Consider the following 57,671-nt stretch of genomic DNA (forward strand, 5'->3'; position numbering starts at 1 on the left):
ACAGCTTCGACCAGGGTCCGGTGACGTAGATCGTGCCGTCGATCACCACCGGCGTCGATTCCTGGCCGCGCGCATCGGGCAGATCGGCATACCAGGACAGGCCGAGCGATCCGACGTTGTCGGCGTTGATCTGGGTCAGCGGGCTATAGCGTTGCTCGTTATAATTGAACCCGGTCATCGCCCAGTCGGCGCCCGAGCCACCACTGGTGAGATAGGCGGAGTCGATCTTCGCGGCACCCACCGCGCCCGACGGCGCCGGCGAATTGTCGCTCGACGATCCGCACCCGGCCAACAGGGCCGCGCTCAGCAACGCGATATAGGTCCGCATGTCGTTACCTCTCCGCCATACTCTTTCTTCGAAGAGTCGCTGGCAGTCGATAGCGCGGCGGGGGGCTGCGTGGTAGAGGGTGCTTAACCGTATCGGGATAGGGGACACCGATGGCCAATCCACTCGACCATTTGCGCGACGAGCTCGAAGCGCCCGTCGCGATCCGCAATTTCGGCAGCGGCTGGTATTCGGGCTTCTTCGCGCTCGTCCTGGCGATCGCCGGCTTCGGGCTGGTGGTGGCGCTGCGCTGGCCGGGCTGGTTCGCGACGCCCGAGCTGCAGGCGGTCGAAAAGACCTTGTGGTTCCGTCCCGTCGTCCATGCCGTGCTGATCTCCAGCTATGCGCTGGCGCTGCTCAGCCTGATGCTGCGGACCAAGAAGGCGATCGGTTTTTCCGCGCTGGCGATCGGCATCGCGGCGGCGTTGCTCGGCGGCGCCAATGTCTCGCCGCGTGAGACGCATGATTGGGGCATCTTCTTCGGGGTCGATTTCTTCGTCGTCAACCTGATCGTCGCCGGGTTGATGTTCGCACCGATCGAGCGGTTCTGGCCGCACAACCGCGACCAGCGCCTGTTCCGCACCGAATGGCGCGAGGACCTATTCTATTATCTGCTCAGCTCGATGCTCGTGCAGATCTTCACCTATCTGGCGCTGGCGCCGTCGAGCATCATCAACGCCAACACCGTGTCGCTCGCCGGCATCCGCGCGGCGATCGGCGGGCAGCCCTGGGTCCTGCAGTTCGTCGAGGCGATGCTGCTGACCGATTTCGTGCAATATTGGTTCCACCGCGCCTTTCATCGTGTGCCGTTCCTGTGGGGATTCCACGCGGTCCATCATTCGGCCAAGGCGATGGACTGGCTGGCCGGCGCGCGGATGCATTTCGTCGAGATCATCCTGCTGCGCAGCGTGACCTCGTTGCCGCTGCTGACCTTCGGCTTCCTGCCCTCGGTGATGCAGGCCTATGTCGCCCTAGTGTACATCTATTCGGGGCTGGTTCACGCCAATCTGAAGGGCGATTTCGACCGTTTCGGCCATGTCATGGTGACGCCGCGCTTCCACCATTGGCATCACGGCCTCGAGGCGGAAGCGGTGGACGTCAATTTCGCGATCCACTTTCCGTTATGGGACAAATTGTTCGGGACGTTCCACTTGCCGACGGGCCGGTGGCCCCAGGGCTATGGCATCCCGGAGAAGATGCCGAACGGCTATCTGAAGCAACTCGCTTATCCGTTCGTGCGCAGCCAGAAGGCGATCGACGCGGCGAAAGCGGAATAGGCGATGGCGCACCGCATTTATGCGACAAGCGTCGCGAGCGTGTACGTCCATTACGTCGCCAAGGCCGAGCGGAAGGGCCGAACGCGAGCCGAAGTCGACGAGATCATATGCTGGTTGACCGGCTATACCCGCGAAGGGTTGGCCGAAGAGCTGGCAAGCAAGGCGAGTTTCGAGGATTTCTTCGCCCGCGCGCCCGGCCTCAACCCTGCACGATCCGCGATCACCGGAACGATCTGCGGCGTGCGCATCGAGGAGATTGATGAGCCGCTGATGCGCGAAATCCGCTACCTGGACAAACTGGTCGATGAGCTGGCGAAGGGCCGGCCAATGGAAAAAATCCTGCGCCGGCAAACGCCTCGATCGTACGTCAGTAAGGCGGTTGGTCGTACCCCTTGGGGCTCGACGTGAAGATCTCGCACCCGTCCTCGGTAATGCCGATCGAATGTTCGAACTGCGCCGACAGCGAGCGGTCGCGCGTCACCGCGGTCCAGCCGTCGTCGAGCAGCTTTACGTCGGGCTTGCCGATATTGATCATCGGCTCGATCGTGAAGATCATGCCGGGCTTGAGCTCGGGTCCAGTGCCCGGGCGGCCGACATGGACGACTTCCGGCGCGTCGTGGAACAGCTTGCCGACGCCGTGCCCGCAGAAATCGCGCACCACGCCGAAGCGGTGGCGCTCGGCATGCGTCTGGATGGCATGCGCGACGTCGCCCATCGTGTTGCCGGGCCTGGCCTGTTCGATCCCGAGCATCAGGCATTCATAGGTCACGTCGACCAGCCGCTTCGCCTTGATCGGCACATTGTCGCCGACCAGATACATCCGGCTGGTGTCGCCATGCCAGCCGTCGAGCAGCGGGGTCACGTCGATATTGACGATGTCGCCGTCCTTGAGCTGGCGGTCGGAGGGGATGCCATGGCAGACGACATGGTTGATCGAGATGCAGCTCGAATGCGTATAGCCGCGATAGCCGAGCGTTGCAGGCGCGGCGCCGCCGGCGATCATGAAATTGCGGATCAGGTCATCGAGTTCCGCAGTGGTCACCCCCGGCACGACATGCGGCACGAGCATGTCGAGCGTTTCGGCGGCGAGGCGTCCGGCGCGGTGCATGCCCTCGAACGCGTCGCGGCCATAGAGCTTGATCGCGCCGTTGCGCGCGAGGTTCATGTCGCTGGTGACAGTCACATATTCGGTCATGGCGAACGATATAACGATGACGCGCCGATTTTGCGAGGCTATCGCTGACCCCATGACCGGCCAAGCGAATGAGAGGATCTGGACCGCGGCGCTCGTCGTGATCGGCGACGAGATCCTGTCGGGGCGCACCCAGGACAAGAATGTCGCGCAGATCGCCGCGTGGCTCAACGTCCAGGGCATTCGGCTGGCCGAGGTTCGCGTCGTCGGCGACGTCACCGAAGCGATCGTCGAGGCGGTCAACCAGCTGCGCGCGCGCAACGATTATCTCTTCACCACCGGCGGGATCGGCCCGACGCATGACGACATCACCGTCGATGCGATCGCCGAGGCATTGGGGGTGGACGTCACCTATCATCCCAAGGCGGTCGCCACGCTGGAGCGCTATTACGAAAGCCGCGGCGGGCTGACCGAGGCGCGCAAGCGGATGGCGCGCGTGCCCGAGGGCGCCGATTTGATCGAGAACCGGATGTCGGGCGCACCAGGCATCCGCATCGGCAATCTGTTCGTCATGGCGGGCGTGCCGCACATCACCGCGGGCATGCTCGATGGACTGACCGGCAAGCTCGAGGGCGGACGCCCGGTGGTCAGCCGCTCGATCGGCTGCTGGGTGCCCGAGAGCGAGGTCGCCGACATCCTGCGCGAGGCGGAAAAGGCGCATGAAGGGGTCGCGATCGGCAGCTATCCGTTCTTTCGCGATGGCCGGGTGGGTGCGAATTTCGTGGTGCGCAGCCCAGATCAGGCATTGGTCGACACCGCCATCGCCGACCTGACGGCACGACTGGAGGCGGCGGGCCGAGAGGTCGTCGCGGACGGCATTTGACTGCGCCCAAGTACAGCATCATCGAACGTGAGCGGCGCTTCCTAGTCGATCGGGAACTGACGCCTGCACTCGATTCCGCGACGGCGCGGTTGGTCGAGGATCGCTATTTGCCCGGCACCGGCTTGCGGTTACGCCGCGTGACCGCGCCTGACGGATCGGTAGTGCACAAGCTCGGCAAGAAATATCCCGGCGCGGGCCTGTCGTCGCGGCCGATGACCAACATCTATCTCGACGCGGCTGAATATGACGCCCTGGCGGTGCTGCCGGCGGCCGTGCTGATCAAATGGCGGCATGAAGTCGGCGGCGGGTTCGCGATAGACGTGTTCGAGGGCGCGCTGGCCGGACTGATGCTTGCGGAGATATCCGCGGACGATGATGCCGCGCTGACCGCAATCGTCGTGCCGCCCTGGTGCACTGTCGAGGTCACCGAGGATGTCGCTTATGCCGGCGGTACGCTTGCGATAGACGGGTGGCACGCGACGACCGCCCCACGCGTTGTCACGATAGCAGAAGGAGACGAGCGATGAAGGTCGGTGCGATGATGCTGATGCCCGCGGTCCTGCTTGCCGGTTGTGGCGGCGGGGGTGCCGGCGGCAACGCCGCGGCGCCGGCCGCTCCGGCAACGCCCGACCCGGTCGAGGTCAAGTTCCGCGCGCTCAATGCGGTGCAGCAGCGCGTCGCCCTGTTCCGCGCGATCTACGACGCCAATTATACCTGCAAGAAGATCGTTTCGATCGCCGAAAAGCCACGTAATGAGGGTCAGCCGGTATGGCTGGTGACCTGCGACGACCAGGGCGAATACGTGATCACGCTGGTTCCCGGCGGCACCTTCACCGTCAGCGGCGTTCCGCAACCCAAGGGTGGCTTCCGACGCGCGAGCCCGAGCCCGTCGCCCCAATAGGTGGCGATGCCACAGCCGCGGCCCGTTGAGTTCGAAGACCGAGCGCGCTCTCTCGCGAGCCCGCTCTAGCACAGGTCTGCCGGATCGCGTTCTACATGCTCAACGCGGCGAACAAGTGTCCGGTCGGCAATTGGCCCGTGCGGAGCGTCCGTTCAGGAGCGATCCGGGCGAGGAAATAGCGCCAGCTTTCCGGACTCCAGAAGTTGATATGGCCTGCATAGGATTCGAATTCCGAATGATATTCCTTGGCGGGAAGGTGGTCCTCCCGCCCATCGGGAACCGTCAAGATGAGCGTGCCGGTAGCTGACACGATCTCGAGCAAGCGCCTGACGACCGTTTCGGGATCCACAGTGTGTTCCAGCACTTCCATCAGAAACACGAGGTCGTAGCTGGATGACTCCGGAAGGTCCGAAAGCGCGCTGAAGAACAGTTCGGCATCAGGGCAGGCCCGTTTGGCCATCGCCAGCTTCACATCGCTGACGTCGCATCCGGAGAGGGAGCAGTCCGGATACCTTGCGCGTATGAGATGCAACAGGCACCCCGCGTGGCACCCGATGTCCAGAACGCGTTTGCCGGCAATGTCGACGTCTTCCGCATCGCATCGATCGAGCAGAAGGCGCACCATCGCCAGACGGCTTGCGTCGAAATAGTGCTCTAGGAATGCCGGTGTCGGCCATTCTCCGGTCAGCGCGTTGTGCTGCACCACCGGAAGGATTTCCTGGAGGAAGCTCGCAGCGTTGCGCGCATCGGCGGAGGTCGGCCGACACCGCGCGCCAGGATCGGCCCTTACGATCCTGTAGCCGCACCGCGCAAATGCGGACTGAACCAGGTTTTTGCCCAGGGACATCGGGGCGTGGATCATCTGTCCTCCGTCGCGCGCAAGCGCGCCAGTTGTGGGAGTCCGAAGTCGAGCTTGTTTCATCATATGGCGCCGCAGGCGGCTTCTCTTGGGACTCCGATTGTCGCGCATCTCCGTCTCAACACGATCGAGTCCAACCTCGGTCGGCTGCGCCCCAAACGACCGATGCGCATGCATAGCAACCTGCCGCACCTCCCTAATCACCCTCTATGAACTGCAGGGGGTGGGAAGTGGACGAAATCGGCGGTTGCCTGCGGCACGACAGCCATTGGATGGCCTTTGAGGGCAACCGGAAAGCGGTCATCCGTTCATCGGTCCCGACCGATGTCGAAAAACGAGGCGGTTATTGCCAAATGGCATTAAATTACGTATATGGTGCCATATGGAGAACCGCCATGCTGGCTTTGCAACCCGTTGATACTGCTGCTCCGGCATTTCGTCCGAATCCGATAACCCAGAGCGAGGCTGCCGCGATGTTCAGGGCGGTACTGAACCTGTTCGGGAAATGGGAGCTCACCGACGAACAGGCGGCGACGCTGCTCGATATGCCGGTGCGTTCCTATCGGCGTTGGAAAGCTGAAGGGCCGGGCCGGGTTTCGCGCGATGGCGCGGCTCGCCTCTCCAACTTGATGGGCATTCACAAGGCGCTACGGATCGTCTTCTCCGAAGCCCAGCGGGGTTATGCCTGGATCAAGGCAAGCAATACAGCCTTTGCAGGATCGAGCGCACTCGATGTCATGCTCGGCGGCGAACTTACCGACATCATGCGTGTGCGCCGCTATCTCGATGCCGAGCGCGGCGGCTGGTGAGCGAACGGGAGACTCTCCCGGTCAGCAGGATTGAGTGGACGGGCGCGGTCAGGATCATCCGCAGCACCTTTCCGCCGATCGACCTGTTCGAAGACATCGCCGACCCTGCCGACTGGCCCTTGCTGATTTCTGCAGAGCAAAAAACGAACCCGCGCATCATGGCCACGATCGGCAACCTCGATCTGGTTCCGACCGAGCGCCGAGTCGGCGGAAACGGCGCCTCCTATTTGATGGCACCGTTCACCCACGCCAGCATCGACCGGCCAAGCCGCTTCACGGATGGCAGCTATGGCGTGCTATATGTCGGAAACGCTTTCGAGACGGCGTTGTTCGAAACGATCCATCACCATGCGCGGTTCATGGCCCGGACTGCGGAAGCGCCCGGCTGGACCTCCCAGTTTCGGGAGATCGTCCTTTCGGTCAGCGCAGACTTGCATGACCTGAGAAGCGCCAATCCGGCCGATCCGGCACTCGATCCGGACAGCTATAGGGCATCTCAAAGGCTGGCGATGGCGCTTAAAGCGGATGGAGCTGATGGCGTCGTCTACCCCAGCGTCCGGCACGCAGGGGGAGAATGTGTCGCTTTATTCTACCCTGACTGCGCTTCAGATCCTGTGCAAGGCCGACACCTCGATTACCATTGGGATGGTATGGGTGTCGATCTCGTGCGCGATGCAGGGACGGGGGCTGTGTTCCGCGTCGTGGATGTGTCCCCCAGTCAGCTTTGACGGCCGAGGCATTCTGGTTCGAAACGCCCCCAATCGGCCCGGCTACGCATGGTGCGTGCAACCTTCGCTGGCTCGATGGAGTGGGGAGTGCTCAAGATTTCAGCGGGTTGCAAAGCCTCGCATGGACGTCGGTGGAGGGTGGGCTGGAGCGCTCGACCGTCAGTTCGGCTTTACTGTGCCTGTCCGACCTCGAGGGACCGACTCCAGCAGGACCACGCCATGCGCGGGGACGGTGAAGCGCGTCACCCTGGCGTCGACCGGCGCGCCGCTCCACACATCGCGCAACGCCCCGATCGTCGACAACCCGACAAGATCGGGCGTCACCGTCATCGTCGCGGGCGCCCCGCCACGGTTGAACAGCGCAATTGCATAGCCACCGCTCGTCAAAGGCTTGAGCCATATCTCCGTGGCGCCGTCCTTGCGCACCGCCTTGCCCTGAACCCCTTTCGGGTCCTGATCGATCGCGATCACGCCGCGATTTTCCAGCAGGCGCTTGGCGGACTCGCTGGTCGTGCGGACGTCATGTCCCATCATCAGCGGCGCGGCGGACATCGCCCATAATGTCATATGGGTGCGGTATTCGTCCTCCGACATGCCGCCATTGCCGACCTCGAGCATGTCGGGGTCGTTCCACCCGCCTGGGCCGGCATCGGTCGGATCGCCATTCTTCTCGAACCCGATCCGGGCCATTGTCGCATAATCGTCAGTGATGTCGCCGGTCGTCCGCCACAAATGCCCGCCGACCGAGCGGCCCCAGGTACCGACGCGGAAGCGACCATATTCGCATAGCGAGTAGACGATCTGGCGCCCGGTCGCGCGCAACGCGGCGCCCATTTCGGCATAGCTGCGTCGGACTGTGTCGGCGTCGGCATAAAACCATTCGCCCGAGCACAGATCATATTTGAGATAGTCGACGCCCCAGCCGGCAAAGGTCCTGGCATCCTGCTGCACATGGCCATAACTGCCTTCGTAACCGGCACAGGTCCGCGGCCCCGGTGAGGAATAGAGGCCGAGCTTCAGGCCACGCGAGTGCACGTAATCGGCCAGCGCCTTCATGTCGGGGAACTTGGCGTTGGGGCGAAGCTGACCGTCGGGCCCGCGCGTGCCCTGCCAGCCGTCATCGATATTGACATAAAGATAGCCCGCATCACGCAAGCCCGTCGTCACCATCGCGTCGGCGATCGCCCGGATCGTCGCATCGTCGATCTTTTCGGCGAACCTGTTCCAGCTGCTCCACCCCATTGGCGGCGTCTTCGCCAGACCATCGGATGCTAACGTCGTCAGGGACGGAAGCGCCGTCTCGTGGAACGTCAGGGCGGCGGCCTCCGCGTCGCTGGCACGCCGCCCGACCAGCGCGACCTTCGAATCCCAGACGCCGCCCTCGAGCGCGATGCCCTGGGGCGTGACGCGCGCGGTCCAGTGGCGGATCGGTACGCCCGGCGTGTTGATGTTGCGCATGTCGAACGTCAGCAGCGTCGGGGTCACGACGATGTTGTCCATCGTCATGTTGCCATACCAGTCGGAGACAAGCTTGCCCGATACTCGCTTGTCGGCCGTCCGGTTCAGTTCGAGCATCCGAATACCGGGATTGGCGGGCGCATCGGGGAAGACGACGGCGAGGCGATAGGGTCCGTCCGCAGGGACGAAGCTCAGCGGCTGGGCGGCGGCCGAAGACGCAGCGAGCACCAGCCCGAGGCACGCGATGACAAACGCGGCCAGGATCTTGAGGACGGACATGATCTAGAGCGCTGCGGCCGGTGCCGTGCCCAGCGTGACCCCGCTGCGCCGTCGACTATAGGCGAAGTAGATTATCAGGCCAATGACGTTCCAGCCGACGAACCGCAACAGCGTCATCGGCGGCAGGCTGACCATCAGATACAGGCATCCGAGGATCGTCAGTGTGCCGACGACATAGGGCGCCGGGCTCCGAAACAGTCGCTCCGCGTCGGGCGCGGTTCGTCGCAACGCCATCAGGCACGCACCGACGGAAATGAAGGCAAGCAGGGTTCCGGCATTGGCGAGCTCCGCGATCTCGTCGAGCCGGAAGATGCCCGCGACGGCGGCGATCGTCGCGCCGGTCAGCAGGGTGATCAGGGTCGGCGCGCCGGTGCGCTTCGACACCTTGGCCAGCCCGCGCGGCAGCAAGCCATCGCGCGCCATCACGAAGAACACCCGGCTCTGCCCGTACATCATCACCAGGATGACCGAGGGCAGGGCGATGATCGCCGCCAGCGCGATCAGATGCGCCGCGAGCGGCTGGCCGAGATTGCGTAAGACCAGCGCCAGCGGCTCGGGCGAGTTAGCCAGCGCGGTGAAGGGCAAGGCGCCGACTGCGGCGATGGCGACGGCCATGTAAATGATCGTGCACAACAGCATCGACCCGATGATACCGATTTTGAGGTCGCGTGCCGGATTCCTGGTCTCTTCCGCGGAGGTCGCCACCGCGTCGAAGCCATAGAAAGCGAAAAACACGATCGCCGCCGCCGCCATCACACCATGCTTGCCATCGCTGCCGAAACCATAGGGCATGAACGGATGCAGGTTGGCGGCGTGGAAATTGGGGCTGGCGAAGCCGACGAAGATCCCCAACGCGACCAGCTTGATCACCACCAGAATGATGTTGAGCGTCGCGCTCTCGCGCGTGCCGGCGACGAGCATACCCATCACCGCCAGCGCGACGGCGACCGCGGGCAGGTTGACGATTCCCCCGCCGTGCGGCCCCACCAGCAAGACGTGCGGGAGATGCACCCCGGCGGATTCGATCCAGCCGACGAGATAGCCCGACCAACCGACCGCAACGGTCGAGCAGGCGAGCGAATATTCCAGGATCAGGCTCCAGCCGACCACCCAGGCGATGCCTTCGCCAAGCGCCGCATAGCTGAAGGTATAGGCGCTGCCGGCGGCGGGAATCATCGTCGCCAGTTCGGCATAAGCAAGTGCGGCGCACCCGCAGACAAGGCCACAAATGACGAAGGCGAGGATCACCGCCGGCCCGGCGCGCTCGGCACCGACCCCGACCAGGGTATAGATACCGGTGCCGACGATCGCGCCCACGCCCAGTGCGATAAGGTGCGGCCAACTCAAGGTCTTGGCGAGGCGTGCGTTCTCGGGGTGACTCGTAACGCTGTCGAGCGACTTACGTGGTCCGAACATGACCTCTCCTGGAAGGGTGAATCAGGTCGCGGCGGATGCCGCGAATTGCAATCTCAGATCATCGAGCGTCGCGGCGATATGCTGGCTCAGCAATGACACGATGGCCGCCTCGTCGCGCGCCAGCCAGGAATCGAGCAGGCCGCGATGCTCGAGATGAGCGCGCTGATCGCGACCGGCCGGCGCGAGATGCGCGATGACATAGCGCTCGGCGAGGATCGTGAGCCGCTCGACGACCTGGGTGGTCAAGATACGGTCCCCGGGCCGGACGAGCGCGGTGTGAAAGTCGCGATTGCGCATCGCCACTTCGGGAAGATTGTCCGATGCCGCGCGATCGAGCCGTTCGAACGTCTCGATCGCCGCGCGTCGATCGGTTTCAGTGGCATAGCGCGCCGCACGCGCGGCCGCGACCGGCTCGATCGCCAGGCGAAGCTCGAAGATTTCCTCGGCCTGCGCGCTCGACATCGGTTGCACGAAATAGCCGCGATTTGCGTGACTGGTGAGCAACCCTTCCTGCTCGAGCCGCGCCAGCGCCTCGCGCAACGGTATCTTGCTGACGCCAAGTTCGGCGGCCAGCGCGTCCTGTCGAATGGGCAGATCATGCGGCAATTGACCGGTCACGATCTGCTCGCGGACGATCTCGAAAACGCGTTCCGATAAAGTTCGGACGACGATGCTCATGCTGGGATCCTCCGGAAAACGGCGGGCTTACTCATTGTACCTGAAAGCCTTCCCAGAAGTGATCTGCGCGATCAATCCAGATCGTGTTGAACCCGGTGGCAATTGCCGATCCTTCGACCGACGGAATGATCGCCGGCACGTCGCCCACCATGGTTTCGGCTTCGACGCGGCCGATGAAACGGCTGCCAATATAGCTTTCGTGTACGAAGCGATCGCCCACCGACAGCCGTCCCGTCGCCGCGAGATGCGCCAGACGCGCCGATGTGCCGGTCCCGCAGGGCGAGCGGTCGATCGCCTTGTCGCCATAAAATACGGCGTTGCGCCCGTCGGCGCCGTCCGCCAGCGGCGCATCCGCCCACAAAATATGGCTCACCCCGCGGATCGTTGGGTCGAGCGGGTGGACCGGCTCATATTGCGCGCGAATGGCTTCGCGAATCCGCCCGCTCAATTCCACCAGCCGCGCCGCGCCGAGCGCATCGAGGCCCGCATAGCCGCCTTGCGGCTCGATGATCGCGTAGAAATTGCCGCCATAGGCGACATCGATCGTCAGCGGCCCGATTCCGTCGATATCGACCGCGAGGCCGCGGCGGGCGACATAGGCCGGCACGTTGGTGATCTTCACCGCCGTTACCTTATCGCCTTCGGCCGTATAGCGCACGTCAATCGCGCCGGCGGGCACTTCGATGCGCAATTGCCCCGGGATCGCAGGCTGGATCAGCCCATGCTCGAGCCCGAAGGTCACCATGCCGATCGTGCCGTGCCCACACATCGGCAGGCACCCCGAGGTCTCGATGAACAGGATGCCGATATCTGCATCGGCCGTGGTCGGCGGATATAGGAAGCCTCCCGACATCATGTCGTGCCCGCGCGGTTCGAAGCACAAACCCGTGCGGATCCAGTCGAACCGCTCAAGAAAGTCCTGCCGCCGAGCGGACATGCTGTCGCCCTTGAGCAGTGGCGCCCCGCCCGCGACCAGGCGGACCGGGTTGCCGGCGGTGTGGCCGTCTATGCAGAAGAAGGTATGGCGCACGCCCGCTTTGCCTCAGGCAGCCTTGGCCAGTTCGATCGTCGGCCGCGTCGCCGCGGCCTTTTCGACCATCGCGATCACTTCGGCCCGACGCTCCCCGATCAGCGGCAAACGCGGCGGAAGCACGCGCTCCGAACCCCGGCCCATCACTTCCTCGGCAAGCTTGATCGACTGCACGAGATCATGCTCGGCATCGAGATGCAGCAAAGGCATGAACCAGCGATAGATCTCCAGCGCCTTGACGTGATCGCCGCGCTCGAACGCCTGCACCAATCCGACCGATTCCTTGGGGAAGGCGTTGGTCAGGCCCGACACCCAGCCCTGCGCACCAAGGTAGAGTCCTTCGAGCGCCACATCGTCGAGCCCGGCGAACAGCACGAAACGATCGCCGAAATCGTTGCGGAAATCGGTGAACCGGCGCGTGTCGGGCGCCGATTCCTTGATGCAGACGATGTTGGGTACGTCGATCAACTCGGCCAACACCCCTTTGTCGATCACCGTACGATAGGCCGGCGGATTGTTATAGAGCATGATCGGCAGCGCGGTATTGCTGGCGACACCCTTGAAATAGGCGACGAGCTCGTGGCTGTCCGGCACGTAGACCATTGGCGGCAGCAGCATCAGGCCGTCGGCGCCCACCTTTTCGGCTGCCTGCGAATAGCGCACCGCGCGGCGCGTATCATATTCCGAAACGCCAGTGAGTACCGGCACACGCCCCGCCACGACTTCGACAATCGCGGTAAGGACGGACACCTTTTCGTCATACATGAGCGAGTTGTTTTCGCCGACCGTGCCGAGCGCGATGATACCGGTCACCCCGTCGCGAATCAGGTTGTCGACAACACGCTGCGTGTCGTCCAGGTCGATCGACAGATCGGCGCGCAACTGCGTCGTGACTGCCGGAAAAACACCCTTCCAACCGATTGCCATCTTGAGAAATCCGTCCTTCTGTTTCATCTGGAATACGGTATACGAAATGAATTGCTGCGGAGCAATAGGGGATAATCGGTTTGAAGATTACGGTCATTGGCGGCGGCGTTGTCGGACTCTGTTGTGCCCTGCATTTGGCCAGGTCCGGGCACGCGGTCACGCTGCTGGAGCAATCCGTCCGCCGCGATGCAGCATCATGGGGCAATGCCGGACACATCGCGACAGAGCAGGTCGCTCCGCTCGCGTCGGTCGCGACGTTGCGTTCGGCGGCGGGTCGGTTGTTCGTGCGGGGCGGCGCGCTCGATCTGCCGCTTGCCGGTATCGCGACCTGGCTGCCGTTCGCGCTGCGTATGATCGCTGCCTCGCGGCCGGCGCGTTTCGAGAAGGGTAGGCGCGCGCTCGGCACGCTGCTCGCCGAGGCGCTGCCCGCCTGGCAGCGACTGGTCGCGGCAATCGGCGCCCCGGGCCTGCTCAGCGACGCCGGACATTGCGTGATGTGGGAAAGCGCCGCCACAGCGGCGGCCGGGCGCGCGGCCTGGGCCGCCGCCGACACCGGGACGGCGCGCTTCGTCGAGGCGACTGCGGAACAGCGAGCAGAATTGGCGAAGGTCACGACGGCACCGATCGCCGGCGCCATCTGTTTCTCCGGCACTGCCCAGATCACCGATCTGGACGCGCTCGCCACCGCGCTGAGCGATGCCTTCCGCGCGGCAGGCGGCACGATCCTCCCGCAGCATGCGGGCTTGGTGCTGGAAGACGGCCGGGCCGTGGTTCCCGGCCTCGAAAGCGGCCGGGTGCTCGTCACCGCCGGTGTCCGTTCCGGCCCATTGGTCGAGGCGATCGGCCACCGCGCGCCGATCGTCGCCGAGCGCGGCTATCATATCCGCGGGACGGCCACGCGCTGGCCGCCAGATCTGCCGCCGATCGTGTTCGAAGACCGCTCGATGATCGTCACGCGCTTCGCCGACCAGGTCCAGGCGGCGAGCTTCGTCGAGATCCACGCCACCGACGCCCCGCCCGATCCGCGCAAATGGGAGCGCCTCGAACGGCATGTCAGGGAACTTGGGCTGGCGATCGACGAGCCGTTCACTCGCTGGATGGGTTCGCGGCCGACCTTGCCGGACTATCTCCCGGCAATCGGTCGCTCGCGCCGTGCCGACAATCTCTTCTATGCCTTTGGCCATCAGCATCTCGGATTGACCCTCGCGCCCATTACGGCGGAGATCATCGCGGCGATGGTCGACGAGACGCCGGAGGGCATCGACATGGCCCCATTCGATCTCGAGCGGTTCGGCGGTAAGGGAGGCAAACGATGATTGGTGGATCAAACGCGACGGACGAACTGGCGACCCTTCCTCCATGGCCGGCGCCGCCACCGCCGATCGGACGCGACGAGCGCGGCGCCCGCCTGAACCGCGCCCGCGCGCTGACCGACGCTATCGGCGCCACCGCCTTGCTTGTGAATGCCGGCCCCAGCCTGCGCTATTTCGCCGGCGTCCCGTGGAGCCCGACCGAGCGGCTGGTCGCCTTGTTGCTGCCAGTGGTTGGCGAGCCTCGCCTGATCTGTCCGGCGTTCGAACGTGGCTCGCTAGAGGCGGTCCTGGAAATTCCGGCGGAGGTGGCCTTATGGGAAGAGGACATCGACCCGTCGGGCCTCCTCGCCGATATGATGCCGGCCGGAGCGACGCTTGCGGTCGATCCGCTCCTGCCATTCCACTACGGCGAAAATTTGCGTGCGCGCGGATGCAGACTGATCGACGGGAGCGCCGCGATCGACGGGTGCCGCATGGTCAAATCCGGCGCCGAACTGGCGCTGATGCAGCACGCCAAGACGATCACGCTCGAGGTGCAACGCCGCGCGGCGCGCATTCTCGCGCCCGGTATCGCAGCGAGCGCAGTGATTCGCTTCATTGACGCCGCGCACCGCGCGCTCGGCGCGGCCGGATCGACCTTCTGCGCGGTTCAGTTCGGCCAGGCCACTGCCTTCCCGCACGGGCTGCCTGGCGACCAAAAGCTCGAGGAGAACAGCCTCGTCCTGATTGATACCGGTTGTACCGTCGACGGCTATCACAGCGACATCACCCGCACCTACGCCTTCGGCCGAGTCGACGACGATGTCCGGACATTATGGACGCTGGAAAAGGAAGCGCAGGCCGCCGCCTTCGCCGCGGTGCGGCCCGGCGTGCCCTGCGAAGATGTCGACGCGGCGGCACGAGCCGTGCTCGAGCGCGCCGGGCTTGGCCCCGACTACCAGCTGCCCGGACTGCCGCATCGCACGGGCCACGGCATCGGTCTCGCGATCCACGAGCCGGCATATCTGGTGCGCGGCGACCGCACGCCGCTCGCGCCGGGCATGTGCTTTTCGAACGAGCCGATGATCGTCGTGCCCGACCGCTTCGGCATTCGGCTCGAGGACCATTTCCACGTGACCGACACGGGCGCGGCATGGTTCACCGAACCACAGCCGTCGCTCGACCGCCCTTTCGCCACCTGATCGGATCGTGGCGGCGCGAAACTTGCCCCGCGATCGAAGCCGCGGTCGCATATCGCCGTTGCCGGCGGCTCACTTGCCGCAGGGCTCTGGCCGATGCGCGCCGGCCGCGACCGGCGGCACCGGCTTGGGCGCGAGCACTTCCCACTCGGTCACCGCGACACCGGCGGTGGCGCCAGCCGCCTGCGACGCGTCGAAGGTTGCGCGCAGGCAGCGCGTGGTGACGGCGGCGAAGCGCGTTTCCTGCGCGGCCGCGCCCGCAGTGCCATAGCCGCTCGCACGCGGCACCGGCTTCCATCCGCTGTCCCAATAGTCGATCCGCCAGCTCTTCGGCGGCGCGACGCCTTCGCCCGCGCCGGCCGGATGATCGCCCCAGAACCAGAGACGCGACCCGTTGACCGTGACCGGCTTGTTCCACCGATATTCGATCCATGGATGCGCGGGAATGGCGTCGGGCACCCACGTGCCCCACATGTCGGGTGGCAACGGCGAGTCGCGGCGAATGCCGTCGTTGATCGCGTTGATCCAATATTGCACCGGCACGGGCATGTTCGAGGCAAAGGCGGTTGCCGACCCGGCGATGTTGCGCGTGGCGCGTGGCGCGGGCTGGGGCAGCCGCGTCGGCACGACCGGGCGGATCAACGCCGGCGTGACGCTATCGTCCCATGCGATCCGGTCGAGCGCCACGCTGCGCCGGAAATGCCCGCCGCCAACGGCATCGGCGGTGTGATAGGCGAGATACCATTTGCCCTTGAACTCGACCGCCCCCGAATGCGACGTCGTCGACGATACCGGCTTGAGGATCACGCCGCGATAGGTCCAGGGGCCAAGCGGAGACGGTGCCGTGCCGTAAGCGATGCACGCATGATACACCGCCGGCGTGCAATCGCTGTCGGGTCCGGCGTTATTGCCGGCGTAGAGCATGTAATAGACGCCCTTGCGCTTCATCAGCCATGGCGCCTCGAAGAAGCCGCGAAGTCCTTCGACCCGCACCTCAGGTCCCCTCGCCGTGATCATGTCGCGGTCGAGCGCCATCCCGCGCAGCTGGCCGAAGGTGCCCCAATAGATGAACGGCGTTCCGTCATCATCGACCATCACCGTCGGATCGATGTTCTGGATCGTGTTGCGTTCGGGTGTCCGCTGCGAGATGATCGGTCCTGAAGGATGGGCATCGCGCCATGGCCCGACCGGATTGTCGGCGACCGCGACGCCGATCGCGAAACGGTCGGGCGCATCGCTCTTCGCCTCGAGCACCGGCGCGTACAGATAGAATTTCCCGTCGCGGCCGGGGACGATCTGTCCGGCATAGGCACGGCCCGGCTCGGCCCATTTGAACAGTGTCTCGGGCCGCGCGATCGCGGGATAGTGCGTCCAATCGCCGGTTGCGGGATCGCTGGTCGCGAGCAATTGCCACTCGTTCATGATGAAGTCGTTGACGCCCGGTGGGGCCTCATCGCGCCCGGCGAGAATCCACAGCCTGTCGCCGATCACCACGGGCGCCGGATCGGTAGAATAATAGCGCCCGTCAGCGAGGATCGGATTGCCGCTGCTGTGGATTTTTTCCGCGCGCGGCATGGTTTGCGCAGTGAGCGGGGCCGCCGCCAGCAGCGCGATGAGAAGGGAAGGGCGCTTCACGTCATTCCTCGTCGGGATAGGGGCCCTTGCCGCCATCCTTGATCAGTTGGTCGGTGCGCGCGTCTAGCACCGGCAACGGCACCGAGCCGAGTTGGAGCATGGCGTCATGCCATGCCCGCACATTGAACCTGGCGCCCAGCGCCTTTTCGGCCCGCGCGCGCGCCTTCTGGAACGCGAGTTCGCCCATGTAATAGCTCAGCGCCTGGCCCGGCCACGCGATATAGCGATCGACTTCGGTTTCGATCTCGTGATCCGACAAGGCCGTATTGTCGTGGAGGAACTGCTGCGCGCGCTCGCGGCTCCAGCCCTGGGTGTGAATGCCGGTATCGACCACCAATCGAGCGGCGCGCCACATCTGGTAGCTCAGCATCCCGAAGCGGTCATAGGGATCGTCATACATCCCCATGTCGTCGCCAAGCTTCTCGCAATACAGCGCCCAGCCTTCGCCATAGGCCGAAAGATACGCGTCGCGGCGAAACTGCGGCAGACCGCTATTCTCGGCGGCGAGCGGCATCTGCATGGCGTGGCCGGGAGCGGATTCGTGCAGCGTCAGCGCAACCATCTGGTAATAAGGCCGCGACGGCAGGTTCCAGGTATTGACCAGGTAGATGCCCGGGCCACCGCGCCCGCCGGTATAGAAAGGTGCCAGATCCGCCGGCACCGGCTTGATCGCGAAGCGGCTGCGCGGCAGGCGGCCGAACCAGTCGCTCGCCTTGCCGTCGAAGGTCTTGGCGATCCACGCCGCGCGGTTGAGCAGATCCTGCGGCGTCTTGGGATAGAAGCGCGGGTCGGTGCGCAGGAAGTGCAGGAAGGCCGGCAGGTCGCCGTCGAACTTCACCTGATGCAGCACATCGAGCATCTGCCCATGGATTTTGGCGACTTCGGCGACTCCGATCGCGTGGATCGCTTCCGGCGGCATGTCGAGCGTGACGAATTCGCGGATCTTCGACTGATAATAGGCTTTGCCGTCGGGAAGATCATAGGCAGCGAGCGTCGTGCGCGCGCCGGGGATGTATTCCGTGCGCAGGAAAGCGAGCAGCTTGGCATGCGCCGGCACCGCGGCCTCCGCGAGCGCTGCTTCTCCATCGCGGCGCAGCGCGGCTTGTGTCGCGGCGGGGATCGTCGCGGGGAAGCTCGCAAAGGGCGCGTAAAGCGGGTTGTCGGCGAGCGGCCTGGCCTCGGCGACTTGCGCCACGCCGATGTCGCGTCCCTGCAGCGTTACTTTCGGAGGCGTGAAGCCGCGCTGCAATCCCGCGCGCATATTGCCGATCTGTTGGTCGAAATAATGCGGCAAGGCGCGCAGCATCGCGATGTAGCTGCGATAGTCGCCTTCGTCATGAAAGCGCCCGCGCGCGGACTCCGCGACATCGCCCCAGAAGCTGGTGTCCGAGTTGAGCGGCTTCTCATACTCGCGATAGATCTGCGCGGCGAGCAACGCATCGATCTGGCCTTTGTAGACTGCATAATCGACCTTGGCCGGGGCGGAGAGGTCGGCGACAGGGATCGCGGCGAGTTGCCGCTCGGTGTCGGTCCAGCGCGCGAGCTTCGCCGCCTGCGCCTGCGGTCCGACATCGGGCAGACGGGCCCGTGTGTCCGCTGGGCTGTTCTCGTCGGGACCCTGCATCTTCTGCCGCCACGCATATTCGGCGGTGTAGATCGCCTTGAGCCGGTCGTCGGCCGAGATCGCGCGCCTCGCGACCTTCTGTTCCGCCGCACCGGTGGCGGCCGGTGAAGTGCCCAGCACCAGCGCCAGAGTCAGCCAACCGTACCGCATCGTCATGCTCCTGCCACCAAGGCGTCGATATCGGCGAGCAACTGCGCCGGAATATGCACGCCGTGGACCTTGCTCTCAGCGCGCGCTGCATAACGGCGCTGCGAGGGCAAGCGCGCGCCCTGTCCCTCGACCGCGGCAAAGAGGCTCTCCGCGCGGGCGAGATGCGCTTCGACCTGGTCGCCGAGGAAGCCGGCCGGGTCGATTGCCACGATCAGTTCGCCGCCGAGTGGCGACCCACCCGCGCCGCCGTCGGCGGCGAGCGACTGAGCGCTGGTCAGGTCGCCGATCAACGGCCCCGCGATCAATTCGACCATCGCCGCCAGTGCCGAGCCCTTGTGTCCGCCGAAGGTGCGCATCGCGCCGTCGAGCACCGCCTTGGCGTCGGTCGTCGCTTGCCCGTCCGCGTCATAACCCCAATCGTCGGGCACGGGTTTGCCGGCACGGCGGTGCAATTCTATCTCGCCCCGCGCGACCGCACTGGTCGCGAAATCGAACACGAACGGTTCGCGGCCCGGCCGCGGCCATCCGAACGCGATCGGATTGGTTCCGAACACCGGCCGCGTGCCGCCGGCAGGTGCGACCCAGGCATGGCTCGGCGTGAAGGCGAGCGCCACCAGCCCTTCTCCCGCCAGCCACTCGACCTCAGGCCAGAGCGCTGCGAAATGCACCACATTGTTGAGCGCCAGCGCGGCGATGCCGTGGCGGCGCGCCTTGTCGGCTAGCACGGCCCGGCCGGTCTCGAATGCCAGCTGCGCGAAGCCGCCGCCACCATGGACTCGAACGAGCGCGCGCGCCGGTTCGGACAGCACCGGCGTCGCGTCCGCCACCACCGTTCCCGCGCGCACGCTCCTGGCGGCAACCAGCAGGCGGTACAGCCCGTGCGAGGCGCAGCCATCGCGCTCGCCCGCCATCATCGTCTCGGCGACCGCATCGGCATGGTCGCTCGACAGCCCGACGCGCAACAACACGCTACGCGCGAGCGCGCGGACCTCCGCAAGCGTCATCACGACGGTAGGCGACGTTTCGGTGTCGATCACTTGGTGGCGCCGGGCCTGGCCGTGAACAGCACCACCCCGAACACCGGACCCGCCGTGCTGCGCTCGTGCGGCACGAAGCGCACCTTGAGCTGGGTCTTGTTCTCGGTCAGCGCGCGAGGCAGCGGATATTCGATGTCGACGAACTTGCCGGGCGCATCGCCGCCGAGATGCTGCGTCGCGACTTTCACATTGTCGACCATGATGTCGAAGTCCCGCTCGCGCTCTTCGCCCCAATAGGTTGCCTGCAGGACGAGCGGGCCGGGCTTGGCTTTCATCGTGAATTCGAAGAAGCCGCCCGCGCGCGCGTCGCGTCCATTGCGATTGCGATAGCTGACCGGCCATGACTTGTCGGACGTCAGGCCATGGTCGTGCTCGGGCTGCATCTCGCCGAGATGGACGACGTCGACCGAGCGCGCCGCGATATCCTTGAGCCGCGCCTGTTCGGCGACATAGGCCGCTTCCTCGGTCTTCCACTCGCCTTCCGTGAAGCGCTTGAAATAGACCGCGCTGCGCCGCTCATATTGCTTGTAGAATGGGACGAAGGTCAGATCGCCAGGCCGCACCACGCCACTGGTGGTATAGGTCGCCGGGGTCGCGCCCGCGCGGAAGCCACCGAGCAAGTCGGCGCCGACCAGTGCCGGATCGGGGCTGGCCCAGTCGCCCTCGGTCGTGCCGAGGTCAGCCGCCAGCACCATCGGCCCGCGCAGGACCGCGATCGTTTTCTCGTCGCCGGGCGTCGCTTCGAGGCGAAGGTCGAGCGGCAGCGTGATCGCAACCGCGTCTCCCGCCTTCCAGCTGCGCTCGACGATGGCATAGCCGCCGGCGAAGCGGGGGCGTACCGGCCGGCCATTGACGGCCACCGCCGCCTTGCCCGCCGCCCAGCCCGGCACGCGCAGTGCGATCGCAAACCGGCCGGGCCTGGCGAGCTTGCCCAAGGTCAGCGTCGAGGTCGGTTCGAAGGGGTATCGTGTGTCGAGCGTCAGCTCGGCGCCGCGCGCACGCCACGTCGCGTCGGCGGGGATGTAGAGGTTGACCAGCAGCGCGCTCTCGCCTTCCCAGAAGATCGACTCGCCGTGCTTGGCATGACTCTCCATGCCGGTGCCGACGCAGCACCAGAAGGCGTCGTCGGCGGGTGTGGAGTAACCCCGCACGGCACCCGTCAGCAGCGGCGTCATATAGGTGAAGCCCGCGGTCTTGGGGTTCTGCGCCGCCATCACATGGTTGAGGTGCGCGCGCTCATAATAGTCGAACAGCGCGCCGTCCGGCTGCCAGCTATACAGCTGGCGAGTCAGCTTGAGCATGTTGTAAGTGTTACAATGCTCGCACGTCTGCTCGGTGATATGGCGGCTGAGCGTGTCAGGCTCGGAGAAATATTCCCGATCGGCATTACCACCGATGACGTAGCTGTAATGCTGCGTCACTGTCTGCCAGAAGAACCGCGCCGCGGTCGCCTTGGCCGGCTCGCCGGTCAGTTCGTGGATTCGCGCCAGACCGATCAGCTTGGGCACCTGGGTGTTGGCGTGGAAATTGGCGAGCTTGTCCTGTTGCGCGGCGAGCGGATCGAGTACCTTGCGGTCATACAATCGCTCGGCGATCGCGAGCCACTTGCGATCGCCGGTACGCACCGACAATTCAGCGAAACTCTCGTTGAGGCCACCATATTCGGTGCCGAGCATTTCCTGCATCTGCGCGTCACTGAGCGCGGCGAAGACCGGCTCGAAATAGCCAGCAAACGCGACCGCTACCGACAGAGCCTTGGCATTCCCCCAGCTGGCATGAATATCGAGCAGCCCCGCGAAGAGTTTGTGGACAGTGTAGAATGGCGACCATGCGCCGTTGAGATCGAACCCTCCCGAGCGGATCTCACCCTTGATGAGCTCGGGGAAGATCTCGATCGCGTCGACGACCGTGCCGTCCTTCCGCTTGCGCTGCATCGCACCGATATAGCCGTTGCCGCGCGCCGCCTGCGCCGCCGCCAACTCGTCGACGATATAGTCGGCGCGGACCTTCGCCTGCGCATCACCGGTCTGCTCGTGAATCAGAACCAGCGCCGACATGTAGTGGCCGAGCGTGTGGCCCGCGATCGTGTCGCTTTCCCATCCCCCATAGATTTCACCCTTGGGCGCGAGCCCGGCATAGGCGCGGAAATTGTGCAGCAGCCTGTCCGCGCTCAGCCGCAGCAAATAGGTGCGGTTGACCTCGACCGCGGTCGCATAATCGGATGGCCGCAACCGTACCGCCGAGAGCGGCAGGGGTTTGGCGTTGCGCGGCAATCCTGCTCCCCGCGCGATCGCGGCAAGACCGGCAGACGGCCCCGCCAGCGCGGCCAGCGCCGCCGCTCCGGCCATCAATTCGCGACGCGTGCTCTGCATGTGCCATTCCCCGTAGAATACTGTATACGATTACTGTGTCTGCTCAGCGAGGTCAATCGCCGAACGCGGCATATGCTGGCGCAAGGATCCATACATCGAGTCCTGCAGAGGGGTGCAGACGCAATTATCGCGGACCGCACCAAAGCGCTGGAAAGATGTCATTTTGATTTGGCATGCCTCCACGCGTGATGTTGTGCGCCCATAAGGCAGCCCGCTCCTCGGGCATGGCTGCGTTATGGATCATGGGATGATCATATACCGTATAATATTTGTTGACGCGCGAAGGGCCGACTGCTGTAGACATTGGCGAAAGGGGGATTGCCGTGCCGTCTCGTGTCATGCTGCCCGTTCATCAGACCGCCCCCGGAAGAGCCCGCGCGGCACTCCTGCTGGGCGTGGCCTGCGCAATGATTCCCGCTGCGGCGTTGGCCGACCCTATCGGTGCCGCGCCCACCGTCGAACAGCGCTACAAGCTTGCCGACCGTTATCTCGGTGCCGGGATGCGCGCGCTGATCGTCGACCAGAATCTCGACGCCAGCTTCATCGACAATGGTAACGGCATCCTCTTCCGGCGCGGCGCCGCCGACAAGCGCGAGATCCTCTTTCTCGACCTGGCGACGCGGCAGGCGCGCCCCGTCATTGCCGAGGCGGCGTTGGCCGGCCTCCTGTCCAGCGCGGCCGGCAAGCCGATCGTCCCGGCCGAGCTCCACCTCGAAGACCCCGAATATGACGTCGCGACCGGCACGCTGAGCTTCGGCGCGTTCGACAAGCGCTGGATGCTCAAGAGCGACGGCACTCTGGCCCAAGCGGCGAAGGGTTCGCCCAAGGGCGACGACGCCACCTCACCCGATGGTCGCTTCCGCATCGTCGCCGAAGACCATAACCTCGCAGCGATCGACCTGAAGACCGGTCGCAAGGTCGCGCTAACCACCGACGGCACGCGCGACAGGCCCTATGGCCGCGGCATCGCGGAGCTGTCGGAAATCCTCAAACAGGGTACCGAAGACCCTGTGCTCCCGGTGTCGATCCGCTGGTCGCCCGACAGCAAGCGCATCCTCACGTGGCGGCTCGACACGACCGGGGTTCAGCGGCTGACCATGACGCAGGAGACCCCGCCGGACGCCTTCTATCCGCGCAGTTTCTCGTACGTCTACCCGCTCGCGGGCGCATCGAAGCTGCCGCAGGCGAGCCGCCTCGTGATCGACGTCGAGGATGCGCTCAAGCATCGCAGGGCGAAGATTGTGCCGCTGCAGGTGCCGAGCGAGTCCCTGCTCTACCCGGCCGACCCCGACATGGGCTGGTCGGCCGGCAAGGTGCGCTCGATGTGGATCGAGCGCGGTTATGGCCAGCTCGTCGTCTATTCTTCCGACCCTGTCACCGGCGCCTCGACCATCACCGCGCGGGAGGCGACGAAGCCGATCGTCACGGTAACCTCGAGCTTCCTGCAGCCCGCCCCCGAACTCGGCGGCGAACTCGACGTGTCGGAGCGCTCGGGTTGGGCGCAGCTCTATCTGGTGCGGCCCGACGATCCCAATGGCGGCGTGCCGCTGACCCGGGGCAATTGGGAAGTGACGGCGATCGAGCATGTCGATGCCGAACACCGCTCGATCCTGCTCACCGGGGTCGGCCGCGAAGCCGATCGCAATCCCTATTATCACGCGCTGTACCGCGTGAACCTGGATGGCACGCGGCCGGTCCTGCTGACGCCCGAACCGCTCGAACACGATGTGCACGTGTCGGAAGACGGCCGCTTCGCGATCGATGCGATGTCGAGCCCGACTGTGCCGACGCGCACCGTCGTGCGCGACACTAGTGACGGGCATATCGTGTATGAGCTCGGCCATGCCGACGCCTCGGCGCTGACCGCGAGCGGGTTCACCATGCCTGAGCCGTTCAAGGGCGTCGCGGCGGACGGCAAGACACCACTCTATGCGATGATCTATCGCCCGGCGAACTTCGACCCGACCCGACGCTATCCGGTGATCGATAATGTCTATACCGGGCCGACGATGCACGTCGTCCCCAGCGCCTTTGGCGACGCGCTGACCAATGGTCCCGCCAGCGTGGCGCAGATCGGCGCGATCGTCGTGGTGATCGACGCGACCGGCACGTCGCAGCGCGGCCAGGCCTTCCGCCTGCCCGCCTACCGGAATCTCGGCGAAGTCGGTCTGGACGATCATATCGCGATGATCCGGCAAATGGCGGCGCGCTACCCCTATATCGATACCAGCCGGGCCGGCGTCTATGGCGGATCGGCCGGCGGCTATGACGCGGCGCGCTTCATCCTGCGCCGCCCGAATTTCTTCAAGGTCGCGGTCGCGTCATCCGGCAATCACGACTTGCGGCTCGACAAGGCATGGTGGCCCGAAGTGACGATGGGCAATCCGGACCCGGCCGTGTGGGATCGCAATTCGAACATCTCCGTCGCGGCCAATTTGCGAGGCAAGTTGCTGCTGATCCACGGGGATATCGACGATAACGTGCCGATCACCGAAAGCTTCCGCCTCGGCGCCGCGCTGATCCAGGCGCATCGCAGTTTCGACATGGCAGTGCTGCCCAACACCACGCACCGCGTTGCCCAGCCCTTCTTCTGGCGCAAATTCCGCGATTATTTCGTCCGCAATCTGCTCGACGAAGCTCCGCCGGCCAGCGCCGAATTCGAAGACCAGACCGCCAAGCCAGCAGCGCTGGCCGCCGCAGCCAATCAGTGAGACCTCCGATGACTCGTTTCCCAATGTCACGTGTTTCGCTGCTGGCGCTGGTGGCGACGCTGCCGCTCGCCGCCTTGGCCCAGGACGGCAAGCCGACCAAACCGGTCTATCCGCCGATCGCGACGACAACGCTGCGGATAGGCACCCTGCAGCTTATCCTGCGCCGAGACACACAGACTCTCGCCGGCCTGTCGCCGCTCGCCGATCCGGTGTTCGACTTCGTCCCCGGCAAGCGCGAGGCCGAGCGCCAGGGCGACGGCTTCAACCATGTCGGCGACATCGATATCCGGCTCCGTATGGCCGGCGGCCAATGGCGCGACTTCGCTTCGGCACACCATCGCGCCCCGATCAAGCCGCTGCCGACCGGCGGCATGACCGTGGCCGCGGCGGATATCACCGCGTCGATGGGGAGCGACATCCCGCTGCGGATCGAGCGCCGCTGGGTAAACGTCCGTGGAGCCCCGGCACTGCGCTTCACGCTGGTCAACACGTCAGACGCACCTGTCGAGATCGGTGTGCTCGGCATGCCGATGGTGTTCGACAACATCATCGACGACCGCACGCTCGAACAGGCGCATGCCGAGGCGAGCTTTGTCGATCCGTATATCGGGCGCGACGCCGGTTATCTGCAGGTCACGCGACTGAGCGGCAAGGGCCCCGCTTTGCTCGTCCTGCCCGAGGGCCGCAGCCCGCTGGAGGCCTATGTCCCGCTGCCATGGGACCGCGCCGTCCCCAAGGACACGACCTTCACCGAGAAAAGTCCCCGTAGCCAGACGTCGGAAGGCTTTTACGACTGGACCGTCGCGTCAAAGGGCTATGCGGACAAGGAATGGAGCAAGGCCGGCACACAATGGAATGTGCCGACCAGCATCATGCTGGCGCCGGGCGAGCGGCATGAGGTCGGCGTCCGCTTCGTGCAATCGCCCACTATTCGGGCGATCGAGGGCACGCTTGCGGCGCAGCGCCGACCGGTCGCGGTCGGCATTCCAGGCTATGTCATACCGACCGATCTGCGCGCGTCGCTGTTCCTGAAATATGCCAGCGCGGTTGCCAAGATCGAATCCTATCCGCAAGGCGCCCTGGTCGCGACGCCAACCGCATCGGCCAAAGGCTGGGCGCGCTACGATATCCAGGCGCATGGCTGGGGCCAAGCGCGGCTGAGCATCACCTATGCCGACGGCAATGTGCAGACGGTGAGTTACTATATCACCAAGCCGCTCGAGCAGGCGATGGCCGATATCGGTCGTTTCACCACGACCAGGCAATGGTTCGACGACAAGGCTGATCCGTTCCGCCGCGCCCCCGCAATCCTGTCCTACGACCGCGAGGCCGGCAAGATCCTCGCCCAGGAACCGCGCGTGTGGATCGCGGGGATGAGCGACGAAGGCGGCGCCGGCAGCTGGGTTGCGGCGATGATGAAGCAACTCGACAATCCTGACGCGGCCGAGGTCGGCAAACTCGAGCAGCTGGTTGACGAAACCGTCGTCGGCAAGCTGCAGGTGGCCAGCGGCGAGCATGCCGGCGCGGTCAAGAAGAGCATCTTCTACTACGACCCCAAGGAGCATCCCGGCTATTACGACCCGGTCGAGAATTGGCGCAACTGGACATCGTGGTCGCACAAGGATGCCGACGATCTCGGCCGGGCCTATAATTACCCGCATGTCGCGATCGGGCATTGGGTGCTTTACCGCCTCGCGCGCAACCATGCCGGGCTGGTGACGCGGCACGACTGGCGCTGGTATCTCGAGCACGCCTACGGCACCGTCACCGCGATGATGCGCGATGCGCCTTATTACACGCAGTTCGGGCTGATGGAGGGCGACGTGTTCGTCGACATCCTCAAGGATCTCAAGCGCGAGGGGTTGACCGCCGAAGCCGCCAATATGGAAACCTTGATGAAGGGCCGCGCCGACCATTGGAAGACGCTGCAATATCCGTTCGGCAGCGAGATGGCGTGGGACTCTACCGGCCAGCCCGAAGTGTACGCCTGGATGCGCTATTTCGGATACCAGCCACAGGCCGACACGACGCGCGAGGCGATTCTCGGCTACGATCCCACCATTCCGAGCTGGGGCTATAACGGCAATGCCCGCCGCTATTGGGATTTCCTCTACGGGGGCAAATTTCCGCGGATCGAACGGCAGATCCACCATTATGGCTCCACGCTCAACGCCGTGCCGTTGTTCGACGCCTATCGCGCCAATCCGGCCGACACGCATCTATTGCGCGTCGCCTATGGTGGCATGATGGGGGGGATCACCAATATCGATCGCGACGGCTTCGGTTCGGCCGCGTTCCATTCCTGGCCTGACCGCATGGCATGGGACCCCTATACCGGCGACTACGGCATGGGATTCTTTGGCCATGCCTATGCCGCGGCGACCTATCTGATCGACGATCCCACCTTCGGCTGGGTGTCGTATGGCGGAAACCTGACCAAGGCTCGCGATTCTGTCAGCGTCGTGCCCAGGGATGGCGCGCGCACGCGGCTGTTCGTGGGGCCGACGGGTACGTGGATCACGCTCGAGGCGGGCAAGATCGCCAATGCCGTCTATGCTCCGACGACCGGCACGATCACGCTGACGCTCGACCCGGCCAATGCCGCGACGCCTGCGGCTCGATTGTTCGTCGAGACCACCACCAAGGCCGGGCGGCATTACGCCACCACGGCTGGAACCGAAGAGCGCGGCGCCCGCACGATCGCGCTGTCGGCCGGGCCGACCATTGTCGTCTTGACGCCGCGCTGACGCCCCAGCCAGCGCCGCGCCACGCTGCGTCACCGGGCAGTTGGCCGTGGCCCTCTCGCCGACAATAGTGCCAGTCCAGTATCAGCGCGCGCGTTTCGCGTTCCGCTGAAAAGGAAACGACACGCAACTCGCGCCGGCCGAATCGGCCGCGCGGCACCTCGAACATGTCCGGCAGGTCCATCGCGACGTCTTCGGCTTTCGTGAGCCGGCCTGCGACACCGCGGCGCCCACCCCGGGCTCGTAGCTCCGACGCACACCCAAGGAGGGGCCGCGACGCCTGTCGCAGCCCCTCCCAAATGCCCGAACAGCTACCGGCGAGTCATCAGAACCTGAAACGCGCGCTGGTCTGGATCGTCCGTGCCTGGACGCGGACACCCACCGGAAGCGCCTCGTAAGCACCAAAATACGAGGCGGCATTATCGTGCAACAGGTTGGTGGCTTCGACGCTGAAGGTCACGAACTTGAACGGCGTATAGTTTATGGCCGCGTCGAGCCGGGACGTCGATCGGGTGTAGATCGAATATCCCGGGTTCACATAATCGATGCCGGTCTTGTACTTCGAACGATAATTGTAGGCGATGCGGGCGCTGAATACCGGCGTGTCATAAAGAAGCGCCAGATTGCCGGAATATTTGGACGTATAGGGTGCGTCATACAACCCTTGGGTATCCGCAGCCGCATCCGCGTAGGCGAGCTGGAGCGACGCTTTCGGGATATAGGTGAAGTTTGCACTGATGCCGAAATGCTTCGCGAAACCGGGCAGGAAGTCGAAGAACGTATTCACCTGCCCCTCGAAACCGAAGATCTTGCCCGGCCCGGCGTTGCGCGGCTTGCCGACAATATACAGGCCGTCGGCAGCTCTGGGATTGGGGGCCAAGCCGACAACTGCCTCGCGTATCTCGGTATAATAAATGAACCCGGTCTGGTTCTTCAGGAACGTGCCCAGCGAGGCCATATTGCCACTGCCCCAGTAATATTCGAGCGAGGCATCATAATTGTTTTCCTGGGTCGGCTTCAGATTCGGATTGCCGGCATAGACCCGGCCCGCCGTCGTCGCATCGAGGATGTTGACGGCCGAGCGCATGCTGTAAAAGTCCGGGCGCTCGACATTGTGGGTGTAGGAAAGGCGCAACTGGAGCTTCGGCGTGAAGTGCAGGATCGCCGTCGCACTGGGCAACAGGTCGACGTAATTCACCTTGCTGCCGGTCGGGATGAAGGCCACGCCCTGACCATAATCGGGCGTGCCATCGGGCAGGAAAGCGTTCCATGCGTAGCGCGAGCTTACCGCCGTGCCCCAAGTGTTGACGTAGCGCAGGCCGATCGTGCCATCTACCGGGAAGGGCGCATTGAAGCCGTAGTTGAGCTGGCCATAACCAGCGAAGGTGCGCTCATGCTCCTTGAAGCTTTCGCCCGGGTCGGTGGTCGCGGGCTGGGACAGCGTCCAATCGCGCCCGGTGAGATCGGCGCCGTTGCCGATGAGGTAGTTCCGCATCGCGGTGAAATTGTCGAACAGGCTGGCACCGCCGAGATGGTACCAGGTCGGCGCGCCCGATATATCCGGCGTCGTCGCAGCGACGCTGATGCCGGTCGCGCTGCCGACCGCGTTCATCGTCGGCGCGGCGGCCGTGTTGAAGTAGAAGGCATCGCGATAGCCGTAATCGCGCGCGATGGTATGCTTGGTGAAGCGCGCACCGAACTGTACCGATCGCACCAGGCCCGTCGCGCTGGTCTGGACGGTGAAGTCGAGGTTGGTCGCGAACATCGTATCGTTGTTGGTGCCGCGTTCATCGTGGATCTGGTACAGCTTGTAATTGGCCGGATTTCCGATGTCGGTATTCGGGTAAGTGACAAAGGGGCCGCCGCCGGGAACGTTGGGCGAATTGAAGTCGACATTGATCACGTTGCCGCCGGTAAGGCGGTACTGACTTTGGTCAAAATATTGGTGCAGATTTGACCAGTTATACTGGGTCCCAAAATTGATCTGAACCTTGTCCGAATGCCAGTGCGTCTCGAAATTGGCGTTGTAAGTGTCGCTCTTGGTCTTTTGATAGATGTTGAGCGGGCCACCTTGGACACCCTCGGGGCCGTTATTCGTGATCGTCACCGAACGGATTGTTCCATCTGGGTTGACGACGAGGTTACTATAGGAACCTTGATCGCTATTGGTCTGAATGCGGAGATTGTTGTGCTCGTCGTTCGAGCGAACGCCGAGATACGATCCTTCGAGGACGAAATCGAGATGCTCGTTCGCGCGCCACTGCCAGGAAGCATTAAGCGACGGGCGTTTGATCGATCCCGATTCAACGCCATAATTGATGGCATAGGGAATGATCGTGTCCTGCAGCGCAACGGGCAACTGCGCGTTGGACTGGCTGCCAGTGAAGAAGCCGATCTGCTGCGGCGATTCGCTGACGATGTAATTCTCGAAATAATTATTCTTGGTGTATGAGCCGTTGAGCAGGAAGCCCATCTCGCCGATCGGGGTGTCGAAACGCTCGGCGAGCAGCAGGCTGGCATAGGGGCTCTTGGTGTCGCCGAGATCCGAGAAGGTCTCGCGGAAACTGCCGGCGATCGTCAGGCCCTTTTTCAGATCGAGCGGACGGCGCAATTCGACGTTGACCGTACCGGCGATACCTCCTTCGACTTGGTCCGCACTGCGGGTCTTGTAGACCTGCACCGACTTGAGCAACTCGGCGGGGATATCGGCGAGATTGAGCGAGCGCGAGCCGGCGCTCGATGCCTCATTGCCATTGATCGTCGTCTGCACGTCGCTCAGGCCGCGAATGGTGACGCCGGTGCCTTCGCCATGCGAACGGTCGATCTGCACGCCCGACACGCGCGCAAGCGCCTCCGGCACGTTGTTGTCCGGCAGCTTGCCGACATCCTCCGCGTCCACCGAATCGACGATCTGCTTGGAATTGCGCTTGCGATCGCGGGCAGACTTCAGGCTGCCCCGCAAGCCGACCACGACGATGTCGTTGCCTTCCGCACCCACATAGTTCGCGGTGTCGGCACCAGTCGCGGCCGCCTGCTTGATGGCCTTGTCCCGCCGCCGCGCAGCCGCACGTTCCGCGCGCGCCTTGCGCCGAGCCGCGGCGCGATCGGCTTTACTGACGGGCTCTGCCGACGCCGCGGCCTGCGCGCCTGCGGTCAACGGCGTCGCCGACGCAGTGCCAGGAACGCTCGTGGCGAGCAGCGCTGATGCGCAGCTTGCAAGGCTTAAAACGACCTTCGTCTTCATCGCCAAATCCACCCCCAACTTTAGCAAAGGCGCTCCGCCGTGCTTCCAGCCAGGCATTATATGACATACAATATAAAGTATACAAGTTACTTGTCTGACATTTTAAGTGGAACGGAAAAGCAGAATTCGAGGCGCATGCGGCAGACGAAAATTGTCGCCCGCAGTTGGCGGAGCTCCCCCGATACCCGTCACGAATCGCCGATCGTCTCCAGGTGCATCAGGCGGATCACGAACGGGCTAAGCGCCATCACCGCGACGCCCACGGCCATCGAGAACCAGGCGATATTGGCATAGACGTGCAAGATCGTGTCCGGCCCGCCGCCGGCGCCGCCGGTAGTCTGCGCGATCAAGGCGGCAATGAAATTGCCGGCGGCGGTCGACAGAAACCATGTGCCCATGATCAAGCCGGTCATGCTGGCGATCGGCAGCCGGGTCATCGACGACAGGCCGATCGGGGAGAAGCACAGTTCAGCCATCGAATGGAACAGATAGAGCAGCACGATGAAGACCGCGGGTGTCAGCGCACCGCCGCCGGCCGCACCGGCGACAAGCACGAGGAATCCCAACCCGACCAGGACCAGGCCGAGGCCAAACTTCAACGGCACGTTCGGTTCGAGCCGACGCCTGGCGAGCCAGTTCCAGCCCCAGGCGAAGACCGGCGCGAGCAGAATGATAAAGGCCGAGTTGATCGACAGGAACACCGATGCCGGGACCTCCCAGCCGAAAATCACGCGGTCGACACGCTCGTCCGTGAATATGTTGAGCGACGATCCGGTCTGCTCGAACAGCGCCCAGAACAGCGGACTGAGCGCCACCAGGAAGAGCGCCGCGAAGATCCGGTCGCGATCGACCGGCGAGAGAGTCCAGACCGATCGGTAGACGATGTAGCTCACCGTCAGCACCGAAAACACGATCAACAGCAGGCCGACAGTGTCCTGCGAACGGATCAACCACCATGACACGCCGGTAGCGCCAATTGCCCCGATATAGATCAGCGACTCTCGCGATAGTCCGGCGAATGCCGGCGCGGCCAGCCGTTGAGCCGAAGGCGGCGGACCGGCGCCGTGCAGGGCTTTCCGGAACAGCACGAACACGACGAGTCCGAGCAGCATGCCGACGCCCGCGGCGCCAAAACCATAGGACCAGCCGACCGTCTCGCCGAGAATGCCGATGAAGATCGGGCCGAGCCAGGCGCCGGTATTGATCCCCATATAGAAGATCGAGAAGGCGGAATCGCGGCGGATATCGTCGCGGGCATAGAGTTGTCCGACCAGCACCGAGACATTGGCTTTGAGAAAGCCGGTGCCGACCACGATCGCCGCCAATCCAAAGTAGAAGCCGTTGAGATACGGGCCCTGCTCACCGACCCGCCCTTCGAACCCCGCGATCAGCAGGTGGCCGATGACGATAAAGATGCCACCGGCGATCACCGCCTTGCGCGCGCCAAGATAGCGATCGGCCAAATACCCGCCGATAACCGGCGTAATATAGACCAGCGAGGTGTAGGCGCCATACACGGCATAGGAATGATCTTTGGCGAACAGGAAGTGCTTGGTGAGGTAAAAGATCAGGATCGCGCGCATGCCGTAATAGGAAAAGCGCTCCCACATCTCGAGGAAAAATAAGAGGAAAAGCCCGAGCGGATGGCCGAGAAAGGTTCCGCCTCTCGTGCCGTTATCGACGACCGCAAACGCATCAGCCCTGGGCGGATCACTCAGATCTGGGCCGACCATTATCGGCAGCTCACGGTACGCGTCCTTGGTGGCGCGCTTGTTCGCCGCAAATCGGCCGGGCGCGCGCCAGGCGCAAAAGAGACGGCCCTCTCAGCAGTCACCATCAACCTGCGTTTGACGACGGACAACCTCAGCACCTGCTGAGCACCTTTTTCTGATCTCATCGCCTGATAGTATATAGTATAATGTTTAGAGCAACGCGAAATCGCTTCGGCTTCTTTGCCAGGTCGAGCACATCGGCTGGCAAAAACAACGGTATACCGGATATCGTATAAAATAATTGACCCACGATGCCATTCGTCATACTGATCTGCACAGCAGGCAATCAGGAGGATGGGCGTGGCAAAGGGGAAATTTGCGGCGGCTTCCGCCGCCTTGGTGGCGGCGTTGCTGTCGACGAGCGCAATGGCTCAGGTCGCGGCTACCCCTTCAGCGGACTCCGCCGCGCCGCCCGAACAGGAGGGCGGCGAGATTCTCATAACCGGCACACGCATCCGCCGCTCAGACCTTCAGAGCAATAGCCCTCTCACCATCGTCGGCCGCGACGAAATCCAGTATCAGGGCGCCACGACGGTTGAGAGTGTGCTGAACCGCCTGCCGCAGTTCACCGCGGACGCGAACGAGAACGTGTCGAACGGATCGGACGGCACGTCGAACATCAATCTGCGCGACCTGGGCTCGAGCCGAGTGCTGGTCCTGCTCAACGGTCGGCGCCTGTTGCCGCAACAGGCAGTCGACCTGAATTTCGTGCCGAGCGCGCTGGTTGAGCGCATCGATATCGTCTCGGGCGGCGCGTCAGCGGTCTATGGTTCGGATGCGCTATCCGGCGTGGTCAACTTCATCATCAAGGACAATCTCAACGGCTTGCGCGCCGATGCGCAGGTCAGCCTTGCCCAGCACGGCAACGGTAATGACGATGTGCGCTCGATCATGCGCAGCCGCGGTTTCGACCTGGCGCCCCGAACCGTCAACGATGGCACAAAGCAGGACCTCAACATCGCGTTCGGCAAGAATTTTGCGGGCGATCGCGGCAACATCACTGTGTATGCCGGCTACCGGCACTTCGACCCCGTACTGCAATCGAGCCGCGACGTGTCGGCGTGTGCGCTGCAGCCGGCCGACGACGCCGGGACCGCTTTGGTGTGCGGCGGATCCAGCAACACGCCCTATGGCACATTCGTTCCGCTCGCGGGGCCCAATCAAGGCATCACCTTCACCAACGTGAAGGAAGGAAGCCGGAACTGGGTGCCCTATGATCAGAGCTTCGCGTATAATTACGCTCCCACGAACTATTTCCAGCGTTCCGACAACCGCGTCACCGCCGGCGGCTTCGCCAAGTTCAAGTTCAGTCCCGCTGCCGAGGCCTATGGCAGCTTCATGTACATGCGGGACCACACCTTTTCGCAGGCCGCGCCTTCCGCGCTGTTCCTCGGGACCACGTTCAACGTACCCTGCAACAGTCCGCTATTGGGTACGAGCCAGGCCACTGCCTTGTGCGGCGCCGATGCCGGAACCGCCACCCTGCAGCCCACGCTGATCGGCTATCGCCTGGCGATCGCGCCGCGCCGCGACAATCTCCGGCACGAGGATTATCGCTGGACCGCCGGCCTTCGCGGCGAGATCGCTAGGGGTCTGACCTACGACCTCAACTACCTGCATTCGCGAGTGAATTTCGACGAGACCTATCTCAATAACGTCGACAATGTGAAAGCGCAGCGGGCGCTTGACGTGGTAACGGTCAATGGCACGCCCACCTGCCGATCTGTCGTGGACGGGTCCGATCCGTCGTGCATCCCCGCCAATGTATTTCAGGCCAATGGGGTGACCGCCGATCAGGCGACCTATCTGTTCAGCCCCAGCAACACGGCGGGCCGTAACCGGCAGACGGTGTTCTCGGGCACCATCACCGGCGATCTCGGCCAATATGGCATCACCAGCCCCTGGGCCTCGCGGGGCATCTCGCTCGTGCTCGGTGCGGAACACAGGCTCGAGACGCTCACCTTCACCGGCGACGCTATCGCGAAGCAAGGCGGCACCACCGACGCGGATGGTCGCATCCGCGTGATCGAAGGCTATGGCGAGATCGAGGTCCCGATCCTGGAGGACAAGCCGTTCTTCCGCGAACTTACGGTCAACGGCGCGCTCCGCTATTCGCGTTACAAGAATTCGCAGCAGTCGACGGGTTTCGAGTCGAGCTTCAACGTCTTCACCTATAAGGGCGAACTGGCCTGGCGCCCGGTCGATATGCTGCGCCTGCGCGCAAGCTATAACCACGCGATCCGCGCGCCCAATATCGGTGAACTGTTCGCCTCGCAGCAGGTCGGCAATGTCGCGGCGCAAGATCCATGCTCGGGTGCTACGCCCGACGCCAGCGCGACAGCCTGCGCTATAACCGGCGTGTCGGCCGCTCAATATGGTCATGTCATCGCCTGTCCGGCTGACACCTGCTCGGCGCTTGGCGGGGGCAATCTCGCGTTGAAGCCGGAGATCGGCGACACCTATACCGTCGGCCTGGTGCTGACGCCCAGGCAGGTCCCGAATTTCTCGCTGTCGGTCGATTATTACCACATCAAGGTAAATGGCTATATCGGTTCGATCGACCCCTCGCTGATCATCGAGAAGTGCGTGGAGACGAGCGATCCGTTCTTCTGCGGCTTGTTCCATCGCGACCCCCGCAGCGGCGCGATCTTCGGAACCGACGGCTATATCGTCTCCACCACGCTCAACACCGGCTTCCTCAAGACATCGGGGATCGACGTCACCGCCGACTATACGCTCGGCCTCGGAAGCCTCGGCAAGCTCAATCTCAATCTGGTCGGTACCTATCTGATCAACCAGACCGCCGAACCGCTGCCCGGCCAAGGCACGACCGAATGCAAGGGACTGTATGGTTACACCTGCGGCCAGCCTTCGCCGGAATGGCGCCATGTCATGCGAACGACCTGGGTCCTGGAGCAGGGCACGACGCTGTCATTGTCCTGGCGGTATCTCGGCTCGACCAAATTGTCTCCCTTTGGAGCGCCCAGTGTCGTGAACAACCGGATCGGCGCGTATAGTTACTTCGATCTCGCCGCGACGGTGCCTGTCACCAAAGCCTTCAAGTTCCGCGCGGGGGTGAACAATCTGCTCGACAAGGATCCGCCAGCCATCGCCGCGGGTATCTTGTCGGCGTTCGGCAACGGCAATACCTATCCCGGCGTATACGATCCGCTCGGGCGGACCATCTTCATCGGCGCGACGGTGAATTTCTAGCCGACGGTACTGGCGCAGCGGACATCGGGAGCGCGTCGGCCCATGGGCCGTCGGGCTGCCTCGGGCCTGGAGCGTGCTGCGTTTTGATCGAAATGCGGCACGCTCCAGATGGCGATCGCGCGCTTGTTTGCGAAGGCCTCCAACGCCGTCGAACCCGCCGTGTGAGGCGACGACCGGGCCGGAACCGCCCTGCGCTGCAAGACCCCGGTACATATATCCGAACACCAATGGAAAGGGTGCATTGCCGGGCGCAATCTCGATTGTCGAAAACCGCGCGTCCCTCGTGCGACTGCAGACGGTAGCAGCCGCCTCGTTTGGAAAGGTCATTTCCGCTTACGCGCCGTCCGTGTGGCCAGCTGACGAGCAATTCATCTTCACAAAAGTAGTGAAAATGAAAAAATGAAGACCGATGCCGAATGCGAAAAACGTATGGAGTCGACTGGTCGCTAGCACTCGATTGTTGCCTCCGGGTGTTCGGCTGAACGAACGATCGCTTTGGGGAACGTCCGAAGCAGCAGCGCTAGACTGTGAAAACCAAGGATTTCTGCGGTTGCCGATGGAGCGGGTGAAGGGAATCGAACCCTCGTCGTAAGCTTGGGAAGCTTCTGCTCTGCCATTGAGCTACACCCGCATTCCAAACACTTGGCTTCATCAAGGGCGCGTTTTTTGCCGTGCCTTGTGCAGTTGGATGTTCAGCGGGCTGGGCAGTGCCACACTCGCCGGACAACGGTCAACGGTATTTGCGGTTTGATAGGCCCCGGTTTGCCGGCCGCTAGGCTTGCGAAATTATCGCCCAGTCCAGTCCGAACCGGGCGAGATAATCGCGCAGCCGATCCGCGTCGTTGGCGGTCGAGAGCAACGAGTCGCCGGGCTTCCGTTCGATATCGCCGAACGCGAGATCAAGGTTGCGCGCAAGCTGCTGCCGGACTGGCCCGAGGACGCCTTCTCGGTCCGTCAGCTGCCCGAGGAGCAAGGCCCGGGCAACGCCTTGCTGCTCGAGGCGGTGTTCGAGAACGCGGTCGAAGTGGTGACCGGGTTCGGCAAATTGGGCGTATCGGCCGAATCGCTGGCGAAGACGGCGGCGCAGCGGATGGCGGGATTCCTCGCGTCGGGTGCCTTCGCGGGTCCCTATCTGGCGGACCAGTTGCTGCTGCCATTCGCGCTTGCCGGCGGAGGGAGTTTCACGACAGTGAAACCCAGCCAGCACGCGCGGACGGCAGCGGAGGTGATCCAGCAGTTTACCGGTCAGCGCTGGGCGTTCGATCAGCTACCGGACGGCAGCCATTTGGTAAGCCGGAACTAGCTCGACCTCGGGTCAGGCTGCATTGTGAAGCGAACGATGTCCTAGGTCGCGCCGGCGGAGGATGATATAGCGCGGCATTGCCCATCCGCCCCGCAGGCAACGGCAACCGAGAGACGAACGTGCTCCCGCCTGCAAGCGGAGGCATTCCCATCGATCCGATTCACGATCTCGCCGAGGCACAGGTGCTCGCGCTGGCGATCGTCAACACGATTCCCGAGCCGTTCCTGATTCTGGACGAGGAGTTTCGCGTGCTTACCGCGAGCCGATCCTTCTACGAGGTCTTCAAGGTCGAAGCCCACCACACCGACGGCCGCCTGCTGTTCGATCTGGGGGATGGGCAGTGGAATATCCCTGCGCTGCGTCATTTGCTCGAGACGGTCATTCCCGATCGCATCGCGATGGACAATTTCGAGGTCGAGCATGATTTCCCCGATGTCGGGCAACGGATCATGCTGCTGAACGCGCGCAAGGTCATCTACCAGGACAGCCCCAACATCACCATCCTGCTGGCCTTTCGCGACATCACCGCGCGGCGCGCAATCGAGCGCGAGAAAACCGCGCTGCTGACTCAGACCGAAGATCTGCTCGGCCAGAAGCAAGTCCTGCTCGAAGAGATGCGCCACCGGGTTGCCAACAGCCTCCAGATCATCGCCAGCATCCTCTTGCTGAAGGCGCGGGCGGTGCTGTCGGAGGAGACCAGGGGGCATTTGCAGGACGCCCATCAACGCGTGATGTCGGTGGCCGCGGTTCAGCAATATCTCCACACGACCGACGGCATCGATCAGATCGAGGTTGCTACCTATCTCGCCAAATTGTGCGCCGGGCTGGCTGCGTCGATGATCGGCGAAGTAAGTCCCATTACCATCGAAGCAATGGCCGACGAGGGCATGATCGAATCGGCTACCGCGGTCAGTCTGGGATTGATCGTGACCGAACTCGTCATCAACGCGATCAAATATGCCTTTCCCGGCGGCAAGCCCGATGCCCGGATCATGGTGACCTATGAGGTCAAGGGGCCCGACTGGAAGCTTACCGTCTCCGACAACGGCGTGGGCCAGTCGGTCCCTCGGACAATACCAGCGGAGGCCGGGCTGGGGACGACCATCATCAAGGCGCTGTCCAAGCAATTGGGCGCAACCGTCGAGCATTCGGATACGGGGCCGGGACTGACCGTCTCGGTGACGCGGGCGTCCTTCACTTCCCGGATGCCAAAAGCTGCCTGAGGGCCGCGTTTCAGCCTAGGTTGAGGACTTATATTTCAGTCGTATCCCCGCGAAAGCGGGGACCCATCTCCTGCTCGCTCCAGCTTGCCAAACAGCCGTGGCACGCGTGACTTCTCTCTCCGAGATGGGTCCCCGCTTTCGCGGGGATGACGAACTTGGAAATGGATCGCTTAAAGAGCAAAGGCTTATTTGGGTTCTCAACCCAGCGCTTCGACCTGTTCGGCAAGCTCGAGCCAGCGTTCCTCGGCGGCATCCTTTTCGGCGCGCGCGGCGTCGATCGCTTTGGTCAGCGCGGCGAACTTTGCCGGGTCGCTGACGTAGAGTGCGGGGTCGGCCAGTGCCGCTTCGTCTCGCGCGATCGCGGCTTCGATCTCTTCGATCCGCTTGGGCAGCAAATCGTAGTCGCGCTGGTCCTTGTAGCTGAGCTTGGCCGCCCTGGGCTTCTCGGCCGGCGATGTCGCGGCGGGTTTCGCCGCCGCCTTCTTCGCTTCCGGCCGCCGCTTGCGCCGGGCGTCCCAGTCCGCATAGCCGCCCGCGACGACGTCGACGGTGCCCGACCCGTCGAGACCGAGCGTCAGCGTCACGGTGCGGTCGAGGAAGTCGCGGTCGTGGCTGACGATCAGTACCGTGCCCTCATAATCCGCGATCACTTCCTGGAGCAGGTCGAGCGTCTCGAGGTCGAGGTCGTTGGTCGGCTCGTCGAGCACCAAGAGGTTGGATCGCCGTGCGAATTCGCGCGCCAGCAATAGCCGCGACCGCTCGCCGCCCGACAGGGTCGCAATCCGTGCCTCGACCATATTGGGATCGAACAGGAAGTCCTTGAGATAGCCGTGGATATGTTTCTTGACCCCGAGCACTTCGATCCAGTCGCCGCCATCGGCCAGCACGTCGCGCACGCGCTTCTCCGGCGCCATCAGCTTGCGCTGCTGGTCGATCACGACGCCATCGAGCGTCTTGGCGAGCTTGACCACGCCGCTATCGGGCTCGAGTTCGCCGGTCAGCATCCTGAGCAACGTCGTCTTGCCCGCGCCGTTGGGGCCGACGATGCCGATCCGGTCGCCGCGCGTGATGCGCAAATTGAGGTCGCGGATGATGACGCGGCCTTTGAACGCCTTGGTCGCATGCTTGGCGTCGATCACCACCTTGGTCTTGACGTCGTCGCTGCCGGTGACGAGCGCGGCGGCACCCTGGGGGCCTAGCATCGCGGCGCGTTCGGCGCGCATGTCCTTGAGCTTGGCGAGCCGCCCCATGTTGCGGCGGCGGCGCCCGGTGACCCCGCGCTGCAGCCAATGCTCCTCGAGCTTCAATTTGGCGTCGAGCTTCTCGGCGGCGCGCTGCTCCTCGGCATAGACCTGCTCGGTCCACGCCTCGAACCCGCCATAGCCGATCTCGCTGCGGCGGATCGTCCCACGGTCGAGCCACAGGGTTTGACGGGTCAGGCGAGTCAGGAACGTGCGGTCATGACTGATCACGACGAAGGCGCCGGTGAACCGCGTCAGCCATTGCTCGAGCCATTCGATCGCGGCGATGTCGAGATGGTTGGTCGGTTCGTCGAGCAGCAGCACATCGGGGTTCTGCGCCAGCGCGCGGACGATCGCGGCGCGACGGCGCTCGCCGCCCGAGGCCGAGGAGGCGTCGCGCGACAAATCGATGCCGAGCTGATCGGCGATCGCATCGGCTTCGTGGCGCGCGGGCGCATTGGGCCCGGCCATCACGAAATCGGCGAGCGTCGCGCAGCCATCGACCCGCGGATCCTGTTCTAGCAGCACGACATTGGTGCCCGGCACGATGGTGCGGCGCCCTTCGTCCGAATCGATCGCACCGGCAATCAGCTTGAGCAAGGTGGTCTTGCCCGCGCCGTTGCGCCCGATCAGCGCGAGCCGGTCGCGCTCGCCGATATGCAGGTCGAGATGACGGAACAGCCAACCGGCGCCCTGAACGAGGCCGAGGTCTTCATACGATAGGATAGGGGCTGCCATGGCGTGCGCACCTAGCGATTTAGCAACGCTAAATCGAGGGGCCGCGCACGCCCGGCCGGCCTCGCTCCGGGCGAGGGTCGACGACGCGGCTTTGCCGCGGCGTGATGGGATGAAGGCGAGGGGCCGACACGGAAGTAAATTCCGTGTCGTCGGCCAGCTCGCTTGCGCGACCTGCCGGCCGGCCTTGCGCGAGTCAGCCGGACGTGGCCGTCTGCCGCGCTTCGGCTCATTCACAGGGTGTTCAAGCCCGTCGCTCTATGCAACCAGCCATGTTGATGTTCGCGTCGCTTGCCTTGACCCTGTCTCAGACGGCGTTTCCGCCGCCCGTCGAACCGCATTTCCAGCGCGACCAGCGGCGCGCGTGGGAAGCGCGGCGCGAAGGCCGCGTGCTGCCGCTGCCTGAAATCGAGCGTCGCGTGGTGCCTTCGATGCGCGGCGCGCAATATCTCGGACCCGAGCTCGATCCGGATAGCGGCATTTACACGCTCAAGTTCCTGCGCGATGGAACCGTCATCTGGGTGAAGGTCGACGGCCGTTCGGGCCAGATCATCGGCCGCACCGGCTAATCCGAGCTCCTGTGAAGGGGCTCGCGCGAAGGGGATTACAATGCGCGTTCTGATCGTCGAGGACGAACCCAATCTCCGCCAGCAGCTGCAGAATACGCTCGAAGGGGCGGGCTATGCGGTCGACACGGCGGGCGACGGCGAGGAAGGCCTCTTTCTCGGAGAGACCGAGAATTACGACGCGATCGTGCTCGATCTCGGCTTGCCGGAAATCGACGGGCTGACCGTTCTCGACCGCTGGCGCAAACAGGGCAAGACTACCCCGGTGCTCGTGCTGACCGCGCGCGACAGCTGGTCGGACAAGGTAGCGGGACTCGATGCCGGCGCCGACGATTATGTCGCCAAGCCGTTCCAGACCGAGGAATTGATTGCCCGTCTGCGCGCACTGATCCGCCGTGCTTCGGGCAATGCTTCGTCCGAACTGATAGCGGGCGATGTCCGGCTCGACACGCGATCGGGCAAGGTGACGCTCGCCGGCGATCCGGTGAAGCTGACCGCGCAGGAATATAAGCTCCTGTCCTATCTGCTCCACCACAAGGGCAAGATCGTCAGCCGTACCGAGCTGATCGAGCACATCTACGACCAGGATTTCGACCGCGATTCGAACACCATCGAGGTATTCGTGACGCGCATCCGCAAGAAATTGGGGCAGGACGTCATCACCACGATCCGCGGCCTGGGCTATAGCCTGGACGATCCCGACGGTCCGCCGCGCGCGGAATAGGAGATAGCGCGTGGCCGAGGGACGCGATCTGATCGCCGTGCCGTCGGCGGATGAACTGACCAAGGACGCTCAGGCGCGTTTGACTGTCGTGGGGGCCGACGCGCCGCCGGAACGGCCGATCAAGCGCTGGCGCGTCTTTGTTCGCAAATACCGCCGGCCGGGCGAGATCGCGGCGCTGATCGCGCTCGGAGCCGGTTCGCTGGCGACTATCTTGCTGCTCAGTCCCGATCAGGTGTGGACCGCGCGCGGCCTGCTCGTCTTGTCGGTGCTGGCATTGCTGCGATTGGCATGGGTGTTGTGGCGGCGATCGCCCAACACCGCGCGCGCCGTGGTGACGGGGTCGCTCGGGCGGCGCATGATCATCATCGCCGCGATCTGGATTTGCCTGTTGCTTGCCGGCGGCGGGTACGCGCTCGACCGCGTGCTGACCGGCGCGGTGACTCGCAATTTCGACGACCAGCTCAATTATGTCCTGACGTCGCTGTTCACGTCGGCCGAAATCGGCCCGGACGGCGAAGTCGTGTTCAACCGCGCCGCCGCCGATCAGCGTTTCCTCGAGCCCTATTCCGGGCTGTACTGGCAGGTTGCCGCGCGCCACCGCGAGCCATTTTCGTCGCAATCTCTGTGGGATCGCCGGCTTGCTTATGGCAGCGATCATAACGACCTCGAAGTCCACACCTATGACAGCGACCAATTTGCCGGCGAGCAGCTGAGGATCGTCGAGCGCGACATCAAGCTGCCTGGCTCGCCGGTGCGCTGGCGGTTTCAGGTGGCGCAGAGCCGTGACGGACTCAATGCGCAGATCAACGCGCTCAGACGAACCTTGGTCAGAAGCTTCCTGCTGCTCGCGCTCGGCCTCATCGTCCTGGCGGGGCTGCAGACCTGGTACGGTCTACGTCCGCTCCGACGCTTGCGTGGCGAGATCGCGCGGCTGCGCGGTGGCCGCGCGCGGCGGATCGAAGGCGCCATGCCGGCCGAGGTCGCGCCGATGGTCGACGAGCTCAACGCGCTGATCGAACATAACGACAAGCAGGCCGAGGAAGCGCGGCGCCATGCTGGCAATCTGGCACACGCGCTCAAGACCCCGCTGACCGTGATCATGAACGCCGCCACCGCCAAGGCCGACGATCTCGGCGATACTGTCGTGCGCGAGGCGCGGACGATGCGGCGTCAGGTCGACCATCATCTCGCCCGGGCTCGCGCAGTCGGCCGGCGCGGATCGGCGCACAGCCGTGCCGAAGTATGGCCCAGCCTGGATTCGGTCGAGCGCGCGGTGTCGCGACTTTATCCGCACGTCCGCATCGACGCCGACGGGCCGCACGATTTACAGGTCCATGTCGAACGCCAGGACCTCGACGAGATGCTCGGCAATCTGATCGAGAACGCAGCCAAATATGGCGGCGGCAGCGTGTTCGTGACGGTGAGCGCGCAGGCCGGCTTCGTCGAAATGCTGGTCGAGGACGACGGCGTAGGCATCCCCGAGGAGGAACGCGTCCGCATTTTCGATCGCGGCGTCCGGCTCGACACCGGCAAGCCTGGTACGGGCCTCGGCCTGGCGATCGTGCGCGATGTCGCCGAGATCTACGAGGGCACGGTCAGTCTGGAGGAAAGCGAGGATCTCGGCGGGCTGCTGGTGCGGCTGAGGCTGCCGGCGGCGACCTAATCGCGTTTTTCGCCGACCAAGCCGCGCTCATGATCGCCGATTTCCTTCTGCTTGCGGATCTGCTCGATGGCAGCCTGCTTCGCCGGATCGAACGCGCCCATCAGTACGTCTCCAACCGCGGCACCCGATCCACGCCCGCGTCTCGACCGACGCGACGATCGCACCATCATCGGCATCAGCAACAGGAAAGCGACCACCGCCACAGCGCTGATGATCCATTCGGTCACGCGGCGACCGTCACGCCGCGCATAACCTCGGCAGCGATCGCCACGCTCTTCCTGCGTGCCTCGACATCGTAGATCGAGCTGACGATCATCAACTCGTCGACCTTGGTGCGCTCGACGAACGCCGCGATGCCACGCTCGACCGTTGCCGAACTGCCGACCGCCGAACATTGCAGGACATGGTCGAGGATGGCAGCGTGCGGCGGCGGCAGGCTGTCGCGATAGCCCGCGACCGGCGGCGGCAGCTGGCGCGGATTGCCGGTGCGCAGCGCGACGAACGCTTGCTGCTGCGAACTTGCAAGGAACTCCGCTTCCTCGTCGCTATCGGCGGCGAACACGTTGAATCCGGCCATCGCATGTGGCCGGTCGAGTTGCGCCGAAGGACGGAAGTCGCGGCGATAGATCTCCAGCGCCTGGTCGAGCGCGTCGGGCGCGAAATGCGAGGCGAAAGCGTAGGGCAGGCCGAGCATCGCCGCGAGCTGAGCCCCGAACGTGCTCGACCCCAATATCCACAATTCTGGCTTGGCCCCGGCGCCGGGCGTCGCGCGGATGCCTGTCTGGCCGTCATCGGCGAAGTAGCTTTGCAGTTCGAGCACGTCGCGCGGGAACGCCTGGGGATCGGTGTCCAGCGCTCGCCCGATCGCGCGCGCGACGCGCTGATCGCTGCCCGGAGCGCGCCCCAGACCGAGGTCGATGCGGCCGGGAAACAGCGCGTCGAGCGTACCGAACTGCTCGGCGATCATCAGTGGTGCATGATTGGGAAGCATGATGCCGCCCGCCCCTATGCGGATTGTGGATGTTGCCGCACCGACATGCGCGATCACCACCGCGGTCGCCGAGCTGGCTATGCCGTCCATTCCGTGATGTTCGGCCACCCAATAGCGATGATAGCCATTGGCTTCGGCATGACGCGCCATGTCGGCGGCATTGGCCAGCGTCTGGGGCACCGAACCGCCTTCGACGACAGGGACCAGATCGAGCAGCGAATAGGGGATCATCGCGAGGAGATAGTGTGTCGTCGCGATTGCTCAAGGCGCGCCTTGCCGCTGCCCGGCGCGCACCGTAGAGCGCCCGGCATGCATGCGCGGCTCGACCACGTCCGGAACTGGATCTTCGATCTCGACAACACGCTCTATCCGCATGGCGCGCGATTGTTCGAGCAAGTCGATCGGCGGATCACCGATTACATCGCGCGCTTCTTCAAGGTCGATCGCGACGAGGCGTACAAGATCCAGAAGGGCTATTTCCACACTCGTGGCACGACCTTGTCGGGGCTGATGGCCGAACATGGCGTCGACCCGTACGAATATCTCGCCGACGTCCACGATATCGAGATGGACGTGCTCGACGAGAATGCGCCGCTCGCCGCGGTGATCGCGCGGCTGCCGGGGCGCAAGATCATCTTCACCAATGCCGACGCACTTTATGCCGGCAAGATCCTGTCCAAGCTGGGTCTGGGGGAGAGTTTCGAGGCGATCCACGACGTCCATGCCGCTCAATATCGCCCCAAGCCCGCACCGGAGGCATACCAACATCTCTGCGACGCCTACGAGCTCGATCCCGCGCAAAGCCTGTTCGCCGACGACATGGCGCGCAACCTGAAACCCGCCAAGCAGATCGGCATGACCACCTTGTGGGTCGACAACGGCTCCGAACAGGGCGAGGAGGGCGACCGCGATTTCGTCGACTTCACCACCCGCGACATCACCCATTGGCTGCACGATATCTTGGAGGAAGCATGACCGACCTGCCCGCGACGATCGACGCCGCATGGGAAGACCGGGCCAATATCGGCACCGGCACGACGGGCGCGGTCCGCGACGCGGTCGAGGCAGCGCTTGAGCTACTCGACAGCGGTCAGGCCCGCGTCGCCGAACCGGGCGCCGATGGCTGGACGGTCAATCAATGGCTCAAGAAAGCGGTTTTGCTGTCGTTCCGGCTCAACGACAATGCGGTAGTCGACGGCGGCGCCGCGGGTGCGCCTGCCTATGACAAGGTGCCGTCCAAATTCGCCGGTTGGGGCGAGAACCGCTTTCGCGACGCGGGCTTTCGTGTCGTCCCCGGCGCGGTCGTGCGCCGCGGATCGTTCATCGGCAAGAATGCGGTGCTGATGCCGAGCTTCGTCAATATCGGCGCCTATGTCGGTGAGGGCACGATGGTCGACACCTGGGCGACGGTCGGCAGCTGCGCGCAGATCGGCAAGAACGTCCATATCTCGGGCGGCGCGGGGATCGGCGGCGTTCTCGAGCCGCTCCAGGCCGACCCGGTGATCATCGGCGACGGCTGCTTCATCGGCGCACGCTCCGAAGTTGCCGAGGGCGTGCGCGTCGGCGACGGCGCGGTGTTGTCGATGGGCGTCTATCTCGGGAAGTCGACCAAGGTCATCGACCGCGCGACCGGTGAGGTGCTGATGGGCGAGGTGCCGCCTTATGCCGTGGTCGTGCCTGGCTCGATCGGCGGCGGCGACGGCAAGCCGGCCTTGTATTGCGCGGTCATCGTCAAACGCGTCGACGAGCAGACGCGATCGAAGACCAGCATCAACGAGTTGCTGCGCGACTGATGCCGATATCGGGCGTCTTGTTCTGGCTGCTGGGCCTGGTTCCCCAGGTCGGCTCGACGCCGCAATCGGTGCCGCTCCAGTCCGCGCAGATCGTCGCGACCTTCCCGCACGATAACCGCGCCTTCACCGAAGGCCTCTTCTGGCAGGACGGCTATCTTTACGAGAGCACCGGCGAGCTCAACCGGTCGGGCATCCGTAAGGTCCGGCTCAGCGACGGCAAGGTGATGGCGCGCGTCGCAGTCGATCCGCCGCTCTATGGCGAAGGGATCGCGCCGTGGAACGGCACAATTCTCAGTCTGACGTGGAAGAACCAGGTCGGGTTCCGCTGGTCGGCCAAGGATTTCAAGAAACTCGGCAGCTTCAAATATCAGGGCGAGGGCTGGGCGCTCGCCGCCGACGACAAGGGTGGGCTGATCATGTCCGACGGCTCGCCGGTGCTGCGCTTCGTCGATCCCGCTACGTTCACCGTCAAGCGCCACCTGACCGTGACCGATGGCGGCCGGCCGGTGAAGATGCTCAACGAACTCGAATATGTCGATGGTGAGATCCTGGCCAATATCTGGCTGACCGATCTGATCGCGCGGATCGACCCCGGCGACGGCCATGTCATCGGCTGGATCGACGTCAGCGAGCTTCACCGCCAGTCTGGCGCGACCGCCGAGAATGACGTGCCCAACGGCATCGCCTGGGATGCCAAGAAGCGGCGGCTGTTCGTCACCGGCAAGGATTGGCCGTACGTATTCCAGATCAAGGCGCCCAAGGATGCGGAGTCCTCCGCCGACGCCGCCGTCTCGACTCCGTAACGCGCCGCGCCTATCCGCGCGCACAAATCTAACGAAATCAGACAAGAGGATTGCCCCGAATATGACGACTGCCAGCGACGTTCTCGACCGCGTGCTCGTGCTCGAAATGGTGCGCGTGACCGAGGCCGCGGCGATTGCCGCCTCCACGCTCGTCGGCCGCGGCGATGAAAAGGCTGCCGATGCCGCCGCCGTCGAGGCGATGCGCGCCGCGCTCAACAGCCTCTACATGGATGGCACGGTCGTGATCGGCGAGGGCGAACGCGACGAGGCGCCGATGCTCTATATCGGTGAGAAGGTTGGCTCGGCGCCCGGCAAGGGACCCAAGATCGACATCGCGCTCGACCCGCTCGAGGGCACCACGATCACCGCCAAGGCGGGCCCGAATGCGCTCGCGGTGCTGGCGATTTCGGAAGAGGGCAATCTCCTCAACGCGCCCGACGTCTATATGGACAAGATCGCGGTCGGTCCGGGCTATCCCGAGGGTGTGATCGACCTCGACAAGTCGCCGACCGAAAACGTCAATGCGATCGCCGCGGCGAAGGGCGTCAAGCCCAGCGAGATCATCGCCTGCGTGCTCGATCGCCCGCGGCATGAGGCGCTGATCGCCGAGCTGCGCGCGATCGGTTGCGGGGTGATGCTGATCGGCGACGGCGATGTCGCGGGCGTGATCGCGACGACCAATCCCGACACGACGATTGACGTTTACATGGGGTCGGGCGGCGCGCCCGAGGGCGTGCTGGCCTGCGCCGCGCTGCGTTGCGTCGGTGGGCAGTTCAAGGGCCGCTTGCTGTTCCGCAACGACGACGAGCGCGGTCGCGCGCGCAAATGGGGCATCACCGATCTCGACAAGCAGTACGACCTATCGGAGCTGGTCAAGGGCGACGCGATCTTCGCCGCTACCGGCGTGACCGACGGCTCGCTGCTGGCGGGCGTCAAGCGCCGCGGCGACCGCATGACGACCAATTCGGTGGTGATGCGCGCGAGCTCGGGCACCGTGCGCTGGGTCAAGGGCGAGCACAGGATCGGGTGATCGCGGTTGTGCCTGCCATATTCCCCTCCCTTCCAGGGAGGGAGCGTTCGGGCCGAAATGCGTCCCGCGCATTTCTGAACCATGCCGGGGGCATGGTTCACCCGAACGCTGGGTGGGTGCGACCGAAGGGAGCTCGCTGCGCTCGCCACCCACCCCCGACCCCTCCCTTTCAGGGAGGGGAGTTTTTGGGTGAAGCGCGCACCATGACCAACGCGATCCTCCTCACGGTCATGCTGGCGATCGTCGCGCTCAACGTCGTCGCGGGCCCGCGCGGTTACCGGTTGCTGGCGGAAGCCGGCGAGGTAGGGCGCAAGGCCTTTTACCGCCGTATGCTGACTGCGCAGGTCATCCAGTTCACGCTGCCGCCGATCATCGGTTTGCTGCTACTCGGTCGGATCGGGGCGGTGACCGAATTGCCGCCTGAATTGTGGTCTGCCTCCACGATGCTACGTGGCGACGCGCCGGCGGTCCCTATCGATCCGTTGCTTACGCCGATGTTCGGCTTCGCTGTACTGGCCGCGATCCCGCTTGGTTCCTTGCTGACATGGCGGCGCTGGCGCAACGGCAAAGGCGCGCCCGCTTATCTCGCACGACTGTCCGCGTTGCTGCCGCGTGACCGCGATGAAGTCCTGCTCGGCGCGGCGATCTCGGTGGCGGCGGGGATCGGCGAGGAATTGTTCTTTCGCCTCCTCCTGCCGATGCTGCTCGCTGCATTCATCGGTGCTACTCCCGCGGTCGTCGCGGCCATCCTGTTGTTCGGGCTGGCGCACGCCTATCAGGGATGGAAGGGAATCGCCGTCACGAGCCTGGTCGGAATCCTGTTTACCGCGATGTATCTGATGAGCGGGTCGCTCGCGATCGCGATGCTGTTCCACGCCACGATCGACCTGATGACGCTGGCGATCCGCCCAGCGATCCGCGGCGCGTGGCGACAGGCGGCGGCGTGAACCGATGGCTGATCGCGGCGGGAGTGCTGGACGGTGTCGCCGCGCTGCTCCACCTCGGTTGCATCCTCGGTGGTCCGGCCTGGTATCGCTTCTTCGGCGCGGGTGACGCGATGGTGGTTATGGCTGAGCGCGGGATGATGAAGCCGACATTGATCACTTTGGCGATTGCGGCGATCCTCGCGATTTGGGCGGTTTTCGCCTTTTCCGGGGCGGACCTGTTGCCGCGCCTGCCGCTGCTTCGCCCAGCCTTGATCGCGATCACGGCGATTCTCCTGGCGCGTGCAGCCGCCTTACCACTTCTGTTCCGCGTGATGCCCGATCGCAGCCCCAATTTTCTGTGGACTAGCTCGGCGATCGTCCTGGCGATCGGGATCGTCCACGCCATCGGCGTGGTGACGCTCACGACCGATTGACCCTTTCCGCGCGGCCCGACAGGGTATGCGCCAAAGGGAGAATCACATGCGCGCCAAGGGGCTGATCGCCGCCATATTGTTGCTGGGTGCGAGCGGGATCGCGCTCGCCCGACCCCAGGCAGCGCCGCCACCCGCGGCGAGCGATGTGACGAGCCAGTTCACCTACACCAAGGTAATGGTGCCGGTGCGCGACGGCGCCAAGCTGGAGACGGTGATCATCGCGCCGAAGAATGCGAGCGGCAAGCTGCCGATCCTGTTCCAGCGCACGCCCTATGGCGTGCCCCAGGCACTGCCGCCGGCGATCCCGGCGAGCTGGAAGCCGTTGGTCGCCGACGGCTATATCTTCGTGTTTCAGTCGATGCGCGGGCGGTTCGGGTCGGACGGCGTGTTCACGCTCTCGACCGCAGTCCATCCCAACGATCCCAAGGCAACCGACGAGGCGAGCGACGCTTATGATGCGATCGACTGGCTGGTGAAGAACGTGCCCAACAATTCGGGCAAGGTCGGGATGTGGGGCGTGTCCTATCCAGGCTTCGCCGCCGCCGTCGCGCTGGCCAAGCCGCACCCGGCGTTGAAGGCGGTCAGTCCGCAGGCGGCGTGGATCGATTATTGGCTGTCGGACGATCTCCACCGCAATGGCGCGCTCCGGCTGAGCTATGCGACCGAATGGGTGTCGAGCTTGCAGGTCGACAAGACGCAAAACAAGGAACTGAGTCTCGACGGGCTGACCGATGCCTATGACTGGTATCTGCGGATGGGGCCGGTCGAGACTATCGACAAACAGGTGTTCAAGGGCAGCGTGCCGATGTTCACGGCGCTGCTCGACCATCCCAATCACGACAATTTCTACACCGATCAGAATTGGACCAAGGCGCTCGGCAAGACGGTGGTGCCGACGCTCAACGTCGCCGGCTTCTGGGATCAGGAGGATCCCTGGGGGTCGTGGCAGATCTATGCCAAGCAAAAGCAGAACGACCCGAACAATCTCGCGCAGATCGTCTCGGGCCCGTGGCGCCATGGCGGCTGGCAGGGCAAGGGCGATTTCCTCGGCCCGATCCCGCTCGGCACGGACAGCGGCACCCAGTTCCAGACGCAGATCCAGGCGCCGTTCTTCGCTTATTGGCTGCACAACAAGGGCACTCGACCCGATTTCACCGCGAAGATGTTCGAGTCCGGATCGAACGCGTGGAAGACCTATGCCTCCTGGCCGCCCAAGGGCGCCAAGCCGACCGAGCTATTTCTCCACGACGACGGCTCATTGTCGTTCGATGCGCCCCGAGCGGGAGAGGCGTGCCGCGACTATGTCAGCGACCCCGCCAACCCGGTGCCGTTCCGCAAGCGCCCGATGAGCCGGACCTATGCCACGCCCGACTGGGCCTGGTGGGAAAGCGACGACCAGCGCTTCGTCGATCATCGTCCCGACGTGCTGAGCTATGTCTCCGAGCCGCTGAAGCAGGACCTGACCGTTACCGGCAAGATCGCAGCGACCCTGATGGCTTCGACCAGCGGCACCGACAGCGACTTCGTGGTCAAGCTGATCGACGTCTTGCCCAGCGATTTCGAGAATACCGAAAATAAGCAATGGGCGGTCGGCGATTATGCCAAGACGTTGAACGGCTATCAGTGGCCGATCGCGATGGACGTCCGCCGCGGGCGCTTCCTGGCCAGCGACACCAATCCCCAGCCCTTGGTGCCGGGCAAGGTCGTCGCTTGGGACGTGCCGCTGCGCGACCACGACCATGTGTTCAAGGCAGGCCATCGCATCATGGTCCAGATCCAGTCGACCTGGTTCCCGGTCATCGATCGCAATCCGCAGACCTTCGTCGCCAATCCCTATCGGGCCAAGGCGAGCGACTTCGTCAAGGCGACGCAGAAGGTGTGTTCGGGGTCGAAGGTGACGTTACCCGTAATGGGGTGATCCGGATATTCGGGGGGCATTATGGCAGACTTTTTCAGCTTGATATTGTTGATGGGAGCGGTGGCATTCCCGTTCGTCGCGATGGTGCTGATGTGGCGGCGTATGAAGCGCGTACGCGCAAAGGTTTATGACGACGTCGAAACGCCGCGGCACGAGCAACCGTGGGAAGAAGTGCTTGAGGCAGACCACGCGCTCAAGCTCGGCAGGGCGCATAATCCGAACGACGATTTGATCGCACTGGGCGACAGGGCCAATCATGCGCATTGGCCGCTGAACAATCCCTAGAAATTGGATCGACGCTCTACGCCGGCAGCTGCACTATGATCAGCCTGGGCGTGATGAAGCTGCGATATGCGATGCCGCCGACTATCTTGATCTGCGACCCGAGCGCGCCACAGCCGGTTCCTTGACGAACACGAGGGCCATCATCCGCCATCCGGCTGGTGTGCGCAGCATCAACGCCCGATCGGTCCACTCGCTGCCGTCGCGGGCACGGAACGACCAGCGTGCGACGCCGATATCACCGCGCGCGTCGATCACTCGGCTCGTCTCGATGACGGCGTTGCCGGGTGACGTGGCGCGCCGGTCGAGATAGCGCGCCTGCCACTCGGCGAGCGTTGCCGCGACCAATTCACCGTCCTCGACCGTCATCACCAATGCACGCTGGTCGATGCTCGCGGCGAGCAGGTCGGTATCCCATGCCCGGTCCGACGCAAGCTTGGTATCGATCACCGCGCTCACCGCGGCGCGCGATGCCGGAATGTCCCGAGCGTCGGCCTGACACAATTTGCCGATCACCCGCCAGCTGTCGGCGATCCTTGCCAGCAACAGATAGTCGGTGAAAATCTTGTCGCCGCGCACCGCGGCAACGCGTGCGAGCGCGGTATCGGTACCCTGATCGAGCCAGTCGATCCTGGTCGAGTTCGGCCCGGCCGCGGGCGTTTCGGTGCGCATCCGCGTTTTCCATTGCGCCTGGTACGTCGCGCGGATCGCACCGTCGCGGATGCAGTACATGATCGCGCTCGGCTGAAACGCCCGAGCGAGCATCGCTGGATCGTTACGCGCGATCGCCTCACCATAAGCGGCAATTGCGGCTTGCGGTGTCGGGTTGGCGGCCGCGAGCGCCGCGGCAAGAACGATCATCGACATCATGGCCTCCTGGAATGACCATCACGTCCTAACCCTGCCGGAACTCGTCTAAAATTCAGAAGATCGCAGCGCTTCGTTCACCAGAGACGAATGGTTGAGCATCAGTTCTTCAACCGATATCCGGTCCGGAAAATCCATGTGATCACCGCCAGGCACAGCAGCATGAACCCGCCGGTCGCGGCCAGGCTGATCCCGACCGGCACGTCGCCCTTGTCGAAGAAGCTCCAGCGGAATCCGCTGACCAGATAGACGACCGGATTGAACAGACTGAACGTGCGCCACGGATCGGGCAGCTTGCTGATCGAATAGAAGGCGCCGCCGAGGAAGGTCAGCGGCGTGATCAGCAAAGCGGGCACGAAGTTCAGTTGCTCGAACCCCTTTGCCCATACGCCGATGATGAAGCCGAACAGGCTGAAGGTGATGCTGGTCAACAGCAGGAACGCGACCATCGCGAAGGGGTGATGGATCGGGATCGGCACGAACAAGGCGGCCGTCGCCAGGATGATCAGCCCGAGCACGACCGACTTGGTCGCAGCGGCGCCGACATAGCCGATCACCATCTCCATCGAGTTGATCGGAGCCGAGAGCAGTTCGAAAATCGTGCCGGTGAATTTAGGGAAGTAGATACCGATGGAGGCGTTGCTGATGCTCTGCGTCAGCAGCGACATCATGATCAGCCCCGGCACGATGAAGCTGCCATAGGCAATGCCGTCGACTTCCTTGATCTGCGATCCGAGCGCGCCGCCGAACACGACGAAATAGAGGCTGGTGGTGATCACCGGGGTGACCAGGCTCTGCCACAAGGTGCGCAGCGCGCGCGCCATCTCGAACTTGTAGATGGCCAGGATACCGTGGACGTTCATCGGGAAATCCTCCCCGCTTGCGGGGAGGGGGACCATCGCGCAGCGATGGTGGAGGGGGTGTGCAGCGATGGATTCGCGAGGGGAGAACCCCCTCCACCAAGCCGCTGCGCGTCTTGCGTTGGGGCGAGATCGTGTCCCCCGGACACGATCTTGGTTCGCCGGGGGCGAACCAAAGCCCCAACGCCCTCCCCGTGAACGGGGAGGATTTGATTGGTGCTCACTTCGGGCCCTCCTTGACCAGATCGACGAAGATGTCTTCCAGGCTCGATTTCGACGTCTCGAGATCCTTGAAGCCGATATTGAGGTCGGCGAGTTTGCGCAGCAGCGACGGAATGCCCGTCCGCTCGGCCTGCGCGTCGAACACGTAGCGCAATGTCTTGCCCTCATTCTCCAGGCTGAGATCCCAATCGCCCAGCTCGCCCGGGATCGTGCTCATCGCCTCGTTGAGCGCGATGTCGAGTTCGCGCTTGCCAAGCTTCTTCATCAGCGCGGCTTTCTCGTCGACCACCAGCAATTTGCCGCCCGAGATCACGCCGACGCGATCGGCCATTTCCTCGGCTTCCTCGATATAGTGCGTGGTCAGGATGATCGTGGTGCCCTTTTCGCGCAGGCGATGGACCAGCTTCCACATGTCGCGGCGCAGTTCGACGTCGACGCCGGCGGTCGGCTCGTCGAGGAACAGGATGTCGGGTTCGTGGGCGAGCGCCTTGGCGATCAGTACGCGGCGTTTCATGCCGCCCGACAATTCCATGATCTTGGCCTTGCGCTTGTCGTAGAGCGACAGGTCCTTGAGTACCTCGTCGATATGGCCGGATTTCTGTGGGTGGCCGAACAGGCCGCGGCTGAAGCGGCAGGTCGATTCGACCGTCTCGAACATATCGGTCGCGAGTTCCTGCGGCACCAGGCCGATCTGCCGGCGCGCGCGCTTGGGCTGGCCGATCGCGTCGAAGCCGCCGACCGTGATCGTCCCGGTCGACGGCGTGACGATGCCGCAGATGATGCTGATCAAGGTCGTCTTGCCGGCACCATTCGGGCCGAGCAGCGCGAAAATCTCGCCCTTGTTGATGTCGAGGTCGACGGCGTGCAGCGCGTGGACGCCCGAGGCATAGGTCTTTGAAACGCCGCGGACGCTCAGGATCGGTTCGGTCATGCAATTCCCCTAGAAACGGGGAAATGGGGCGGGGCGGTCGCGGGTGCAACCGCTCCCGCGCGGCTTATTTCGTCCGCGCCGCCGCGACCGCCGCCTGCATCGTCTCGAGCGGCTGCAAGCCCGACAGCACCTTGTCGCCGATCACCCAGGTAGGTGTGCCCGACATGCCGAGTGGCGCGACCATCGCCAGGTTGTTCTCGATAGCGCGACCGACGTCCGGCGCTTTCGCCGCTTCCTTGACCGCCGCCGGGTCGAGCCCTGCGGTGCGCAAGGCCGCGTCCATGCTCGCGTCGCTCAACGGGCCACCGGCATAAAGCGCATCGTGCAGCAGGCGATATTTGCCTTGTTTGGCGGCGACCACGGCATAGCGCGCCGCGACCTTGCTTTCCTCGCTCAACACGGGAAGTTCGCGGAACACGATCTTCACCTTGGGATCGCTCGCGACCAATTTGTCGAGGATCGGTAGGCTGGCGCGGCAATAGCCGCAATTATAGTCGAGATATTCGACCACCGTGACGTCGCCATTGGGATTGCCGGACCAGGCGCTGCCCAGAGCAGGGAAGATGCGATCGCGGTTGGCGGCGATGAAAGAGCCGGTCTGCCGCGATTGCTCGGCCGCCTCGCGCTCCCGCAATTTCTGCATCGCTTCGGGCAGCACTTCGGGATGGGAGAGGAGATACTCACGGATTTCGGCGCCATCGGTCGGCCGTTGCACCAGCCAGGTGGCGCCGGCGCCAAGCAAGGCGGCGGCGACCGCGACCAGCGGCAGCGCGAAGCGCGACGACAGGAAATCGCTCATCGCTTGCGCTTCTTCTGGTCGAGTTCGTTCTGTCCGGTCATAGCGATGTCCTGGGCGCGGATCCAGTCCGAGCTGTTGGGCGGGAGGTTGGCCATCGCGGCGCGGGCGCTCATCACGGCACGCGCGGTTGCGCCAGTCAGGCTCGCTTGCTCGGCGGCGGCCAAAGAGGCGCGGGCGGTATCGCCGGTCAGCTCATAGGCGGTGCCCAGCTGATACCATCCGAACGGATTGTCGTCGTCCTTGTTGGTCGCGATCTTGAGCACGCGGATCGCCTCGGGATAATTGGCCTTGTTCTCCGTCGCGATCAGCGCATGGCCATAAGTGGTGGCGATCAGCGGGCTGTAGCGGGTCAGCTCGGTCGCTTCCTTCAACGGCGCGAGTGCGTCGGCGGGCTGGCCGGCTTCGAGCAGGATCTGGCCACGAATTTCGAGGAAATAGGGATCGTCGGGCTTCAGCTTGACCAGTGCGCGCGTCTCGGCATCGGCTTTGTCGGGATAGCCCGCTTTGTGCCAGGCATAAGCGCGGGCGTAATGCGCGTAGATCGACTGGTCGCTCTCGGGATATTTGTTGAGCGTCGACGCATAGGGCGAGACATAGCCATAGAGCTTCGCCTTGATCCGCTTGAACCGCTCGTCGAGCGCGGTGTCGGGCGGATTGTTCCAGGCGGGGGACGCCTTCACGTCGGCATATAGCGTGTTGATGCGTTCGTTCGACAGCGGGTGGGTCTGCGCATACGGATCGATATTCTGCAGGCCGTAGCGATATTCCTCATTGGCCAGCTTCTTGAAGAAGCTGATCATGCCCTTGCCGCTGACGTTGCCCTCGCGCAGGAACTTGGCGCCGGTGGCGTCGGCAGTGGCTTCCTGGACGCGGGTGAAGGATAGGAACTTGCCCATCGCGGCCTGCTGGCCGGCGGCCATGATGCCGGCGCCGGCATCGCCTGCGCCCGCCGCCATCGCCGCGATGCCGAGCACCAGGCTGAGCAACGAAATGCCCATGGCAGGCTTGGCGCCGGCATCGGCCAGCACGACATGGCCGTCGGCGATATGGCCAAGCTCGTGCGCGATGACGCCCTGCACCTCGTTGGCATTGTCCGCCGCCTGGATCAGGCCCGAATGGATATAGACGATCTGCCCGCCCGCGACGAAGGCATTGATCGAATCGTCCTGTATCAGCACGACCTGGACGTTGGCCGGGGACAGACCGGCGGCGACGATCATCGGCCGCGACATGTCCTTGAACAGGGATTCGGTCTCGGCATCGCGCAGGATGCCCTGCGCATAAGCCGGCTGCGCCCAGAGAAGGATTGCCGTCGCGAACAGCGCGATCAATCGCCTCATCGTCCGGTCATCCGTTCGGGTCCCATTGGGCGCATGCGGCCGGCCCCTGCGCCGGGACGGGTGAACCCGTCCTGAAGCGCGAGGGACCGGCCCGTGCGATCATGCGCCGAAAGTGCGCTGCCACCAGCCACGGCGCGGCGAGCCGTCACCGTCGGTGTCGGTGTCGTCAGCGGCATCATCGGCCGGTGCTGCGCCGTCGGCATCGGCCGCCATCGGCGTCTTGTCGGCGTCGTTGGCCGCCGCAGGCGAGGGGGTCGGTGCGTCCGATTCGGTCGCGGCGTCGGCCGGCGCGGCCTTCTTGCGGCTGCGCTTCGGCTTGGCCGCGGGTTCCGCCAGCTCGATCGACGGAGATGCCGCCGCCGCCTCTGCCGCCGCGGGCATTTCGGCCGGGACGGGTTCTGCATTGGCTGCTTCCGCTTCAACCGGCGCGGCTTTTTTGCGGCTGCGCTTGGGCTTGGCCGCCGGCTCTGCTGCTACGGGCTCGGGTTCCGGCGCGGGGGCCGCTTCGGCCACCGGTGCTGCAGCGGTTTCCTCGGCGATCCGCGCCTTGGGGCGACGGCGCGTGCGCTTGGGCGCGGCCTCCGCTTCGGGCGCTACGTCGGGCTCAACCGCCACAGGCACGTCGGGATTGGCGTGCGTCGCGATCACCGCACCGGCATCGCCGGCATCGGCTTCCCCGGCGTCGACGATAGCGTCGGTCGGCCCTTCGGTGCGACGTCCGCCGCGACGGCCGCGACGGCGGCGACGGCCGCGCGTTTCGCCTTCGCCTTCGGTCTCACCGGCAGCGGCGTATTCGACGGCTTCTGCCTCTTCGCCATCGCTCTCGGCGTCGCCCTCTTCGCGCGGTTGCTGCGTGGCGACATCCTCACCGCCTTCGTCACGGCCACGACCGCGGCGGCCACGGCGGCGACGGCGGCGCTTGCGGCCGGCATCGCTGTCGTCGTCCGAGCGTTCGCGCGGTTCGCCACGCTCAGCACGCTCCGTCCGCTCTTCCTCGGCTTCTTCTTCCTCGTCGAGATCCTCCTCGACGAAATCGTCTTCTTCCTCTTCCTCGATCAGCGCTTCGAAGCGCGGCGCGTGGACCGGCGGCGGACCCGACGCCTCGACCGTCATCCGCGCGCCCTCGGTCTCGCCATCGGACAGGATGACGACCTGGACGCCATAGCGATCCTCGATCTCGGCGATGTCCGCACGCTTCTTGTTGAGCACGTAGAACGCCGCTTCCTGCGATGCGCGCAAGGTGATCTGCGAGCCGCGGCCGCGCGCGGCCTCATCCTCGATCATGCGCAGCGCCGACAGGCCGGCCGACGAGGCGGTGCGGACCA

Annotated in this window: 48 protein-coding genes and 1 tRNA gene (2 of these 49 cut by a window edge); 25 read left to right on the forward strand and 24 right to left on the reverse strand. The window is 64.3% G+C overall.

The genetic code is table 11. The annotated features are described in order from the left end of the window. Positions 1 to 328: the 5' end (the start) of a PQQ-dependent dehydrogenase, methanol/ethanol family gene (locus AC1DSD_RS15845; RefSeq protein ID WP_478031449.1), read on the reverse strand. Its footprint begins 1,844 nt before the window's first position; 328 of the gene's 2,172 nt are visible here — the first part of the coding sequence; it begins with the start codon at positions 326 to 328; its stop codon lies beyond the left edge, outside the window. 110 nt (positions 329 to 438) lie between these two features. Between AC1DSD_RS15845 and AC1DSD_RS15850 the strand changes: the two genes are divergently transcribed. Together AC1DSD_RS15850 and AC1DSD_RS15855 are read left to right on the forward strand one after the other, a co-directional pair. Then, positions 439 to 1,602: a sterol desaturase family protein gene (locus tag AC1DSD_RS15850; protein WP_478031450.1), complete on the forward strand. Its 1,164-nt coding sequence runs from the start codon at positions 439 to 441 to the stop codon at positions 1,600 to 1,602. 3 nt (positions 1,603 to 1,605) lie between these two features. Beyond that, the gene (locus AC1DSD_RS15855) at positions 1,606 to 2,010 is read left to right on the forward strand and encodes a DUF2200 domain-containing protein (RefSeq protein ID WP_478031452.1); all 405 of its coding nucleotides are present in this window, start codon (positions 1,606 to 1,608) and stop codon (positions 2,008 to 2,010) included. Here the strand turns inward: AC1DSD_RS15855 and map are convergent. Next, entirely contained in the window at positions 1,970 to 2,797 is an 828-nt protein-coding gene (gene map / locus AC1DSD_RS15860; RefSeq protein WP_478031454.1) for a type I methionyl aminopeptidase, read from the reverse strand. The genes AC1DSD_RS15855 and map overlap by 41 nt on opposite strands. Before the next feature lie 52 nt (positions 2,798 to 2,849). Here map and AC1DSD_RS15865 point away from each other — a divergent pair, with 52 nt between their 5' ends. From AC1DSD_RS15865 to AC1DSD_RS15875, 3 genes are read left to right on the forward strand one after another with little or no spacing between them, the layout of a single operon-like run. After that, positions 2,850 to 3,617: a competence/damage-inducible protein A gene (locus tag AC1DSD_RS15865; protein WP_478031455.1), complete on the forward strand. Its 768-nt coding sequence runs from the start codon at positions 2,850 to 2,852 to the stop codon at positions 3,615 to 3,617. Then, positions 3,614 to 4,144, forward strand: coding sequence for a CYTH domain-containing protein (locus AC1DSD_RS15870; RefSeq protein ID WP_478031456.1), 531 nt, complete (start codon positions 3,614 to 3,616; stop codon positions 4,142 to 4,144). Before AC1DSD_RS15865 ends, AC1DSD_RS15870 begins: the two co-directional genes overlap by 4 nt. Next, positions 4,141 to 4,518 carry a hypothetical protein gene (locus tag AC1DSD_RS15875; RefSeq protein WP_478031457.1) on the forward strand — a complete coding sequence of 126 codons (378 nt, stop codon included), beginning with the start codon at positions 4,141 to 4,143 and terminating at the stop codon, positions 4,516 to 4,518. The genes AC1DSD_RS15870 and AC1DSD_RS15875 overlap by 4 nt, the downstream gene beginning before the upstream one ends. 91 nt (positions 4,519 to 4,609) lie before the next feature. Here the strand turns inward: AC1DSD_RS15875 and AC1DSD_RS15880 are convergent, their stop codons facing one another. Next, the gene (locus tag AC1DSD_RS15880) at positions 4,610 to 5,380 is read right to left on the reverse strand and encodes a class I SAM-dependent methyltransferase (RefSeq protein WP_478031458.1); all 771 of its coding nucleotides are present in this window, start codon (positions 5,378 to 5,380) and stop codon (positions 4,610 to 4,612) included. A gap of 392 nt (positions 5,381 to 5,772) precedes the next feature. Here AC1DSD_RS15880 and AC1DSD_RS15885 point away from each other — a divergent pair, with 392 nt between their 5' ends. After that, positions 5,773 to 6,186: an MbcA/ParS/Xre antitoxin family protein gene (locus AC1DSD_RS15885; protein ID WP_478031545.1), complete on the forward strand. Its 414-nt coding sequence runs from the start codon at positions 5,773 to 5,775 to the stop codon at positions 6,184 to 6,186. Beyond that, positions 6,183 to 6,914, forward strand: coding sequence for an RES family NAD+ phosphorylase (locus tag AC1DSD_RS15890; protein WP_478031460.1), 732 nt, complete (start codon positions 6,183 to 6,185; stop codon positions 6,912 to 6,914). Before AC1DSD_RS15885 ends, AC1DSD_RS15890 begins: the two co-directional genes overlap by 4 nt. Before the next feature lie 159 nt (positions 6,915 to 7,073). Here the strand turns inward: AC1DSD_RS15890 and AC1DSD_RS15895 are convergent, their stop codons facing one another. The 5 genes from AC1DSD_RS15895 to AC1DSD_RS15915 are packed head-to-tail and all read right to left on the reverse strand — an operon-like array spanning position 7,074 to position 12,702. Continuing rightward, positions 7,074 to 8,651 (reverse strand): glycoside hydrolase family 27 protein, encoded by a 1,578-nt coding sequence (locus AC1DSD_RS15895; protein ID WP_478031461.1) that lies wholly within the window; start codon positions 8,649 to 8,651, stop codon positions 7,074 to 7,076. Between the two features lie 3 nt (positions 8,652 to 8,654). Then, positions 8,655 to 10,067, reverse strand: coding sequence for an amino acid permease (locus AC1DSD_RS15900; protein WP_478031462.1), 1,413 nt, complete (start codon positions 10,065 to 10,067; stop codon positions 8,655 to 8,657). Positions 10,068 to 10,088: 21 nt separating this feature from the next. Then, entirely contained in the window at positions 10,089 to 10,745 is a 657-nt protein-coding gene (locus AC1DSD_RS15905) for a GntR family transcriptional regulator (protein ID WP_478031464.1), read from the reverse strand. Positions 10,746 to 10,776: 31 nt separating this feature from the next. Beyond that, a complete protein-coding gene (locus AC1DSD_RS15910) occupies positions 10,777 to 11,775 on the reverse strand; it encodes a 4-hydroxyproline epimerase (RefSeq protein WP_478031465.1) in 999 nt (332 codons plus the stop codon). Between the two features lie 12 nt (positions 11,776 to 11,787). Beyond that, a complete protein-coding gene (locus AC1DSD_RS15915; protein ID WP_478031466.1) occupies positions 11,788 to 12,702 on the reverse strand; it encodes a dihydrodipicolinate synthase family protein in 915 nt (304 codons plus the stop codon). Positions 12,703 to 12,782: 80 nt separating this feature from the next. On the opposite strand from AC1DSD_RS15915, the gene AC1DSD_RS15920 reads away from it, so the two are divergent. Both AC1DSD_RS15920 and AC1DSD_RS15925 read left to right on the forward strand, forming a co-directional pair. After that, positions 12,783 to 14,018: an NAD(P)/FAD-dependent oxidoreductase gene (locus AC1DSD_RS15920; protein ID WP_478031467.1), complete on the forward strand. Its 1,236-nt coding sequence runs from the start codon at positions 12,783 to 12,785 to the stop codon at positions 14,016 to 14,018. Further along, on the forward strand, positions 14,015 to 15,196 hold the full coding sequence (locus tag AC1DSD_RS15925; protein ID WP_478031469.1) for a M24 family metallopeptidase: 1,182 nt from the start codon (positions 14,015 to 14,017) through the stop codon (positions 15,194 to 15,196). The genes AC1DSD_RS15920 and AC1DSD_RS15925 overlap by 4 nt, the downstream gene beginning before the upstream one ends. Before the next feature lie 69 nt (positions 15,197 to 15,265). Here the strand turns inward: AC1DSD_RS15925 and AC1DSD_RS15930 are convergent, their stop codons facing one another. The 4 genes from AC1DSD_RS15930 to AC1DSD_RS15945 are packed head-to-tail and all read right to left on the reverse strand — an operon-like array spanning position 15,266 to position 22,011. Beyond that, positions 15,266 to 16,828, reverse strand: a complete 1,563-nt coding sequence (locus tag AC1DSD_RS15930) for a family 43 glycosylhydrolase (RefSeq protein ID WP_478031470.1) — start codon at positions 16,826 to 16,828, stop codon at positions 15,266 to 15,268. Between the two features lies 1 nt (position 16,829). Then, a complete protein-coding gene (locus AC1DSD_RS15935; RefSeq protein ID WP_478031471.1) occupies positions 16,830 to 18,602 on the reverse strand; it encodes a DUF885 domain-containing protein in 1,773 nt (590 codons plus the stop codon). A 2-nt stretch (positions 18,603 to 18,604) separates the two neighbouring features. Next, positions 18,605 to 19,606: an Ldh family oxidoreductase gene (locus tag AC1DSD_RS15940; RefSeq protein WP_478031547.1), complete on the reverse strand. Its 1,002-nt coding sequence runs from the start codon at positions 19,604 to 19,606 to the stop codon at positions 18,605 to 18,607. 29 nt (positions 19,607 to 19,635) lie between these two features. After that, on the reverse strand, positions 19,636 to 22,011 hold the full coding sequence (locus AC1DSD_RS15945; RefSeq protein ID WP_478031472.1) for a beta-L-arabinofuranosidase domain-containing protein: 2,376 nt from the start codon (positions 22,009 to 22,011) through the stop codon (positions 19,636 to 19,638). Between the two features lie 407 nt (positions 22,012 to 22,418). Between AC1DSD_RS15945 and AC1DSD_RS15950 the strand changes: the two genes are divergently transcribed. Beyond that, positions 22,419 to 24,722, forward strand: coding sequence for a S9 family peptidase (locus AC1DSD_RS15950; RefSeq protein ID WP_478031473.1), 2,304 nt, complete (start codon positions 22,419 to 22,421; stop codon positions 24,720 to 24,722). A gap of 8 nt (positions 24,723 to 24,730) precedes the next feature. Then, positions 24,731 to 27,469, forward strand: coding sequence for a DUF5695 domain-containing protein (locus tag AC1DSD_RS15955; protein ID WP_478031474.1), 2,739 nt, complete (start codon positions 24,731 to 24,733; stop codon positions 27,467 to 27,469). Between the two features lie 322 nt (positions 27,470 to 27,791). Here the strand turns inward: AC1DSD_RS15955 and AC1DSD_RS15960 are convergent, their stop codons facing one another. After that, on the reverse strand, positions 27,792 to 30,623 hold the full coding sequence (locus AC1DSD_RS15960) for a TonB-dependent receptor (RefSeq protein WP_478031475.1): 2,832 nt from the start codon (positions 30,621 to 30,623) through the stop codon (positions 27,792 to 27,794). Between the two features lie 275 nt (positions 30,624 to 30,898). Beyond that, on the reverse strand, positions 30,899 to 32,443 hold the full coding sequence (locus AC1DSD_RS15965; RefSeq protein ID WP_478031476.1) for a peptide MFS transporter: 1,545 nt from the start codon (positions 32,441 to 32,443) through the stop codon (positions 30,899 to 30,901). Between the two features lie 339 nt (positions 32,444 to 32,782). Between AC1DSD_RS15965 and AC1DSD_RS15970 the strand changes: the two genes are divergently transcribed. Beyond that, positions 32,783 to 35,695: a TonB-dependent receptor domain-containing protein gene (locus tag AC1DSD_RS15970; protein ID WP_478031478.1), complete on the forward strand. Its 2,913-nt coding sequence runs from the start codon at positions 32,783 to 32,785 to the stop codon at positions 35,693 to 35,695. A 557-nt stretch (positions 35,696 to 36,252) separates the two neighbouring features. Here the strand turns inward: AC1DSD_RS15970 and AC1DSD_RS15975 are convergent. Further along, positions 36,253 to 36,326, reverse strand: a tRNA-Gly gene (locus AC1DSD_RS15975). Positions 36,327 to 36,473: 147 nt separating this feature from the next. Between AC1DSD_RS15975 and AC1DSD_RS15980 the strand changes: the two genes are divergently transcribed. Together AC1DSD_RS15980 and AC1DSD_RS15985 are read left to right on the forward strand one after the other, a co-directional pair. After that, positions 36,474 to 36,998, forward strand: a complete 525-nt coding sequence (locus tag AC1DSD_RS15980) for an RNA 3'-terminal phosphate cyclase (protein ID WP_478031479.1) — start codon at positions 36,474 to 36,476, stop codon at positions 36,996 to 36,998. Between the two features lie 119 nt (positions 36,999 to 37,117). Further along, positions 37,118 to 38,221, forward strand: a complete 1,104-nt coding sequence (locus AC1DSD_RS15985) for a sensor histidine kinase (RefSeq protein WP_478031480.1) — start codon at positions 37,118 to 37,120, stop codon at positions 38,219 to 38,221. Positions 38,222 to 38,418: 197 nt separating this feature from the next. Here the strand turns inward: AC1DSD_RS15985 and AC1DSD_RS15990 are convergent, their stop codons facing one another. Then, complete coding sequence (locus tag AC1DSD_RS15990) at positions 38,419 to 40,200, reverse strand: ABC-F family ATP-binding cassette domain-containing protein (RefSeq protein WP_478031481.1); 1,782 nt, start codon at positions 40,198 to 40,200, stop codon at positions 38,419 to 38,421. Between the two features lie 269 nt (positions 40,201 to 40,469). Between AC1DSD_RS15990 and AC1DSD_RS15995 the strand changes: the two genes are divergently transcribed. The 3 genes from AC1DSD_RS15995 to AC1DSD_RS16005 all read left to right on the forward strand — a co-directional run bounded on the left by AC1DSD_RS15995 (position 40,470) and on the right by AC1DSD_RS16005 (position 43,150). Next, the gene (locus tag AC1DSD_RS15995) at positions 40,470 to 40,766 is read left to right on the forward strand and encodes a PepSY domain-containing protein (protein WP_478031483.1); all 297 of its coding nucleotides are present in this window, start codon (positions 40,470 to 40,472) and stop codon (positions 40,764 to 40,766) included. A gap of 40 nt (positions 40,767 to 40,806) precedes the next feature. Further along, positions 40,807 to 41,487, forward strand: a complete 681-nt coding sequence (locus tag AC1DSD_RS16000; protein ID WP_066590860.1) for a response regulator transcription factor — start codon at positions 40,807 to 40,809, stop codon at positions 41,485 to 41,487. A 355-nt stretch (positions 41,488 to 41,842) separates the two neighbouring features. After that, positions 41,843 to 43,150 (forward strand): sensor histidine kinase, encoded by a 1,308-nt coding sequence (locus tag AC1DSD_RS16005; protein ID WP_478031548.1) that lies wholly within the window; start codon positions 41,843 to 41,845, stop codon positions 43,148 to 43,150. Here the strand turns inward: AC1DSD_RS16005 and AC1DSD_RS16010 are convergent. Continuing rightward, positions 43,147 to 43,377: a hypothetical protein gene (locus tag AC1DSD_RS16010; RefSeq protein WP_478031484.1), complete on the reverse strand. Its 231-nt coding sequence runs from the start codon at positions 43,375 to 43,377 to the stop codon at positions 43,147 to 43,149. The two genes, AC1DSD_RS16005 and AC1DSD_RS16010, sit on opposite strands and share 4 nt — an antisense overlap. Then, positions 43,374 to 44,372 (reverse strand): LLM class flavin-dependent oxidoreductase, encoded by a 999-nt coding sequence (locus tag AC1DSD_RS16015; RefSeq protein ID WP_478031485.1) that lies wholly within the window; start codon positions 44,370 to 44,372, stop codon positions 43,374 to 43,376. Before AC1DSD_RS16015 ends, AC1DSD_RS16010 begins: the two co-directional genes overlap by 4 nt. 78 nt (positions 44,373 to 44,450) lie before the next feature. Between AC1DSD_RS16015 and AC1DSD_RS16020 the strand changes: the two genes are divergently transcribed. From AC1DSD_RS16020 to AC1DSD_RS16055, 8 genes are all read left to right on the forward strand, one after another. Next, positions 44,451 to 45,116, forward strand: coding sequence for a pyrimidine 5'-nucleotidase (locus AC1DSD_RS16020; RefSeq protein ID WP_478031487.1), 666 nt, complete (start codon positions 44,451 to 44,453; stop codon positions 45,114 to 45,116). Then, on the forward strand, positions 45,113 to 45,934 hold the full coding sequence (gene dapD, locus AC1DSD_RS16025; protein ID WP_478031488.1) for a 2,3,4,5-tetrahydropyridine-2,6-dicarboxylate N-succinyltransferase: 822 nt from the start codon (positions 45,113 to 45,115) through the stop codon (positions 45,932 to 45,934). Before AC1DSD_RS16020 ends, dapD begins: the two co-directional genes overlap by 4 nt. Then, positions 45,934 to 46,737, forward strand: coding sequence for a glutaminyl-peptide cyclotransferase (locus AC1DSD_RS16030; RefSeq protein WP_478031490.1), 804 nt, complete (start codon positions 45,934 to 45,936; stop codon positions 46,735 to 46,737). Before dapD ends, AC1DSD_RS16030 begins: the two co-directional genes overlap by 1 nt. A 61-nt stretch (positions 46,738 to 46,798) precedes the next feature. Further along, the gene (gene glpX / locus AC1DSD_RS16035) at positions 46,799 to 47,767 is read left to right on the forward strand and encodes a class II fructose-bisphosphatase (RefSeq protein ID WP_478031492.1); all 969 of its coding nucleotides are present in this window, start codon (positions 46,799 to 46,801) and stop codon (positions 47,765 to 47,767) included. Between the two features lie 203 nt (positions 47,768 to 47,970). Further along, positions 47,971 to 48,714, forward strand: coding sequence for a CPBP family intramembrane glutamic endopeptidase (locus tag AC1DSD_RS16040; protein WP_478031494.1), 744 nt, complete (start codon positions 47,971 to 47,973; stop codon positions 48,712 to 48,714). After that, the gene (locus AC1DSD_RS16045) at positions 48,711 to 49,127 is read left to right on the forward strand and encodes a hypothetical protein (protein WP_478031495.1); all 417 of its coding nucleotides are present in this window, start codon (positions 48,711 to 48,713) and stop codon (positions 49,125 to 49,127) included. The genes AC1DSD_RS16040 and AC1DSD_RS16045 overlap by 4 nt, the downstream gene beginning before the upstream one ends. A 46-nt stretch (positions 49,128 to 49,173) precedes the next feature. Further along, positions 49,174 to 51,045 carry a CocE/NonD family hydrolase gene (locus tag AC1DSD_RS16050; RefSeq protein WP_478031496.1) on the forward strand — a complete coding sequence of 624 codons (1,872 nt, stop codon included), beginning with the start codon at positions 49,174 to 49,176 and terminating at the stop codon, positions 51,043 to 51,045. Positions 51,046 to 51,066: 21 nt separating this feature from the next. Beyond that, on the forward strand, positions 51,067 to 51,330 hold the full coding sequence (locus AC1DSD_RS16055; protein WP_478031497.1) for a hypothetical protein: 264 nt from the start codon (positions 51,067 to 51,069) through the stop codon (positions 51,328 to 51,330). An 81-nt stretch (positions 51,331 to 51,411) separates the two neighbouring features. On the opposite strand, the gene AC1DSD_RS16060 is transcribed toward AC1DSD_RS16055, so the two are convergent. From AC1DSD_RS16060 to AC1DSD_RS16085, 6 genes are all read right to left on the reverse strand, one after another. Further along, positions 51,412 to 52,194 carry a nuclear transport factor 2 family protein gene (locus AC1DSD_RS16060; RefSeq protein WP_478031498.1) on the reverse strand — a complete coding sequence of 261 codons (783 nt, stop codon included), beginning with the start codon at positions 52,192 to 52,194 and terminating at the stop codon, positions 51,412 to 51,414. A 101-nt stretch (positions 52,195 to 52,295) separates the two neighbouring features. Next, positions 52,296 to 53,057, reverse strand: coding sequence for an ABC transporter permease (locus AC1DSD_RS16065; RefSeq protein ID WP_478031499.1), 762 nt, complete (start codon positions 53,055 to 53,057; stop codon positions 52,296 to 52,298). A 217-nt stretch (positions 53,058 to 53,274) separates the two neighbouring features. After that, the gene (locus AC1DSD_RS16070) at positions 53,275 to 54,207 is read right to left on the reverse strand and encodes an ABC transporter ATP-binding protein (protein WP_478031501.1); all 933 of its coding nucleotides are present in this window, start codon (positions 54,205 to 54,207) and stop codon (positions 53,275 to 53,277) included. Between the two features lie 64 nt (positions 54,208 to 54,271). Beyond that, complete coding sequence (locus AC1DSD_RS16075; RefSeq protein WP_478031502.1) at positions 54,272 to 55,006, reverse strand: DsbA family protein; 735 nt, start codon at positions 55,004 to 55,006, stop codon at positions 54,272 to 54,274. Next, positions 55,003 to 56,346 carry a M48 family metalloprotease gene (locus AC1DSD_RS16080; RefSeq protein ID WP_478031503.1) on the reverse strand — a complete coding sequence of 448 codons (1,344 nt, stop codon included), beginning with the start codon at positions 56,344 to 56,346 and terminating at the stop codon, positions 55,003 to 55,005. Before AC1DSD_RS16080 ends, AC1DSD_RS16075 begins: the two co-directional genes overlap by 4 nt. A 99-nt stretch (positions 56,347 to 56,445) precedes the next feature. Then, positions 56,446 to 57,671 carry the 3' end of an Rne/Rng family ribonuclease gene (locus tag AC1DSD_RS16085; RefSeq protein ID WP_478031549.1) on the reverse strand. The gene runs 1,483 nt beyond the window's last position, so 1,226 of the gene's 2,709 nt are visible here — the last part of the coding sequence; the start codon falls outside the window, past its right edge — the gene reads right to left on this strand; it ends in the stop codon at positions 56,446 to 56,448.

It is taken from the genome of Sphingomonas sp. P4_D12, assembly GCF_056401895.1.

Coding starts and splice junctions, on each gene's coding strand:
- AC1DSD_RS15850 (WP_478031450.1), top strand. CDS start 439: ATGGCCAATCCACTCGACCATTTGCGCGACGAGCTCGAAGCGCCCGTC.
- AC1DSD_RS15855 (WP_478031452.1), top strand. CDS start 1,606: ATGGCGCACCGCATTTATGCGACAAGCGTCGCGAGCGTGTACGTCCAT.
- map (WP_478031454.1), bottom strand. CDS start 2,797: ATGACCGAATATGTGACTGTCACCAGCGACATGAACCTCGCGCGCAAC.
- AC1DSD_RS15865 (WP_478031455.1), top strand. CDS start 2,850: ATGACCGGCCAAGCGAATGAGAGGATCTGGACCGCGGCGCTCGTCGTG.
- AC1DSD_RS15875 (WP_478031457.1), top strand. CDS start 4,141: ATGAAGGTCGGTGCGATGATGCTGATGCCCGCGGTCCTGCTTGCCGGT.
- AC1DSD_RS15880 (WP_478031458.1), bottom strand. CDS start 5,380: ATGATCCACGCCCCGATGTCCCTGGGCAAAAACCTGGTTCAGTCCGCA.
- AC1DSD_RS15885 (WP_478031545.1), top strand. CDS start 5,773: ATGCTGGCTTTGCAACCCGTTGATACTGCTGCTCCGGCATTTCGTCCG.
- AC1DSD_RS15895 (WP_478031461.1), bottom strand. CDS start 8,651: ATGTCCGTCCTCAAGATCCTGGCCGCGTTTGTCATCGCGTGCCTCGGG.
- AC1DSD_RS15900 (WP_478031462.1), bottom strand. CDS start 10,067: ATGTTCGGACCACGTAAGTCGCTCGACAGCGTTACGAGTCACCCCGAG.
- AC1DSD_RS15905 (WP_478031464.1), bottom strand. CDS start 10,745: ATGAGCATCGTCGTCCGAACTTTATCGGAACGCGTTTTCGAGATCGTC.
- AC1DSD_RS15915 (WP_478031466.1), bottom strand. CDS start 12,702: ATGGCAATCGGTTGGAAGGGTGTTTTTCCGGCAGTCACGACGCAGTTG.
- AC1DSD_RS15925 (WP_478031469.1), top strand. CDS start 14,015: ATGATTGGTGGATCAAACGCGACGGACGAACTGGCGACCCTTCCTCCA.
- AC1DSD_RS15935 (WP_478031471.1), bottom strand. CDS start 18,602: ATGCGGTACGGTTGGCTGACTCTGGCGCTGGTGCTGGGCACTTCACCG.
- AC1DSD_RS15940 (WP_478031547.1), bottom strand. CDS start 19,606: ATGACGCTTGCGGAGGTCCGCGCGCTCGCGCGTAGCGTGTTGTTGCGC.
- AC1DSD_RS15945 (WP_478031472.1), bottom strand. CDS start 22,011: ATGCAGAGCACGCGTCGCGAATTGATGGCCGGAGCGGCGGCGCTGGCC.
- AC1DSD_RS15950 (WP_478031473.1), top strand. CDS start 22,419: ATGATTCCCGCTGCGGCGTTGGCCGACCCTATCGGTGCCGCGCCCACC.
- AC1DSD_RS15955 (WP_478031474.1), top strand. CDS start 24,731: ATGACTCGTTTCCCAATGTCACGTGTTTCGCTGCTGGCGCTGGTGGCG.
- AC1DSD_RS15965 (WP_478031476.1), bottom strand. CDS start 32,443: ATGGTCGGCCCAGATCTGAGTGATCCGCCCAGGGCTGATGCGTTTGCG.
- AC1DSD_RS15990 (WP_478031481.1), bottom strand. CDS start 40,200: ATGGCAGCCCCTATCCTATCGTATGAAGACCTCGGCCTCGTTCAGGGC.
- AC1DSD_RS15995 (WP_478031483.1), top strand. CDS start 40,470: ATGTTGATGTTCGCGTCGCTTGCCTTGACCCTGTCTCAGACGGCGTTT.
- AC1DSD_RS16000 (WP_066590860.1), top strand. CDS start 40,807: ATGCGCGTTCTGATCGTCGAGGACGAACCCAATCTCCGCCAGCAGCTG.
- AC1DSD_RS16005 (WP_478031548.1), top strand. CDS start 41,843: ATGATCATCATCGCCGCGATCTGGATTTGCCTGTTGCTTGCCGGCGGC.
- AC1DSD_RS16015 (WP_478031485.1), bottom strand. CDS start 44,372: ATGATCCCCTATTCGCTGCTCGATCTGGTCCCTGTCGTCGAAGGCGGT.
- AC1DSD_RS16020 (WP_478031487.1), top strand. CDS start 44,451: ATGCATGCGCGGCTCGACCACGTCCGGAACTGGATCTTCGATCTCGAC.
- dapD (WP_478031488.1), top strand. CDS start 45,113: ATGACCGACCTGCCCGCGACGATCGACGCCGCATGGGAAGACCGGGCC.
- AC1DSD_RS16030 (WP_478031490.1), top strand. CDS start 45,934: ATGCCGATATCGGGCGTCTTGTTCTGGCTGCTGGGCCTGGTTCCCCAG.
- glpX (WP_478031492.1), top strand. CDS start 46,799: ATGACGACTGCCAGCGACGTTCTCGACCGCGTGCTCGTGCTCGAAATG.
- AC1DSD_RS16040 (WP_478031494.1), top strand. CDS start 47,971: ATGACCAACGCGATCCTCCTCACGGTCATGCTGGCGATCGTCGCGCTC.
- AC1DSD_RS16050 (WP_478031496.1), top strand. CDS start 49,174: ATGCGCGCCAAGGGGCTGATCGCCGCCATATTGTTGCTGGGTGCGAGC.
- AC1DSD_RS16055 (WP_478031497.1), top strand. CDS start 51,067: ATGGCAGACTTTTTCAGCTTGATATTGTTGATGGGAGCGGTGGCATTC.
- AC1DSD_RS16060 (WP_478031498.1), bottom strand. CDS start 52,194: ATGTCGATGATCGTTCTTGCCGCGGCGCTCGCGGCCGCCAACCCGACA.
- AC1DSD_RS16065 (WP_478031499.1), bottom strand. CDS start 53,057: ATGAACGTCCACGGTATCCTGGCCATCTACAAGTTCGAGATGGCGCGC.
- AC1DSD_RS16070 (WP_478031501.1), bottom strand. CDS start 54,207: ATGACCGAACCGATCCTGAGCGTCCGCGGCGTTTCAAAGACCTATGCC.
- AC1DSD_RS16075 (WP_478031502.1), bottom strand. CDS start 55,006: ATGAGCGATTTCCTGTCGTCGCGCTTCGCGCTGCCGCTGGTCGCGGTC.
- AC1DSD_RS16080 (WP_478031503.1), bottom strand. CDS start 56,346: ATGAGGCGATTGATCGCGCTGTTCGCGACGGCAATCCTTCTCTGGGCG.